49 protein-coding genes, 3 tRNA genes, 2 pseudogenes and 1 riboswitch (2 of these 55 running past the window's edge) are annotated in these 57,356 nt (G+C 55.3%); of the genes and pseudogenes, 39 read left to right on the top strand and 15 right to left on the bottom strand.

Annotated features, from left to right (window positions below):
* Window positions 1-279 carry the 3' portion of a long-chain-fatty-acid--CoA ligase FadD1 gene (gene fadD1 / locus TU76_RS12935; RefSeq protein WP_046808857.1) on the top strand. 1,413 nt of this gene lie to the left of the window's left edge, so the window shows 279 of its 1,692 coding nt (coding positions 1,414-1,692); its start codon lies off the left edge, out of view; its stop codon occupies window positions 277-279.
* A 255-nt stretch (window positions 280-534) separates the two neighbouring features.
* Here fadD1 and TU76_RS12930 read toward each other — a convergent pair whose 3' ends face one another.
* Entirely contained in the window at window positions 535-915 is a 381-nt protein-coding gene (locus TU76_RS12930; protein WP_019829150.1) for a hypothetical protein, read from the bottom strand.
* Between the two features lie 280 nt (window positions 916-1,195).
* Here TU76_RS12930 and TU76_RS12925 point away from each other — a divergent pair, with 280 nt between their 5' ends.
* Together TU76_RS12925 and def are read left to right on the top strand one after the other, a co-directional pair.
* Window positions 1,196-2,155, top strand: a complete 960-nt coding sequence (locus TU76_RS12925; protein ID WP_048351782.1) for a YihY/virulence factor BrkB family protein — start codon at window positions 1,196-1,198, stop codon at window positions 2,153-2,155.
* Window positions 2,152-2,691: a peptide deformylase gene (gene def, locus TU76_RS12920; RefSeq protein ID WP_019829152.1), complete on the top strand. Its 540-nt coding sequence runs from the start codon at window positions 2,152-2,154 to the stop codon at window positions 2,689-2,691. The genes TU76_RS12925 and def overlap by 4 nt, the downstream gene beginning before the upstream one ends.
* Here def and TU76_RS12915 read toward each other — a convergent pair.
* Window positions 2,645-3,094, bottom strand: coding sequence for a GNAT family N-acetyltransferase (locus TU76_RS12915; protein ID WP_082113352.1), 450 nt, complete (start codon window positions 3,092-3,094; stop codon window positions 2,645-2,647). The two genes, def and TU76_RS12915, sit on opposite strands and share 47 nt — an antisense overlap.
* Before the next feature lie 600 nt (window positions 3,095-3,694).
* Here TU76_RS12915 and TU76_RS25885 point away from each other — a divergent pair.
* A pseudogene (locus TU76_RS25885) lies at window positions 3,695-4,465 on the top strand (PAS domain-containing protein); the annotation flags it as partial.
* Window positions 4,442-5,014: a methyl-accepting chemotaxis protein gene (locus TU76_RS25880; protein WP_401014846.1), complete on the top strand. Its 573-nt coding sequence runs from the start codon at window positions 4,442-4,444 to the stop codon at window positions 5,012-5,014. The pseudogene TU76_RS25885 and the gene TU76_RS25880, both read left to right, overlap by 24 nt.
* A gap of 190 nt (window positions 5,015-5,204) precedes the next feature.
* Here TU76_RS25880 and gntR read toward each other — a convergent pair whose 3' ends face one another.
* The gene (gene gntR, locus TU76_RS12905) at window positions 5,205-6,236 is read right to left on the bottom strand and encodes an HTH-type transcriptional regulator GntR (protein WP_019829156.1); all 1,032 of its coding nucleotides are present in this window, start codon (window positions 6,234-6,236) and stop codon (window positions 5,205-5,207) included.
* A gap of 229 nt (window positions 6,237-6,465) precedes the next feature.
* Between gntR and TU76_RS12900 the strand changes: the two genes are divergently transcribed.
* Window positions 6,466-6,999 (top strand): gluconokinase, encoded by a 534-nt coding sequence (locus TU76_RS12900; protein ID WP_019829157.1) that lies wholly within the window; start codon window positions 6,466-6,468, stop codon window positions 6,997-6,999.
* 85 nt (window positions 7,000-7,084) lie between these two features.
* Window positions 7,085-8,437, top strand: a complete 1,353-nt coding sequence (locus TU76_RS12895) for a GntP family permease (RefSeq protein ID WP_019829158.1) — start codon at window positions 7,085-7,087, stop codon at window positions 8,435-8,437.
* A 141-nt stretch (window positions 8,438-8,578) separates the two neighbouring features.
* On the opposite strand, the gene alaC is transcribed toward TU76_RS12895, so the two are convergent.
* Window positions 8,579-9,787 carry an alanine transaminase gene (gene alaC / locus TU76_RS12890; RefSeq protein WP_019829159.1) on the bottom strand — a complete coding sequence of 403 codons (1,209 nt, stop codon included), beginning with the start codon at window positions 9,785-9,787 and terminating at the stop codon, window positions 8,579-8,581.
* Between the two features lie 199 nt (window positions 9,788-9,986).
* Between alaC and TU76_RS12885 the strand changes: the two genes are divergently transcribed.
* On the top strand, window positions 9,987-10,478 hold the full coding sequence (locus tag TU76_RS12885) for a GyrI-like domain-containing protein (RefSeq protein WP_048351781.1): 492 nt from the start codon (window positions 9,987-9,989) through the stop codon (window positions 10,476-10,478).
* On the opposite strand, the gene TU76_RS12880 is transcribed toward TU76_RS12885, so the two are convergent.
* The 4 genes from TU76_RS12880 to TU76_RS12865 form a co-directional block, all read right to left on the bottom strand.
* Window positions 10,475-10,981: a GNAT family N-acetyltransferase gene (locus TU76_RS12880; RefSeq protein ID WP_048351780.1), complete on the bottom strand. Its 507-nt coding sequence runs from the start codon at window positions 10,979-10,981 to the stop codon at window positions 10,475-10,477. The two genes, TU76_RS12885 and TU76_RS12880, sit on opposite strands and share 4 nt — an antisense overlap.
* Window positions 10,982-11,099: 118 nt before the next feature.
* Complete coding sequence (locus TU76_RS12875) at window positions 11,100-12,278, bottom strand: GAF domain-containing sensor histidine kinase (protein WP_046808855.1); 1,179 nt, start codon at window positions 12,276-12,278, stop codon at window positions 11,100-11,102.
* A 149-nt stretch (window positions 12,279-12,427) separates the two neighbouring features.
* Window positions 12,428-12,733, bottom strand: a complete 306-nt coding sequence (locus TU76_RS12870) for a PepSY domain-containing protein (RefSeq protein WP_019829163.1) — start codon at window positions 12,731-12,733, stop codon at window positions 12,428-12,430.
* A 96-nt stretch (window positions 12,734-12,829) separates the two neighbouring features.
* Window positions 12,830-13,951, bottom strand: a complete 1,122-nt coding sequence (locus TU76_RS12865; protein ID WP_048351779.1) for a glycerophosphodiester phosphodiesterase — start codon at window positions 13,949-13,951, stop codon at window positions 12,830-12,832.
* Window positions 13,952-14,183: 232 nt separating this feature from the next.
* Here TU76_RS12865 and TU76_RS12860 point away from each other — a divergent pair, with 232 nt between their 5' ends.
* Window positions 14,184-14,507, top strand: coding sequence for a DUF2025 family protein (locus TU76_RS12860; RefSeq protein WP_019829165.1), 324 nt, complete (start codon window positions 14,184-14,186; stop codon window positions 14,505-14,507).
* 41 nt (window positions 14,508-14,548) lie between these two features.
* On the opposite strand, the gene TU76_RS12855 is transcribed toward TU76_RS12860, so the two are convergent.
* Complete coding sequence (locus TU76_RS12855) at window positions 14,549-15,616, bottom strand: diguanylate cyclase (RefSeq protein WP_046808853.1); 1,068 nt, start codon at window positions 15,614-15,616, stop codon at window positions 14,549-14,551.
* 274 nt (window positions 15,617-15,890) lie between these two features.
* On the opposite strand from TU76_RS12855, the gene TU76_RS12850 reads away from it, so the two are divergent.
* A complete protein-coding gene (locus TU76_RS12850) occupies window positions 15,891-16,919 on the top strand; it encodes an MBL fold metallo-hydrolase (protein WP_048351778.1) in 1,029 nt (342 codons plus the stop codon).
* 9 nt (window positions 16,920-16,928) lie between these two features.
* Here TU76_RS12850 and TU76_RS12845 read toward each other — a convergent pair whose 3' ends face one another.
* A complete protein-coding gene (locus TU76_RS12845; RefSeq protein WP_019829168.1) occupies window positions 16,929-17,246 on the bottom strand; it encodes a helix-turn-helix domain-containing protein in 318 nt (105 codons plus the stop codon).
* 263 nt (window positions 17,247-17,509) lie between these two features.
* Between TU76_RS12845 and TU76_RS24460 the strand changes: the two genes are divergently transcribed.
* From TU76_RS24460 to TU76_RS12810, 7 genes and pseudogenes are all read left to right on the top strand, one after another.
* Window positions 17,510-17,923 carry a hypothetical protein gene (locus TU76_RS24460; RefSeq protein WP_053070215.1) on the top strand — a complete coding sequence of 138 codons (414 nt, stop codon included), beginning with the start codon at window positions 17,510-17,512 and terminating at the stop codon, window positions 17,921-17,923.
* Window positions 17,889-19,880: pseudogene (locus TU76_RS12840) on the top strand (DUF637 domain-containing protein); the annotation flags it as partial. The gene TU76_RS24460 and the pseudogene TU76_RS12840, both read left to right, overlap by 35 nt.
* 342 nt (window positions 19,881-20,222) lie before the next feature.
* The gene (locus TU76_RS25230) at window positions 20,223-20,534 is read left to right on the top strand and encodes a hypothetical protein (protein ID WP_151121061.1); all 312 of its coding nucleotides are present in this window, start codon (window positions 20,223-20,225) and stop codon (window positions 20,532-20,534) included.
* 532 nt (window positions 20,535-21,066) lie between these two features.
* The gene (locus TU76_RS25610; RefSeq protein ID WP_231984117.1) at window positions 21,067-21,276 is read left to right on the top strand and encodes a hypothetical protein; all 210 of its coding nucleotides are present in this window, start codon (window positions 21,067-21,069) and stop codon (window positions 21,274-21,276) included.
* 15 nt (window positions 21,277-21,291) lie between these two features.
* Window positions 21,292-21,435 carry a hypothetical protein gene (locus TU76_RS25605; protein WP_231984116.1) on the top strand — a complete coding sequence of 48 codons (144 nt, stop codon included), beginning with the start codon at window positions 21,292-21,294 and terminating at the stop codon, window positions 21,433-21,435.
* Window positions 21,436-22,101: 666 nt separating this feature from the next.
* Window positions 22,102-22,350 (top strand): Imm8 family immunity protein, encoded by a 249-nt coding sequence (locus TU76_RS24750; protein WP_231984115.1) that lies wholly within the window; start codon window positions 22,102-22,104, stop codon window positions 22,348-22,350.
* A 1,140-nt stretch (window positions 22,351-23,490) separates the two neighbouring features.
* Window positions 23,491-24,537, top strand: a complete 1,047-nt coding sequence (locus TU76_RS12810; protein WP_048654691.1) for a hypothetical protein — start codon at window positions 23,491-23,493, stop codon at window positions 24,535-24,537.
* 80 nt (window positions 24,538-24,617) lie between these two features.
* Here the strand turns inward: TU76_RS12810 and TU76_RS12805 are convergent, their stop codons facing one another.
* The 3 genes from TU76_RS12805 to TU76_RS12795 form a co-directional block, all read right to left on the bottom strand.
* Window positions 24,618-25,868: a ribonucleotide-diphosphate reductase subunit beta gene (locus TU76_RS12805; protein WP_048351774.1), complete on the bottom strand. Its 1,251-nt coding sequence runs from the start codon at window positions 25,866-25,868 to the stop codon at window positions 24,618-24,620.
* Window positions 25,869-26,369: 501 nt separating this feature from the next.
* On the bottom strand, window positions 26,370-26,588 hold the full coding sequence (locus TU76_RS12800; RefSeq protein ID WP_048351773.1) for a hypothetical protein: 219 nt from the start codon (window positions 26,586-26,588) through the stop codon (window positions 26,370-26,372).
* A 142-nt stretch (window positions 26,589-26,730) separates the two neighbouring features.
* Window positions 26,731-26,994, bottom strand: coding sequence for a DUF2790 domain-containing protein (locus TU76_RS12795; RefSeq protein ID WP_019823437.1), 264 nt, complete (start codon window positions 26,992-26,994; stop codon window positions 26,731-26,733).
* A gap of 415 nt (window positions 26,995-27,409) precedes the next feature.
* Here TU76_RS12795 and acs point away from each other — a divergent pair, with 415 nt between their 5' ends.
* The 7 genes from acs to argR all read left to right on the top strand — a co-directional run bounded on the left by acs (window position 27,410) and on the right by argR (window position 35,179).
* Complete coding sequence (acs, locus tag TU76_RS12790) at window positions 27,410-29,365, top strand: acetate--CoA ligase (RefSeq protein WP_019823435.1); 1,956 nt, start codon at window positions 27,410-27,412, stop codon at window positions 29,363-29,365.
* A gap of 556 nt (window positions 29,366-29,921) precedes the next feature.
* Entirely contained in the window at window positions 29,922-30,695 is a 774-nt protein-coding gene (locus TU76_RS12785) for an ABC transporter substrate-binding protein (RefSeq protein WP_019823433.1), read from the top strand.
* A 91-nt stretch (window positions 30,696-30,786) separates the two neighbouring features.
* A complete protein-coding gene (locus tag TU76_RS12780; RefSeq protein ID WP_048351772.1) occupies window positions 30,787-31,476 on the top strand; it encodes an ABC transporter permease in 690 nt (229 codons plus the stop codon).
* Window positions 31,473-32,171 carry an ABC transporter permease gene (locus tag TU76_RS12775; protein WP_019823429.1) on the top strand — a complete coding sequence of 233 codons (699 nt, stop codon included), beginning with the start codon at window positions 31,473-31,475 and terminating at the stop codon, window positions 32,169-32,171. The genes TU76_RS12780 and TU76_RS12775 overlap by 4 nt, the downstream gene beginning before the upstream one ends.
* Window positions 32,172-32,174: 3 nt before the next feature.
* Window positions 32,175-33,287, top strand: coding sequence for a succinylglutamate desuccinylase/aspartoacylase family protein (locus tag TU76_RS12770; protein ID WP_048351771.1), 1,113 nt, complete (start codon window positions 32,175-32,177; stop codon window positions 33,285-33,287).
* Between the two features lie 23 nt (window positions 33,288-33,310).
* Window positions 33,311-34,075 (top strand): ABC transporter ATP-binding protein, encoded by a 765-nt coding sequence (locus TU76_RS12765; RefSeq protein ID WP_046808851.1) that lies wholly within the window; start codon window positions 33,311-33,313, stop codon window positions 34,073-34,075.
* Window positions 34,076-34,198: 123 nt separating this feature from the next.
* Entirely contained in the window at window positions 34,199-35,179 is a 981-nt protein-coding gene (gene argR / locus TU76_RS12760) for a transcriptional regulator ArgR (RefSeq protein WP_019823423.1), read from the top strand.
* Window positions 35,180-35,181: 2 nt separating this feature from the next.
* Here argR and TU76_RS12755 read toward each other — a convergent pair whose 3' ends face one another.
* Window positions 35,182-40,281 carry an NEL-type E3 ubiquitin ligase domain-containing protein gene (locus tag TU76_RS12755; protein WP_048351770.1) on the bottom strand — a complete coding sequence of 1,700 codons (5,100 nt, stop codon included), beginning with the start codon at window positions 40,279-40,281 and terminating at the stop codon, window positions 35,182-35,184.
* Between the two features lie 471 nt (window positions 40,282-40,752).
* Between TU76_RS12755 and TU76_RS12750 the strand changes: the two genes are divergently transcribed.
* The 7 genes from TU76_RS12750 (at window position 40,753) to astE (ending at window position 48,522) form a co-directional block, all read left to right on the top strand.
* Window positions 40,753-41,973, top strand: coding sequence for an aspartate aminotransferase family protein (locus tag TU76_RS12750; protein WP_048351769.1), 1,221 nt, complete (start codon window positions 40,753-40,755; stop codon window positions 41,971-41,973).
* A gap of 124 nt (window positions 41,974-42,097) precedes the next feature.
* On the top strand, window positions 42,098-43,117 hold the full coding sequence (gene aruF / locus TU76_RS12745; protein ID WP_019823417.1) for an arginine/ornithine succinyltransferase subunit alpha: 1,020 nt from the start codon (window positions 42,098-42,100) through the stop codon (window positions 43,115-43,117).
* 55 nt (window positions 43,118-43,172) lie between these two features.
* A complete protein-coding gene (astA, locus tag TU76_RS12740) occupies window positions 43,173-44,210 on the top strand; it encodes an arginine N-succinyltransferase (protein WP_019823415.1) in 1,038 nt (345 codons plus the stop codon).
* Window positions 44,207-45,676: a succinylglutamate-semialdehyde dehydrogenase gene (gene astD, locus TU76_RS12735; protein WP_173667432.1), complete on the top strand. Its 1,470-nt coding sequence runs from the start codon at window positions 44,207-44,209 to the stop codon at window positions 45,674-45,676. The genes astA and astD overlap by 4 nt, the downstream gene beginning before the upstream one ends.
* Before the next feature lie 117 nt (window positions 45,677-45,793).
* Window positions 45,794-47,140: an N-succinylarginine dihydrolase gene (gene astB, locus TU76_RS12730; RefSeq protein ID WP_019823412.1), complete on the top strand. Its 1,347-nt coding sequence runs from the start codon at window positions 45,794-45,796 to the stop codon at window positions 47,138-47,140.
* Window positions 47,141-47,207: 67 nt separating this feature from the next.
* On the top strand, window positions 47,208-47,498 hold the full coding sequence (locus TU76_RS12725) for a hypothetical protein (protein WP_019823410.1): 291 nt from the start codon (window positions 47,208-47,210) through the stop codon (window positions 47,496-47,498).
* 13 nt (window positions 47,499-47,511) lie between these two features.
* On the top strand, window positions 47,512-48,522 hold the full coding sequence (astE, locus tag TU76_RS12720; RefSeq protein ID WP_019823408.1) for a succinylglutamate desuccinylase: 1,011 nt from the start codon (window positions 47,512-47,514) through the stop codon (window positions 48,520-48,522).
* A 127-nt stretch (window positions 48,523-48,649) separates the two neighbouring features.
* Here the strand turns inward: astE and TU76_RS12715 are convergent, their stop codons facing one another.
* The gene (locus TU76_RS12715; protein ID WP_019823406.1) at window positions 48,650-49,162 is read right to left on the bottom strand and encodes a 6,7-dimethyl-8-ribityllumazine synthase; all 513 of its coding nucleotides are present in this window, start codon (window positions 49,160-49,162) and stop codon (window positions 48,650-48,652) included.
* 131 nt (window positions 49,163-49,293) lie between these two features.
* Window positions 49,294-49,463: riboswitch (FMN riboswitch) on the bottom strand.
* 215 nt (window positions 49,464-49,678) lie between these two features.
* Here TU76_RS12715 and ltaE point away from each other — a divergent pair.
* The 8 genes from ltaE to mgtE all read left to right on the top strand — a co-directional run.
* Entirely contained in the window at window positions 49,679-50,683 is a 1,005-nt protein-coding gene (gene ltaE, locus TU76_RS12710) for a low-specificity L-threonine aldolase (RefSeq protein WP_019823404.1), read from the top strand.
* Between the two features lie 146 nt (window positions 50,684-50,829).
* Complete coding sequence (gene alaS, locus TU76_RS12705) at window positions 50,830-53,448, top strand: alanine--tRNA ligase (protein ID WP_019823403.1); 2,619 nt, start codon at window positions 50,830-50,832, stop codon at window positions 53,446-53,448.
* A gap of 83 nt (window positions 53,449-53,531) precedes the next feature.
* The gene (locus TU76_RS12700; protein WP_019823401.1) at window positions 53,532-54,767 is read left to right on the top strand and encodes an aspartate kinase; all 1,236 of its coding nucleotides are present in this window, start codon (window positions 53,532-53,534) and stop codon (window positions 54,765-54,767) included.
* 186 nt (window positions 54,768-54,953) lie between these two features.
* Window positions 54,954-55,142 carry a carbon storage regulator CsrA gene (csrA, locus tag TU76_RS12695; protein WP_003175645.1) on the top strand — a complete coding sequence of 63 codons (189 nt, stop codon included), beginning with the start codon at window positions 54,954-54,956 and terminating at the stop codon, window positions 55,140-55,142.
* Window positions 55,143-55,203: 61 nt separating this feature from the next.
* Window positions 55,204-55,294 (top strand) — tRNA-Ser (locus TU76_RS12690).
* A 107-nt stretch (window positions 55,295-55,401) separates the two neighbouring features.
* Window positions 55,402-55,478, top strand: a tRNA-Arg gene (locus TU76_RS12685).
* Window positions 55,479-55,548: 70 nt separating this feature from the next.
* Window positions 55,549-55,625: transfer RNA gene (locus tag TU76_RS12680), tRNA-Arg, on the top strand.
* 502 nt (window positions 55,626-56,127) lie between these two features.
* Window positions 56,128-57,356 carry the 5' portion of a magnesium transporter gene (gene mgtE, locus TU76_RS12675; protein WP_016782141.1) on the top strand. 214 nt of this gene lie beyond the right edge of the window, so 1,229 of the gene's 1,443 nt are visible here — the first part of the coding sequence; it begins with the start codon at window positions 56,128-56,130; its stop codon lies off the right edge, out of view.

Genomic DNA, 57,356 nt, shown 5'->3' with positions numbered 1-57,356 from the left:
GAAGACGTGATGGCTTCGTTGCCTGGCGTACTGCAGTCAGCAGCAATCGGCATACCGGATGAAAAAACCGGGGAATTGATCAAGGTGTTTATCGTGGTCAAGCCGGGCATGACCCTGACCAAGGATCAGGTCATGGCGCACATGCGCGCCAATCTGACGGCTTACAAGGCTCCGAAATTCGTCGAGTTCCGCGACAGCTTGCCGACTACCAACGTCGGCAAAATTCTCCGTCGTGAGCTGCGTGACGAAGAACTGAAAAAGTTGGGCCTTAAAAAGTAACTCGCCCGGATACGAAAAAGCCCCGCAATGCGGGGCTTTTTCGTTTTGAAACGGCGAAGATCTGTTGTAGCAGCTGGCGAAGGAACGAGGCTGCGTTCGGCGTGATGCGGCACCCCGACGCAGCCGTCGTAAAACCATTCGATGTAGTGTGCCAGATACACCGCGCTCGCCTGATTTACGACCGCTTTGCGCTCGAACGCAGCCTCGTTCCTTCGCCAGCTGCTACAGGACGGCCACAGGTTGTGGCCTTTGGGTTTATTTCTGCAAGAACGGCGAGAAGTTAACACCAGTACCTGTCGGACGAACGTCCTGCAAGTAGGAGTCCTTGTCTGCGCTCAGCTCAAGGCTCATGGTCGGCGTGCGCTTGTGCGTCGCGCGAACAACCATGCCTTCGCGTTTTTCACGCAGGAAAGCAGTGGTAACTTTCAGGTGCAGCAGTTCGTCGGTGCTTGGGGTGTGCAGCAGCAGGTGCACCCATTCGTATTGACCGATGGCCAGGCGGGCCAGCGGAATATCGAACCACCAGATGTTCTTGTTGGTGTTCAGTGCGGCGAAATGGCAGTTGTTGACGCCGAGTACCGCGCCGCCGAGTTCCTGGTTTCTGCGGGCAATAGCCAGCTTTTTATCGAGTTTCATAAACTTCCTACAATTGCGGATCTTCAGCGCCATAGCCTGAATACGTCGCGTATTCTCGGGGGTTAGCGGGCAAACATAAAGCCCAACCTGCTCTGATCGACGAAATGATCGGCAGAAATAAATGAAACTCGCTACGGGGCAGGCAGGTCAACACTTGCAGTGGTCCTTTCACGGGTTTGGCAAGTCAGTGCTTTTAACGTCGCCAATTGGACTACTTTTAGGTACAACCCTTCGCTTGGAGGCGTGTGATCTCAATAACTCAGCGGCGAAAGGAGACGCTATGTTTTTTCCAGGCTTGAACGGCCTGCCTTTGGGCAAAGTCTTGATCCGTACGGTCAAGGAGTTTATCGACGATGAGATGTCGACTTATGCCTCGGCGTTGGCCTATCAAATGCTGTTTTCATTATTCCCCTTCATTCTGTTTCTGATTGCCCTGATCGGCTTTTTGCATCTTCCCGACTTCTTTTCGTGGCTGCGCCTGCAGTCCGAGCTGGTACTGCCACCGCAAGCGCTGGAGCAGGTCAATCCGGTGATCGATCAGTTACAGCAATCCAAGGGCGGATTACTGTCAGTGGGTATCGTGATTGCCTTATGGACGGCTTCTGCAGGCGTAAGGCTGATGATGAGTGCAATGAACGCCGCATATGACGTGGTCGAAGGTCGTCCCATCTGGAAGCGTTTTCCGCTGTCGATTTTTTACACCATCGGCATTGCCGGGATGCTGCTGGTTGCCGCGGCATTGATGGTGCTAGGGCCGCAGGTGATGAGCTGGCTGGCGGGGCAGGTAGGCCTTGAAGACTTTGTGGTGACTCTGTGGACCATCCTGCGCTGGCCGGTGGTTATCCTGTTGATGATGGTGGCCGTGGCGTTGATGTATTACGTCATGCCGGATGTGGAGCAGAAGTTTCGCTTTATCACGCCGGGCTCGGTGCTGGCGGTGGTGGTCTGGATCATTGCGTCCTTGGGGTTTGCCTTTTATGTCAAAACCTTCGCGGACTACAACGCCATGTATGGCAGTATCGGCGCAATCATCGTCCTGTTGCTGTACTTCTACATTTCGTCCGCAGTGCTGTTGCTGGGTGCTGAAATGAATGCTGTGATTGAACACATGTCGGCTGAAGGCAAGAATCCGGGTGAGAAGACATTCGATGAATCTGACGACCCTGATCCCAAGCAACATGTCTCCGGCCTTGGGCGTGACCACTCCCTTAAACCCACTTCTGATGAATACTTACCATGATTCGTGAAATCTTGAAAATGGGCGATGAGCGTCTATTACGTGTAGCCCAGCCAGTCCCGGATGAAATGTTCGATACTCCAGAACTCTGGCAATTGATCGACGACATGCTGCAGACCATGGAGCACGCTGGTGGCGTGGGTCTTGCGGCTCCGCAAATCGGGGTTGACCTGCAATTGGTCATCTTCGGTTTCGAGCACAGCGAACGTTACCCGGATGCCGAGGCCGTGCCTCAGACCATCTTGATCAACCCGCTGATCACACCTTTGAGCCCGGCGCTTGAGGAGGATTGGGAGGGTTGCCTGTCAGTACCAGGTCTGCGCGGGGTCGTTGAGCGTTTTCACAAGATCCGTTACGAGGGCTTCACCCCCAAAGGTGAGCCGATCGTACGGGTGGCTGAAGGTTTTCATGCGCGGGTAGTCCAGCATGAGTGCGATCACCTGATAGGTCGGCTGTATCCGTCTCGGATCAAGGACTTCAGCAAGTTCGGTTTTATCGAGGTACTGTTTCCTGATCTGGAGCCGGGTACGAAGGAGTAGTTACCCCCATCGCTATCATCGCCTTGTTGCGTTGATAGCGAACCAGCCGCTCGTGCAGGGCGTGGGGCAATTCCACGTCCAGGCAGAACCCCAGTTTTTCATAGAATCCTTGCAGTTCGGGATCGCAGAACAACCAGACTGGCCCCTCACAGCTGCTCACAGCATGCCTGACCAGTTCACCTGCCACGCCTTTCCCGCGCAGTGCCGGTGCGACAAACAATCCAGTCAGCCAGTGGCCGTGAGCCAGTGGTCGCAGGCACAGCCCCGCAATAATGTCTTCTTGGCGGGCGACCCACAGCTGTGCGTCCTTGACCGCTTTCATCGACGATTGATGGGCACGGTAAAACTTGTTCATTAACGGCCATAAAGGCGCTTCAAGTGGGGCATAAACTAGGGCAGTCATAAGTCGAGGCTTAAGGAGAGGTCGCGCAGTATAAACAATCAACAGGTTGGAATTGCGCGGTAATCGAAGAAACTTTTAAAGGTTTATTCGAAATTAAAACACGAGACCGCTCATTCTTTTTTGAATAACAGCGTTTAAATAAAAGTTTGCAGCGGATCAGTGTTATACCTGAGTTCACATCCCTGAACACTGGAGCGCACAACATGGCTAAAGGCATGGATTCAAAGAAAGCGGCGAAGAAAAAGCCCGCCAAAACAGCCGATGAAAAACGCGCTGATAAAAAATCCAAGAAATCCGATACAGGATTGTTTGGGCATTAAGCCATTTGCCGGGGGCTCGGTGTTTGAGCCCCTGCCAGTTTTAATCGCGCATCCTCCATTCGGTGATTTTCTAAAGCTTGAGCGTTCCGTCGCAGGTTGATGGCCATATGCTTGCACGTATCATTTGGCTAGCTATGCTCCATCGTGACGGGGCCTGAGCGGTAAATGCTTAAACCCTCGAAGTGCGTACAGCTCTAACGTTAAAAGTTAAAAGTCGGGTGATTTGCCGTGCCTTCAAACTTTTGAATTATCAATAGACAGCACCTCCAGGGATTGAGCCATGTTTAATTTGCATAGCAAAGCCGACCTGCTTGAGAACAAACGTCTAAACGGCTCGTTGAATGAAACATTAGCCAAAGTGCAAGCAATCAGTCGGTCCATGGCAATCATTGAATTTGCTCCTGATGGCACCATTCTGGAGGCCAACGAGAACTTCTGCAGGGTAATGGGTTATTCCGCTGACGAAATCCGCGGTAAGCACCACCGACTTTTTTGCGAAAACGCTTACGCACGATCCAGCGACTACAGTCACTTCTGGAGCGATCTGGCGCACGGCGACCCCTTGAATGGCACCTTTTCACGTCTCGACAAGGCAGGGCGCGAGGTGTGGCTGGAAGCCAGTTACATGCCCATTGTCGACGCAGACATGCACGTCACCCGTGTGATCAAGGTGGCTTCTGACATCACCGCTCGAATCAACAAAGAACACGAAAATCAGAGCATCGTGAATGCGTTGAGCCGCTCGATGGCCGTGATCGAGTTTTCTCCTGATGGTCGGGTGATGAATGCCAATCAGAATTTTCTCGACACCATGCATTATTCGTTGAGTGAAATCGTCGGCCAGCACCACGGCATGTTCTGTCGCAGAAGTGAGGCAGAGTCTGCCGGGTATAAAGCTTTTTGGGCTTCGCTTAATCGTGGCGAATACCACTCCAGGCGATTTGAACGGGTCGATAAATACGGTCATACGGTTTACCTCGAGGCGTCCTACAACCCGATTTTTGACGCCAAGGGCCGTTTATACAAAGTGGTGAAGTTCGCCAGTGATATCACCGCTCAAGTCACGAACCTGCAAACCGCCGCGGAATCAGCCCACAGCACATCTGTGCAAAACGACGCCTGTGCGCAGAAAGGTTCGCAGGTGGTTCAGCAGACGGTGCAAATCATTGAAGCTATCTCCAAAGACCTCAATGAAGCTGCACAAAGTATTGATGCGGTGAGCAGGCAGTCAGACAACATAGGCAAGATTGTGCAGACCATTCGCGGGATTGCCGATCAAACCAATTTGCTGGCGCTCAATGCCGCGATAGAGGCGGCGAGGGCAGGCGAGCATGGACGCGGATTTGCCGTTGTGGCGGATGAAGTCAGAACCCTGGCGGCTCGCACGAGTGCGGCCACTCTGGAAATTGTTGAAGTGGTGCGCAGAAACCACGACCTCTCGCTGAGTGCGGTGACCAGCATGCAGTCGAGCCTGAGTCGAACCGGCTTGGGCGTTGAATTGGCGAATGAGGCAGGGGAGGCGATTCTGGAAATCCAGCAAGGCTCCAGGCATGTGGTCGATGCCATCAGCCAGTTCAACTCAACGTTGCAACTGCATTAAAGGCCGCAACACATTCTCGACTGGGTGAGCAAAACCCGGTAGCAGTTGACGAGTCGTGCGAGGCTACGTCCGAGTGCGTAGCGCTCGTAAAACCATTCAGTCGGGGTATTTCAGTGACATTGCGTACACCGGGTTTACGACTGCTGCGCAGCCGGACGCAGCCTCGTTCCTTAGGCAGCTGCTACGGGCTTTAGCTGCTCTCACGCACCATCAGTTCAAATCCCATGTCCTGCACTGGATTAGCGACTTTATTGCCGGCCATCAGTGTGAGCATCTGCTCGGCCGCACGACGGCCGATGGCTTCTCGGGGGGTGCGAATACTGCTTAAGCGCGGCACCATAAATTCCGAGGACGGAAGGTCGTTAAAACCTAATATGGCGATCTGCTCCGGGATTTTAATGCCGGTGCGTGCGGCTTCCAGCAGTGCGCCCTGGGCAAGGTCATCGTTGCCGAAAAAGATTGCATCTACCTGCGGATGGCTGGCCAGCAACTGCAGGAACAGTTCGCCACCAAGGCCAACAGAGGACGGGCGCGGCGTCAGCAGTTCAAGCTCCGGATTGTACAAGCCGGCTTCCTGCAAAGCGCGGCGATAGCCCTCGCCACGCAGCAGCGTGCGCTGATCGAGTTGAGCGCCTATATAGGCCAGACGCTTGCGACCACGGGAGATCAAATGGCGGGCAGCGGTTTCACCGGCTTTTAACTGGGAGAAACCGACGCAGTTCAGGCCCTCGGCGGCATCCAGCTCCATCATGTACACGCAGGGTACATTGCTGCTTTCAATCATCCGGCGTGAGCTTTCGGAGCGGTCAAATCCGGTCAGCAGGAGGCCGCGTGGCTGATAGGCCATATAGTTGCGCAGCAGGTTCTCTTCTTCATCGCGCGAGTAGTGAAAGTTACCGATCAGCACCTCAAACCCCCGGGGACGCAATACGTCATGGATGGCTTCGAGGGTGTCGATGAACAACAGATTGGACAATGAAGGGACCAGCACCACAACGGAGTGACTCTGTGCCGAAGCCAGTGCCCGAGCAGCCGGGTTAACCACGTAGTTCAGCTCGTCTGCTGCGATTCGCACCTTTTCGGCAAGGTCCGTGGCGACGCTGCTGATACCGCGCAAGGCACGGGAGGCCGTGATAGGGCTGACCCCTGCAAGGCGGGCAACTTCGTTAAGGGTGGGGCGACCCGTGGTTCGGGTGTTTTTATCGTTTTTAGAGGTGGTCATCGGGGCGGCTTGCCAAACAAAAAACAAGTCACTAAGGTAGCGCTGTCCTGACGTGCCCGCAATTGCCTGATTGTGTGTAAATCAGTTACCCCAGCTTTGTATGTCGAGAGCGTCACCGCGTCTCCCCATAAAAATGAGAAATAGACGTCGGTAGCCTAGGCTTTGTGCTTTGCTTTCAAGTATTGAACGCATGAACAAAGACAGCGCTGTCTACGGACTGAGGTGTTTCATGAGTCAACCTATCACTGCTCTGGTCATCATGGGCGTTGCCGGCTGCGGCAAGTCCAGCGTTAGCCAGGCACTGTGCCAGCTCAATGGCGCGACCCCGATTGAAGGCGATGCGTTTCACCCTGCGGCCAACATTGACAAAATGAGTGCCGGTATTCCCCTGACCGATGAAGACCGTGCCGGCTGGTTAGACAGCCTGTGCGATGAATTGCGTCGTGCGGTTGCCAGCGGCCAGCGTCCGGTCTTGACCTGCTCGGCGCTAAAGCTGCGCTATCGCGAACGCTTGCGTGGTGCGGTCGACGGTTTGGGTTTTGTGTTTCTGGAGCTGACCCCCGAGGTTGCCGCAGCGCGAGTGGCCGATCGTCCGGGGCATTTCATGCCCAAGACCCTGATCGACAGTCAGTTCGCTGCGCTTGAGTCACCCACCAATGAGTCATTGGTGCTGACCCTGAATGCAGCCGAGATGAACATTAAGCAATTAGCGAGCGCTGCCCAGGATTGGTGGTGCGAGCAGACGGTAATGGCAACCTCATGATGTTGTTTCAATCAGATAGCGCTACCTGCCTCGGCTGTAGCGGCACACACGTACTTGATAAGAACAAAAAGGCAGGAGACGCCCCATGCTAGGCATGTCCCACAATACGTTTCTGCTGCTCGATGCAGTGGTCACCATCATCGGGCTGATCGTACTGATCACCCGATTCAAGCTGCACCCATTCATTGCTCTGATCATCGCCTCCGCGTTTCTGGGCTTGACCGCCGGCATGCCTGCCAACCTGATCATCAAATCGTTCCAGGACGGCTTTGGTGGTGTGTTGGGCTTTGTCGGGATCATCCTGGCACTGGGCACCATGCTTGGCAAAATGATGGCTGACTCCGGTGGTGCTGACCAAATTGCCCGTACCTTGATCCGTGCCTTCGGCAAGGAAAAAGTGCAGTGGGCGATGATGTTTGCCGCTTTCCTGGTCGGTATTCCGCTGTTCTTCGAAATCGGCTTTGTACTGCTGATTCCTTTGGTGTTCATCGTTGCGCGTCGTACCGGCGTGTCGATCATCAAAATCGGTATTCCATTGCTCGCAGGTTTGTCGGCGGTACACGGCCTGGTGCCACCGCACCCGGGCCCCCTGCTGGCCATCGGGGTATTTGGTGCCGATATCGGTAAGACTATTTTGTACGGTCTGATCGTTGCACTGCCTACCGCGATCATTGCCGGTCCGATTTATGGCACGTTTATCTCTAAGTACATCCCGGGTCACGCATCCCAGGAGCTGATGGACCAGCTGGCGAGCGAGCCGGAATCCAGCACGCTGCCGAGCTTCTCCATCACCCTGATCACTGTGCTGCTGCCGGTGTTCCTGATGTTGCTCAAGACGTTTGCTGACGTCGCGCTGCCTGATGGCAACTTCTTCCGTGTCTGGATGGACATGATCGGCCACCCGATCAGCGCTCTGCTGTTGGCATTGCTGCTGGCGCTCTACACCTTTGGCGCGCGCCAGGGGATCGACTCCAAGCGCATTCTCAAACTGCTCGACGCGAGCCTGGCCCCTACCGCAGCGATCATTCTGATCATTGGCGCGGGCGGCGGTTTCAAGCAAATGCTGGTAGCGAGCGGTGTGGGTGATGTGATCGGCCATATGGCGGTGAACGCACAAATTTCGCCAATCCTGCTGGCCTGGCTGGTGGCCGCAGTGATTCGTATCGCAACAGGTTCTGCGACTGTGGCGACGATTACCGGGGCGGGGATTGTGTTGCCGGTGGTGGATATGATTCCAGGTGTAAACCGCGAACTGCTGGTCCTGGCGACAGGGGCTGGATCGTTGATTCTGTCTCACGTCAACGATGCAGGTTTCTGGCTGGTGAAGCAGTACTTCAACATGACCGTGGCTGAAACGTTCAAGACCTGGACCGCGATGGAAACCATTCTGTCGATTGTAGGTTTGATCTTTATTCTGCTGCTGTCGCTGGTGGTTTAAGCCATCAACATTTTGTAGTCGCAGCCTGCGGCAGCGGCTACAGGAAAACTGCCAATGTGGGAGCGAGCCTGCTCGCGAAGGTCTTTCGCGAGCAGGCTCGCTCCCACATAGAGCATCTACAGGTTTGGTTTGCGCCGGGCTTTAGCCAGCGTTAAAGCCATCTGCGCGAAACATGGCGCGAATGCCACGTAGCGCCTGACGAATGCGGTCCTGATTTTCAATCAGGGCAAAACGCACATGGTCGTCGCCATACTCACCAAATCCTACTCCTGGCGACACACAGACCTTGGCGTCCGACAGCAGCTTTTTGGCGAACTCCAGTGAACCCATGTGTGCATAAGCCTCGGGAATCTTGGCCCAGACATACATCGAAGCTTTCGGGTTTTCGACCATCCATCCCAGTTCGTGCAACCCTTTGACGATCACGTTACGGCGCTGGCGGTACTGCTCGGCAATATCCTTGACGCACTGCTGGTCGCCTTCGAGCGCAGCGATGGCCGCGACTTGCAGCGGGGTGAAGGTGCCATAGTCGTGGTAGCTCTTGATCCGTGCCAGGGCATTGACCAGCTCCGGATTACCCACCATAAAACCAATGCGCCAGCCTGCCATGTTGTAGCTTTTGGACAGGGTGAAGAACTCCACGGCCACATCCTTGGCGCCCGGTACTTGCATGATCGAGGGCGCTTTCCAGCCATCATAGACAATGTCGGCGTAAGCCAGGTCGTGAACCACCAGTACATCGTACTGTTTGGCCAGCGCCACTACGCGCTCGAAAAAATCCAGTTCAACGCATTGCGCCGTTGGGTTGGACGGGAAGCCCAGGATCATCATTTTTGGCTTGGGGATCGAGCCGCGAATGGCTTTTTCCAGCTCGGCAAAAAAGTCCACGCCCGGAATCAGCGGCACCGAACGCACCTGGGCGCCGGCGATCACGGCACCGTAAATGTGAATCGGGTAGCTGGGGTTAGGCACCAGCACGGTGTCGCCCTGATCCAGGGTGGCGAGCATCAAGTGCGCCAGACCTTCCTTGGAACCGATGGTGACGATGGCTTCGTGTTCCGGATCAATCTCAACGTTGTAACGGTCGGCATACCAGCGAGAAATAGCACGACGCAGGCGAGGAATGCCACGCGATGTCGAGTAGCCGTGAGTGTCCTCACGCTGTGCGACGGTGCAGAGTTTTTCAACGATATGAGGAGGTGTCGGGCCGTCAGGGTTACCCATGCTGAAGTCGATGATGTCTTCGCCACGACGTCGGGCGGCCATCTTCAGTTCAGCAGTGATGTTGAAAACATAAGGGGGGAGTCGATCTATGCGCGCAAAGCGGCGCGGCGAACCTTGGTCTGCCATGTGTGCCTCTGATACGTAAGCGCCCGGAACCGTCCGAGCGACGTTGACCACTGCGGTGGTCTGGGCGGAACAATACGGGCGGTGATGGCCTTTTGTCTAGATGCTGTCAGGACCTATTTTCTCGCCGATCCGACTGGGCTGTATTTTTGTTCCTATACTCTGCTGCTAGGTTTCCTACTTACTCCATCGAGTATGCCCCATGGATCAAATAAAAAAGTTCGAACTGTCGGCTCCGCGATTTACCAAAGGTCAGTTTCAATTGATCGCGGGATTGGGTGGCCGTTTCACTCAGGAGACTGCTAGCCGAATTCCACAACTGTGGGAAAAATTCATTCCGGAAATCGGAAAGGTACCAAGTCAAATTGGCGAGGAAACCTACGGCGTTTGTTGCAATCCTGATGGCGAGGGGGGCTTTGAATACATTGCTGGCGTGGCTATCAGCAAGCTGGACGATTTGCCCGAGCGCTATCGCTGGATTGAGTTGCAAGAGCAGTCGTATGCAGTCTTTGAGCATCACGGCCCATTGGACACCCTTGCGCAGACGTTTCAGGCGATCTGGAAAGACTGGCTGCCTCAGTCGGGCTACGAAGCAGTGGATGCGCCCGAGTTTGAACGTTACAGCGCAGATTTTAATCCGGACACCGGCACAGGGCTGCTAGAGATCTGGTTGCCGGTTAAGAAATCCGTTTAGCTTGCTCGCAGTTGGGGCTGAGCGGGTGACATCAGAGAAAGGACCAAGCGTCGCTCGCCACGATAGGCTTCACCCTGTTCGGTCCATCCCTGGCTCAGATAAAAGGCCAGGGCGCTGGCGTTAAACGGGCTTACCGATAGCATCAATTGGCTGATTTCGGGCCAGAACTGCTGAATGGCTCGGGGGAGTTCGCGCAGACAGGCTTTACCCAGCCCCAGCCCCTGAACGCGGCTGTCGACCTGAAACGCATGCAAGGTGGCGCTGCCAGCCTCTGCCCAATGGGCCAACAGTGGCTCACGCTTAAGTAATAAAAAGGCAACCGGCAACTCCTCACAGAGCAGCACCAATCCTTTGATTCCCTCGTGTGGCTGAGCAGGCAGCGAGTGCAAGGCCGACGCTATGTCGCCGCAAAATACGATTTGATCAGGTTCTACCTCAATCTTGAGCAGTTGCTCGCGCTGCAGGAGGGTCAGGTCTTCATGGGCGCAGAGGCGGGTGTTCATGTCTAGATTCTGTCGAGGCGCAATAGGGGGTAACTGACGCGTTAAGCCAGTTACGGCTGAGCATCGCGTCAGTTTCTACCCATCAGGAGGCCAAATACAGAGTTATTCGTATGCAGGCTCAGGCTACCGGCAAGCTAAAGGTGAAAACTGTACCGTTTTCTTCATCCGAGGCGACTTCCAGTTGGCCTCCGTGGGACAGGGCGATCTGGCTGGCAATGTACAACCCAAGACCAAGACCTGCTTGCGGAGTATGGTTGGCCGGACGTGAGTAGGGTTTGAACAGGTGCGGCAGCACGTCATGCGGGATGGGCTTGCCCTGGTTGGCTACCCTGATGCTGAACACTCCGTCCTGGATCAAGGCTGTGACGCGCACCGTACCGGTGCTGCAACCATGGGTAATCGCATTGATCAGCAGGTTGGAGAGCAGTTGTGCCAAGCGGCCACGGTCACATCGAATACCTATGAGTTGCCCTATATCGGACAGGATCAAACGCTGGGGATGCACGTTCTGTATCTCTGAAATCACGTGGTTGAATACTTGATTGAGATCAGAGCATTCGCTCAAAGTTACAGGAATTCCACTACCGAGACGGCCCCGGGCAAAATCCAGCACGTCATCTACCAACTGAGATGCCCGATGGCCAGAGGCCAGGATGTGCTGCACCAGAACATCGCTTAGCGGGTTGGAGTGCTTGCGTAGCAAGCGCTCGGCGGCGGCAGTGATGGCGAATAGCGGATTGCGCAAGTCATGGCCGATAACGGCGATGAATTGTTCACGCAACTCTGCATTCTCACGTTCTTGCAGCAGCGCTGTTTCAGTGCGTTGCAGGTTTTCTTCTGCTTCTATTTGCAGCGACAGCAGGCGTGAAAAGGACTCCATTGTGGACTGGATGTTGCTGCTTCTGAGGCTTGCAGGCTTGGGGTCAAGCGCGCACAAGGTACCGAAGAAGCTGCCGTCGGTACGCCATACCGGGATCGTGATGTAACTTTCGAAACGATACATCTTTGGCGTTTGGTGGTGCTGGTAGAGCGGGTCTGCGCTGGCGTTGTCGATGATGATCGGCAGGTGCGAGTTCATACTTTCAAAGCACAGGGTGCTGACCAGGTCCAGTTCTCCGCCCGGTTGCAAACCAAAGTTCAGATTGTCGAGCACCGCGCAGGCGGTCCAGGTGGTTTGGGTGACACGGGCAACGGCGGCAAAGCGCATACCGGTCATTTCAGTAATGACCTTGAGGATCGCGGGAACTGCACTGATCCGGTTAATCGTTGCGATATCTTCAATCGCGCCTTGCGCCATGGTAAATGCTCTTGTTTAAAGATTTGATTCCAGCCAGAACACTCAGCGTGGCACAAACGCAGGGGCAATATCTATAAAAGCCCGAGCGGAGCCAATAAAAAAGGCCGCGCCATTCATATTGAACGGCGCGGCCTTTTTATTAAGTCGACTTAAGTGTCTTGTTTGTCTTGCAGGACTTCGGCTGTTTTAGCGTCGAGATCGACGTCCCACTTAACACCTTTGCTATCGCGCAATTCAACTTCATAAACCAGTTTGCCGTAAGAGTGATCAAGCTCGGTATCGAGAATGGTTGCGCCTGGGTGTTTATCCAGCGCCGCTTGATTCAACTTTTCAAATGAGGTGATTTCACCCGATTTGATCAGGCCTGGAATATGGTCCGGGCGTACATCAGCCTGGGCAATACCGGCAGTCAGAGCCAGGGCAACAGTGGCGAATACTACATTAAGTGCTTTCATGTTTAATCCCTTGGGGTTGAGGTGTTTAAGTGGGATCAGATTACCCGGCGCAACTTAACTCATCCTTAATTTTCACCCGGCTACGGAGTCACGGACTTAATAGCCATTCTTTTCCAACAGTTGGTTGACGCTGTGTGGGGCGGGGCGCTGATAGAATTTGAGCAACTCGCTGGCGCGGTTCGTAAAAATGCCGTCGACCCCTGCTTCCATCGCTTTCTTGAAATCAACCGGTTCGTCGAGGGTGTACACGTGCACCAGCATGCCCTTGTCGTGGGTAGCCTTGTTCATCCACGGCTTGATCAGGTCGAAGTAGCTTTGGTCTCCGCCGTGGGTCAATGCCGCCGAAGGGCCTGTGCCGATAGCGCCGTTGGCCTTGGCAAAGTCGAGCCACTGGATGAACTCGGCTTTGTCCTTGGGCTGCTGTTTGGCGTAATAGGCAGCTTTGTCCTTCTCGCCCGAGTCTGTAAAGCTCTTGCTGGTGTTGGGTGTCATGCCGCCTTCACCCACCCACAGCAGCAGGATTTTCGGAGTGTCGGGCATTTCTTTTTGCAGCAGCTCAAGGCTGCTTTTCTCAAAGGTTTGCAGCATGACCCGACCTTTACCCTGGCCGACTTTTGACTCTGTTGTAGTTGCAGGTTCAAGCCAACCACGCTCGCTCAGCTTGTTTTTCAGGTCGTGCTCAAGTCCCGGGAACTGCTTGGGTTCTTTGGTTTCGATGTACAGGCCCGGTTTGTAGTGTGGATTGCCTTGGGCAATATCGATTATTTCGTCCAGGGTCAGAATCGGTAGCCCTGCATAGGATGGGCGCGCGCGATCAGGGTAAGCCTGATTGAACCAGCTACCGGCATCCAGGGTTTTAAGCTCGGCCAGGGTGAAGGCGCTGGCGGGACTGTCCTTGCGGTCCGGGAATTTTTCGGCCACGTCAGTGGTGCGTAACAGGCTGTTGTCGTGAAGCGCAAACAGAACCCCGTCCTTGCTGCGTTGAAGGTCCATTTCCAGGTAGTCGGCGCCCAGATCACGGGCGAGGGTATAGGCTGCTGCAGTTGATTCCGGGGCATCGAAGGATGCACCGCGATGTGCAATTACGGCCGGGTGCGGGATGCCATGAGCGTTGGCCAGTGCCGCCTCGGTAGCGTTGGGTGCGCTGGCGGCCTGTGCGCCGCCGATTCCCAGAATCAGGCTTAGAAGCAGGGCGCTTTTGCCAAAAGTGTCAGGCATTGGTTGAATTCCTTTCAATCAGAAAAATAGAGACCGCCTTTTTAACAACAAGACAGTCATGGAGGCTATCGAGAACCTGACACAAATGAGTGTCTTGCTTGTTTTTAAGCGTTTTTTCTTACAAATGTGCAGTATTCTTGACCACACCAACGTCCCCGGCAGAGGGACAAGCGTTACATCTTGCGTGTAAACCATTGTTCCAGAGCCTTCTGGCTCGTCAGTGAGGTTTACCATGCGCATCACTTCGCAACTTATCTGCCAAGCCGCCGACCTGCTTAATGGCTTTGTTGGTTTCAATCGCAAGACAGGCCAGCACATTGTCCGTTTCAGTGAGGATTCCTTCGGGATGGATGTTGCTGACGACAACATCACGCCCACCAGCGAGTTTGTCTGGCAGGCCGATGGCGCAGACAACATGACCCTGAAGCGCGAGCTGATTCAGTTATTACTGGATCAAAATATCGATGACCGCCTTAACATCACCGAACCACTGCACGTGTATATGCGGCGTCTGGACGTGCCTGAAATTTCGGCTGTACGCCGTTGCGTTAACTGAGTGCAGCAGCCCAGGACACTCTGTATCTCCCGGGCTGCTATTCAAGAAGGTTCTGAAAAAGTGTCTGCGGCGCCGACACAGATTTTGTTTCGGCCAGTGTTCTTTGCGATATACAGCGCTTTATCGGCTTCGTTCAGCCAGATGGAGGCGTTTTGAAACTCAGGGCGGCACGAAGCAAGCCCAATGCTCAGGCTCACGCTTATCCGTAGTTCAGGCTCGTCCGCGTGTTGGTAGTTGCAAAATACCTGACGCAACCGCTCCATGATTTCCTGGGCCTGATGCAAAGAGCGGTTGGGCAGGATGATGCAGAATTCATCACCGCCATACCGACCAGCCAGGTCTTGAACGCGCAAGTTGTCCTTGAGCTCCTTGCTGAGCTGGCGCAGTACACAATCACCGACGATATGCCCGTAGGTATCATTGATCTGCTTGAAATGGTCGATATCAATCAGGGCCAGGGTGGCGGGTGAATGACTCTCCCTGCTTTGCAGGAAGCTCAGGTGCAGCAGGTCTTTCCATGAACCGTGATTGAGCAGCCCGGTCAGGCTGTCGGTGCGGCTCAGGGTACTTAGTGCGCGTTTATGCTCGGCCAAGGTTATCGCCAGGCGATAGCTGACCATGCCTACAGAAAACGGGTAAAGAATCAGCACCGGTATGCAGGCATAGACTTGCAGGCTGTTGGTTTCGGGCGTGAAGGCAGCTCCCAGAAACAGAATCGAAATCAGGCCCCCTGCCAACTGCGCCAACACACCGTACAAGAGAAATCTTGGCCCTCCTGCCGCGACGTTATGCATCATCATCATGGACACAATAATGACTGTCGGCAGCGCGTTGAACTGGATGGTTGCTGCCCAGAACCCCCCGCACAGCGAGTCAATCAAGATGTTGCGCCGCTCAGTCCGATACGGATAGGTCGCACGTGAAGACAATTGAAATGCCAGGTGTGGCCATACGAGTGCATTGAACAGCAGCAGTCCCCATAGCCAGATGGGCTTGTCGAGTGGGTACAGGGCTGCTACCAAACTCAGACCGCCAAACCCTGAACCTATGGCACGTGGCGTATAAATACGCTTGGCAAACGACAAACCTTTGCCTCTTTTATTGTCCATGGTTATCTGCGCGAGATGTTTGGACTATGAACCCGGATACCGCTGGGTACCCGGACCGTCGATTGCTTGCTGATATCGGTTGTCGAGAATACATCGCACATATTCCGCACATTTTTGGAACGGTTATGGATGCAGACTAGCTCTATTAAGTCGAAGGCGAGTCGGCGTTGGTGACAATGTCTGTGGCCACTGTTAGTTCTTATAGAATGACGATCAACCTCTAACAGGCCGGAAAGCAAGATAATACTCATTTTTTCACTGGAGGCTTCATGCCATGGCACTCGACTCACGCAGTGCTGAGCGGCCTAAACCCGCTGAGCGTTATCAAGGTGCATTTCGAAATGATGGCGCCCGGCCGTCCTCCAGTCTTGGCAAGACCTTGGGTATTTTTTGGAGAATGCTTTTTCAAAAGCCGGCGAGTACGCGTCCTGCAGGTGTGATTCCGGTCAAGGCGTTAACGTGTGAACAGTTGGCTGCGGCACCTGATTTCAGTGTCTATCGATTGGGACACTCGACCTTGCTGCTCAAGCTCAATGGCAAATACTGGCTGACCGATCCTGTCTACGCGCAGCGCGCCTCACCGCTGCAGTGGATTGGCCCCAAGCGTTTCCATGCTCCCCCCATCAGCCTTCAAGAGCTTCCACCGTTGGAGGCCGTGATTCTGTCCCATAACCACTACGACCACCTGGACCAAAAAACCGTGTTGCAGCTGGCGGCCAAAACACAGCATTTTTTGGCGCCGCTGGGTGTCGGCGACCTGTTGATCAAGTGGGGAGTACAGGCCGGCAAAGTCCAGCAACTGGATTGGTGGCAAGACACCCATGTTGCAGGCATTCGTTTTATCGCCACTCCATCCCAGCACTTTTCAGGCCGCGGCCTGTTTGATCACAACCAGACGCTTTGGGCATCCTGGGTGTTAATCATTGGTGAGGTTCGGATTTTCTTCAGTGGAGATTCAGGGTACTTCGATGGATTCAAGCTGATTGGTGAGCAGTTTGGGCCATTCGACCTGACGCTGATGGAGACGGGTGCCTACAACGTCGACTGGCCCCATGTGCACATGCAGCCCGAGCATAGCCTCCAAGCTCATATCGACCTCAATGGGCGCTGGTTAATGCCGATTCACAACGGCACTTTTGATCTGGCTTTCCATGCCTGGTCCGAGCCGTTTGACCGCATTGTGGCGTTGGCAGAGCAACGCAATGTACTCATTACAACGCCACAAATGGGAGAGGCTTTCAACCTGACGCAGCCTCACAAGGGACAAGCCTGGTGGCTTGAGGTGCCAACCTCAGATCAATAGGCCACTTTTTTACTCGATCAGGGCAAAGTCTTCGCGGCCCATCGGGTCTGGCGTGGTGCCGCGAATATTGCCCCCGCGACCGGGCGAAAACCCGGGAAAGAACACCAACCCTTGCGCCTCCAGGCTGTAAGCGAGGGCAAGCCGGGTAACGTCGCGCACAGGGGCTTGGGCTTCGAAGCGTTCGATCGCCGGGACCGAAACCCCGGACTGCTCACTCAGGTAGTCGAGGCTCCAGCCAAGCATTTCACGGGCTTGCGCGCAGTGCAGCGGGGTAAATTGATTAATGACGATGCGTTCAAACGTACTGCGCATGGCTGAATGAGGCATGGGGTTCTCCAGGGCTGAGTCAGTGCTTGAAAATATACTGTGTTTTTATACAGTTATTTTTAGCGTGGATCAAACTCGTTTTTTGATAAGTCCCGACCGGAAAAGTCGCCTCATTTATCTCTTCTCAAGATAGCGACCACTCGGTTGTTGAACGAGACGTTTCGTCGTGGATATCCTCAGTGGTGCGTTGATCAACGCTAACAACGCTCATCTGGCCAGTGGCTCGACGCTACTGTTAAGCACTGCCAGCCTGGATAACCGTAGTGGTCAGCCAGGATCAGCTCAGCTTGACCCTCACCCATGGCGACTTGGACAACCGCGACAAAGGCACTCTGACCAGTCAAAAAGACTTGGTCATCAAGCTGTTGGCTGGTGATGTAAACAATCAGCAGGACGGGCTGATTTTCAGTAATAAAGGCCGACTCGACCTGGTCGCCCGCTCTCTGAACAACCAGCAAGGCACGTTGCAGAGTGAGAACAACAATCAGATGCGCCTGAGTGGCGCCTTGAACAACCAAGGCGGCAGGATTAACAGTTTCAGTGGCGATCTTGATCTCGACGCGGCCAGTGTTGCCAACAACACAGGCGGCGTGCTCAACAGCGAAAAAGGCTTGGTAAAGCTGGTCACGGGCTTGTTCGATAAACGAGTTGAGTTTGCTGGCCGCGCAAGACAGTAATTACTCGTTGTACGACATGAAGAAAAACGGTGGTTGGGGGAGCAACGCAACCAAGCGTGACGAAGTGACCGATGTGAAGAACGTGGGGAGCGAAATCAAGACGGGTGGCGACCTGACCCTGAGCAGTGGCGGTGATCAGCTTTATCAGGCGGCCAAGCTTGATAGCGGGAAAGACATCACGCTCGTAAGCGGCGGCGGTATCACCTTCGAAGCAGTCAAGGACCTGCACCAGGAGAGTCACGAAAAGAGTAATAACAATGCGTTTTGGGTTTCATCCAAAGGCAAGGGCAACACGGATGAAACTGTTCGGCAAACCCTGATGATTGCCGAAGGCAACATTGCGATCAAAGCCGTTGATGGCCTGAAGATAGATATCAGACAGGTTGATCAACAAACCGTTAGCCAGTCTATCGAAGCAATGGTCAAGGCAGACCCGCAATTGGCTTGGCTTAAAGAAGCTGAAAAACGTGGTGATGTGGATTGGCGCCAGGTCAAGGAAATCCACGACAGCTTCAAGTACAGCAACTCGGGGCTTGGGCCTGCTTCGCAGATCATTATTGCAATTGTGATGGCGGCTGTAGTCGGGCCTGCAGCAATGGGGGCAATGACGGCAGCGGGAGCGAGTGTCGGAGTTGCAGCCGGGGCAGGTGCCGTTGCAGCGGGCGCGGCAACGAATGCCGCTGTCAGCACCGTCAATAATCGCGGCAATCTTGGCGCGGTGATCAAGGACGTAACGTCATCGGATGCGATGAAAGGGTATGTGGTATCGGGCGTTACCGCCGGTGTTACAGCGGGCTACTTTGATGATTTGACTGGAACCAAAACCAATACGGGAACCAGCAAAGTCAATGTACCGCTCAACACCTGGAAAGGTGTCGGGCAGTTTGCGGCCAATCAGACACTGCAAAGTGGTACCTCCCTGGCCTTGAGCAAGGCATTGGGGCAGGGCGGCAACGTCAGTGATGCGTTGAAAAATGCTTTGTTTAACACCTTGGCTGCGGCGAGTTTCAATGCGGTTGGTGATTACACCCAAGGTGTGTTTGCCGATGGTTCTGCGCAAAAAATCGCGATCCACGCCATGGTGGGTGGATTACTCGCCGAAGCAACGGGTGGTGATTTTAAAACCGGTGCGTTGGCTGCTGGTGCTAACGAAGCACTCGTGGGCCATCTGAATAACTTGGTCAAGGGCGATGAAAATCTGCTGAACATGAGTTCGCAGATTGTTGGGGTGTTGGCTGCGGCCGCTCAAAATGACGTTGATGCCAGCAAGCTTGAGAAAGGGAAATGGATTGCGCAGAACCTGACGCAGTACAACTTCCTGAACCACTTGCCGCCGGGCTTGGTTGAGTATGGGCAAGCGGCAACGACCCTCGCAGAAGATATGCAAAAAAAGGGCGCTACGGGTGATGAAATAGCTCAGGCGCAACTGGAGTTGGCCCGAGGGCAAGGGTTTGATGGTGTTCAACCGGCTACTGAGTTTGTAAAGGCCTGGGGCCTGTTTATGGCTGGTGAACTCACAGGGGTGGGGCTTGCGGGGGTATTAGGAAGGCTGGTTTCGGGGGGTGTCAAAGGAGTGTCAGGGTCGACTCTGACGAGGGACGAATTGATCTCTGGCTTGTCTGTAGGCACTAAGATCACGCCAGGAAGTGTGGTTGATATCCGTAGGTTGCCAGATGGCCGAACAGTCTGGCTGGAAAAGGGTACTGATGCTGCCGGACTGCAACACATTTACAAACGACACGAAGTCGACTTTGTCAGCAAAGGCATCTCACGTGATGATATTCCAAATGTTGTTATGAGTGCTCTTGAGCGTGGAAAAATTGTCGGGACCAATGGTTCGGCTAGTGTTTATCGCATTATGTACAATGGCGTTGAACAAAACATCGCTGTTGGGATTGGCTCAAACGGCTTCGTGGTTCGAGCTAATCCGGTCAGTTCTTGGAAACCATTGCCATGATCAGGTTAAGACTAACGAGTGAGTATTTGGCTGGGCCGATATTCTGCCCAGATCCGGATAGAATGGGACACGTTGATATTGAAGATTTGCCCCTTTCTCAAGAGCTGAAGGTCAAAATCAGTGAATGGGACGGTGAGTATCAGTCGACGTTCAACAGCGACTACCCGCCCGATTCTTGTTTTGCCACTCCTGAGGCAGAGCTTCGGCATATAGCAGAGGGGGAGCTACTGGCCAAATCGATACAACAAGAACTAGAGAGCAGTTATACGGTTGAGTATTGCCCATAGTCGATAATTAGTCGGTGCAAAAGGTAGTGCGTTCGCTGGGAAAAACATTGATGATTTGTCGAATGCAGGAAAACTGCTTGATCCGGCCGATAAATCAGGACAACTTTCATTAGCGGGTCGAGCACTCCAAAAACACGGTAGTCGTGAAGGCAGTGCGTTTCCTAGCGATAAAGGGAGCCCTTCTGAAATCAACGCTCAAGGTCAAAAAATAGCTGACGAAATCTTGAGCAATCCGGCGGCCACCGTAACCTATAAAGACACAGGTAGATTTGGGAAGGTCATGGATGTGATTGCCCCCGATGGCCGTGGGCTTCGCTACGATTCAAATGGGAAATTTATTGGTTTGCTGGAGCCCCCGAAGCCATGAATCTTTTATCTTCTGTGATAACAAGCCCCCCAGATCGAGAGAATTGTGTATTCGAAATTTGGGCGGGGTCGAGTCAGTTGGCTGAGGTATCACATGAGCCAGGAAGACCAATTGAAATAGAAATTTATCCCCCCGTTGAGGGTGGTAAATGGAATTTCAATCTTGAGGACCTTATGACTGCTTTGCATCAGGCGACTAAGACTTTAGCTTCTCACGAATAAGTTGGTGCAAAAGGCATTAGTAAGATTTTTGAACCCGGTCGAACGCCAAAAGCCAGTGAGTTGAAGCAATATGCGGAAGCTCAAGGTTGGAAGCCTGCTCAGGCGGATGGTGGCCCTCTCAAATATCTTGACGCGAATGGCATTCCTCGTGTGACAATCAAACAAGGCAGTTCGCGGGCACCAGGAAGTGCTGATCCACATGTTGAGTTTAAAAGCGCGACAGGTCAAAGAACAGACGCCTTTGGTAATCCGGTAACAAGAAAAAGTCCGGATAATTATACGTCAATTGACTTTGATTTATGAGGATGAAAATGAACTATTATGAAATTCCTTCGCTTTCAAATATTTATCTCGAAGATAGCTATGTTTTATCTGTTCTTGAGGGGGATGGCTCTCTAGTCTTTGAATTGGAAGCAGTTCTTACTGAAAACCATCCGAAATATAAAAAGCCACAAGAAGGAGAGATACATTGCTATAGGAAGATTTTGTTGCGCTTTCTAAATGTGGACTCTTTTGAATAGCTTGACAGGAGATTTATGGCATATGCAGATGCTTCAGGCGAGTTCGATTATGGAAATATAGACAGCTTTGTTGGTTGTGATAGTGGCTATGAATTGGCTGGTGACTGGGGGCAAGTAGCTATCAAGGGGCAAGCTGTAGACGTAATTGTCGAAGAATAGTTTGTACAAAAGGTATTTCGGAGGTTTAGTCGTCACAAGCAAGCCACTTTGGTTAGTATCTATGGCGGGAGCGTTTCAACAGAAGCTAGCTGAGAAATTGCTTAATGGTTCATCATCATCAAGTGAGGTAGATGAACTTTGTGAGTTGATTTCTAATGAGTTTTTGATGAGTGGTGTAAAGGAGAGTTTCGAGCCAAATAGTTATGGCCTTGAGCTTGAATTGCTTCTGGATGCGGTCAACAGAGGTCGTGTTCAGGGTCGTTAGAATTTCGTGATTTTTCGGATCTTTGGTTGGTGCAACAAATGGAGCATCTAGCTCAGGCGCTGAAAATGCGGCCTTGTATCCAAAGCTGAAGGATCAACTGATATAAGAAAACTTGAGCAATGTTGCGGCCCAGGACTCAAGATTAGCTGCTGCTGTGAACGGTAGTGGAACGAAAAACCCGAACTTCTCTATCGGTCAAGGTACATCTTCCGAAGCTAATCAGTTGGGTAAAACCTGGGTTGGAGATGGTGCTCGCGTATACAGGCCGCCAACACATAAAGATTCATCGTTTTACAACGACAGGCGTGCAGGGCAACTTTGAAAAGTACAACATCAACCCTGTAACAGGTCAGCGCATAAAAAGTAAGTAATGGCCATCTGAATGTGGCTGATTAGGAGGGATGGTGCGTGCTGTTATAAAAGGTATTTTTAATGATGTTTTTGATGTTGAGACTTACTGTCCTGAGAGCGCAGAGAATTTTTCTTTGAGTCTTCGTATTCGAATTGGGCTTGATTGCATGCAAGGGGCAGATGATTTTGAGCTTTTCATCTGCACTCCAAAGTGGCTAGAAGAGACAATATGGGAGACTCGTTGGGGGAGAGGCCTATTAATTGTTCGAGAATATAATTTTCGACTATTGCTGGGTTGATTCATGATTATGTGTGCGGCTTTGAGGGGGGCAGTTGGGGAGTTTGATGATTACCAAGCCCAATCAATAGGTGTATTTATTTAACACCGGCCATGCGCCGGTGTTATTTTATCTGCTTACTGCCAAACTTCCTTTACTTAGCTGCTCGATTTAGTCGTGGCCTGAGCGATCAAAGCATCAAGCATCTGCGCAACAAATTTCTGCTGGCTCTTAGGTACCTGGTCGATGGCCTGCAATTGCTGCTGCCATTTTGGAGCCGGGCCCCGTTTGCGCCACAGTGGTTTCCGGCTGCTGGCCAAACATCTTTTCGAGTGTGCTCGAAAGGAGTCGGGCCAGTTGTAGCAACGCCGGCACTTGGATACTCAGCTTGCCGGACTGATAGGCTTGCATAGTCTGCTGGGAGGCCCATAAGCGGGTTCTATTACCAACGACTGTCTCACGAAGCGCTCATTGCCCGTACCGGCTAGCGCTACATCGACGGCAGAGCCAGCGACAATACGTGTTTATGTTCCCCATTTTTTGTCTGTGAACTATCAAGAGCTTTCTTCGTGTTTTTCAGACTTTTCCTATGTTTTTTAACTCGAGCACACCTAAGACTTAGCCTATTCAGGGACTCAGGTTCCATCAAGCAACTTCATGTTACTTAGTGAAGTCAATGAAGTGTGTATGGAGTAAGTATGTCGGCCTGTCATCTCGAGATGAAATTGTTACTTGTTTTGATTGGCCTGTCTGGTGAACAGAATGATCCTGCGGCGCCAGGAAAAATAATAACATGCCCGTCTTTTGGATTGTCACTTAGTGGTGGAATGGCTGTATTGAAAAACCTCAGTCTGAAAATTAAATCGGAAATCGCGCTATGAGCTCAATATTAATCTTGTTAAAAGATAGTGCTTGGAAGAAATACTTTGTCGTAGCGGTTGAGTTTGCTATCACTACTTATAACGAACGCCTGGGTTTTTCCCAAAAGCGAACGCTTGCTGTGAGGGTTTTAAATGATCTGTTCAGTGATATAACTTGGATCTGTCTAAGATCAGCGCTGTTTGCAGTTAAAATAAAAGATGATTTGGTAGCAGTTTTTCAATGGTCGAATAACGATAATTTGAAATTGCATTGCCCTCTAAAAGAACGGTATTGCAAGTAATGATGCACTCCATAAATGCGTCAGCTATCGGCGGCAATCAACTTCTTTACCTGCTGTATGGCGACAAGGCCGTTTATCGCCATGAAGCAAAGTTCAGTATTTTGACGGCGCTGCGCCACCGCAAGAGTCCAGTTGATTTCACGATCACGTTGATGACTGATCAGCCTGAGGCGTTTGATGGATGGCCGATTACAGTGTTACCCCTGAGCGCGGATACGCTGGACACCTGGCAAGGTGTAGGTGGTTACTCTCATCGGCGTAAGGCTTGTGCGATCCAGGCGGGTGTCGGGCTTGCTGACAAAACTATTTTCATTGATACCGACACGGTTTTTGTCAAAGACCCGTCCCGGCTGTTCAAGCGCGTTACTGATGATCAATTTTTGATGGATGAGTTTGAGTGGCGTTGGGACGAGGCTTCACTACGTTCGGAGTTCAGCGTACTCGTGACCCATCTCAATACTGGAAATGAAGCACCCGCTCCAACCTTGAGGTTGTTCAATAGTGGGGTTTGCGGGATGACCAAGGCCAACGGGGATATTCTCGATGGGGCCATTAGTTTGATTGATCAATGGGTTCATCATGGCGCTACACTCCTGACGATTGAGCAAATCGCAATGTCATTCATGCTGGCTGGTCGAAAAGTCGTCGAGGCCAATGACTGTGTCAATCACTACTTTTCGGTGAAGCGCTACCACCATGCAATGTACCGGGTTTTTTTCGATAAGCACGGCGAGAACTATCGCTATGACTTGCTGGGAGCAACATTCGCTGTTCCCACCCGTCTTCCAAATAACTCACTGCGCAACCGCTTACAGTTGAAGTGGGCCTTCAGGGGGCAATTTGCTGCTTCCCGAAAAATAGCCAAATTCTATCTGTTGGGCAAGGCAGCCAATAACGCTCTCTATCTTGAAGCTTGCAAATATCTTTGGTGGACGGTGGCTATTGAGGAACTGAGAAATCTGGAGCCTGCTGACAAGTCCCTCAATAAACTGGCTGAACTATGGCAGACGGACCCCGAATTTTTGAGCCTTATAGAGGGCATGTAAAAATGCCGATGCACAAAAAAAAGGGCCAACAATCGTTGGCCCTTCTTGCTTGCTACGTGTGACTTAACTCAAGCCCCGTATCAATCCCAGCTCAATGCACCGCCGGTTTGGTATTCAATAACCCGCGTTTCGAAGAAGTTTTTCTCTTTCTTCAAGTCCATGATTTCGCTCATCCATGGGAACGGGTTGGTCGTGCCCGGGTATTCTTCTTTCAGGCCGATTTGCGACAGGCGGCGGTTGGCGATGAACTTGAGGTAGTCCTCCATCATCGCGGCGTTCATGCCCAGTACTCCGCGCGGCATGGTGTCGCGAGCGTATTCGATTTCCAGCTGGGTGCCTTGCAGGATCATCTGCGAAGCTTCTTCCTTCATTTCAGCGTCCCACAGATGCGGGTTTTCGATTTTGATCTGGTTGATCACGTCGATGCCGAAGTTCAAGTGCATGGATTCGTCGCGCAGGATGTACTGGAACTGCTCGGCGACGCCGGTCATCTTGTTGCGACGGCCCATCGACAGGATCTGCGTGAAGCCACAGTAGAAGAAGATGCCTTCCAGAACGCAGTAGTAGGCGATCAGGTTGCGCAGCAGCTCTTTGTCGGTTTCAACCGTGCCGGTTTCGAACTTCGGATCGGAGATCGAACGGGTGTACTTCAGGCCCCAGGTGGCTTTTTTAGCGACCGACGGGATCTCGTGGTACATGTTGAAGATCTCGCCTTCATCCATGGCCAGCGATTCGATGCAGTACTGGTAGGCGTGGGTGTGGATCGCCTCTTCGAATGCCTGGCGCAGGATGTACTGGCGGCATTCCGGGTTGGTGATCAGGCGGTATACGGCCAGCACCAGGTTGTTGGCAACCAGGGAGTCGGCGGTAGAGAAGAAGCCCAGGTTACGCATCACGATGCGGCGCTCGTCGTCAGTCAGGCCTTCCGGGTTTTTCCAGAGGGCGATGTCGGCGGTCATGTTGACTTCTTGCGGCATCCAGTGGTTTGCGCAACCGTCCAGGTACTTCTGCCAGGCCCAGTCGTACTTGAACGGTACGAGCTGGTTGAGGTCGGCGCGGCAGTTGATCATCATCTTTTCGTCAACCGCAACTCGGGCGGAAGCGCCTTCGAGTTCGGCCAGACCTTCGGCGACGTCAAGGTTATCCAGTGCGGCCTTGGCGCGAATGATGGCGGCAGAGTCGCTGGCCGTCACTGCGCGGGCTTCTTGGGCGGCAACACCACCGGCGGCGTCCAGGCGGTCCATGTTGGCTTCGGTTGCGTGACCCGCGTTGGCGCCTTTAACAGCGACTTCGCCTTCGTCTTCTTTGTCGAATTCGTCCCAGCTCAGCATGACGTATCGTCTCCTGCGTGAGGGCCAATGGCCGTGTGAAAACACTTATGGTTTGGTTTTTACACGGCCATAGGCCACTTGGATCTAAGAAATGTTGCTTGCAGTAGCGTTGTGCTCACGCAAAAACATGAATGTGTACGTTGGCTTGTATCGCTGTCGCTCAGGGGAGGAGGTTGTACCTGCACTCACCCTGGGCCTTGAGGCCGTAGCAGCGTGGATTTATAGCCCGCGAAGGGGATATATCAAGCCTTTTTGATGGCCGCAGTATACGGCTTTTGCACAAGGTATTTCAGCCAGTTTTTTTTCAGGGGATGCGACGAAACGCCCTAAATTTATCCTGGGCTTAAGTAGGGCTGCGGCTGAGCGAGGGTTTACGGGAGCAGAAGTTTTTTTTCATCGGCCCAAGAGGTCGAATGACCTGTGGCTTAAGCGCGAATGAAGAGGGCTTTGGTGCGAGGAAGGATCAAGCCCGGCCGAAACCGGGCGTCAGTCGATGCGGTGTCAGCTGAGGCGATGGCCGTTGGTACGGTCGTAGCCATCTTCGGCAAAGCCTGCCGAGCGGGTGTTGTCGTAACCATCTTCTGCAAAGCTGGCCGAGCGGGTGTTCTGGTAACCGTCTTCTGCAAAAGCGGCTGCGTGAGTGCGGTCGTAGCCGTCAGCGGCAAATGCGGTACTGGCCAGAACGGACAGACTCAAAGCCATTATCCATGAACGTTTCATTTAATAATTCCCGGGCGATACAGGCGCAGGCAGGCAACTGTTCAACGGCAATAAAGTTGCATTGAAAGTGGCGATTAAGTGCCGCGTGGGATCGCTTATATAAGTAAGTTAATTAGCGGTGTCATAAAGCGGTTGCGATGAATCAGCCGTTGGAGCAGCCGTTGCCCATCACGCGGTATTCAAGGGTGTGCTGCATGCCTTGCGAGTCTTCGTAGACCATTTGTGCCGGCACGACTTCGCAGACGCTGGGAATTTCGCTCATGGAAATCACCTTGGCGATGTCCAGTTCGGAAGAGTAGGAATACTGTTCAACGGCCGGTTGCTGGTGCGCAGCCTGTGTGTTTGTTTCATCCGCCATGGCGGTCAAACACACACTGCTTAGAGCCAGAACTAACAACGCTTTCATTTCAAATTTACCTGTTTTAGGTCGAGTGGGGTCACACAGCCCTTGTGAGGCTGTGTGTGAAACTGAGTAAGTAAGAGCGACTAAACTTGCCTTCGTGGGGGCTGTAACTTGGGTCAATCGCGGTGCCTTGGTTGGCGAGATGAATTTTAGGCCTGCGCTGCACGGGCATATAGAGGGGGTTTTGATAAAGACTGTTGACAGTTTCTGCAACAATCGTCGAAAACAGGGTTCATTTTTGACGTTTGCAAGGCGTGCATCCAACAGTAAAGCGCTGTAAGTACTGTTCTTGAGCCTTGCGCAGAAAAACCATGGTTTTTCTGCGTGTTTCTTACTACCAACGTCGAATGGATCTCACGGCTTGGCCCGGCTAAAACAGGGTCATAAAACAACAACTACAAGCATTGAGGTATGAAACATGAGTGCCGCTTCCCTGTATCCCGTACGCCCTGAAGTCGCTGCCAATACGCTGACTGACGAGGCGACCTACAAGGCGATGTACCAGCAGTCCGTCGTCAACCCGGATGGCTTCTGGCGCGAACAAGCAAAGCGTCTCGACTGGATCAAGCCTTTTACTACCGTCAAGCAGACCTCCTTCGACGATCACCATGTCGATATCAAGTGGTTTGCAGATGGCACGCTCAACGTTTCCTACAACTGCCTGGATCGCCACCTTGCTGAGCGCGGCGACCAGATAGCCATCATCTGGGAAGGCGATGACCCTTCCGAACAGCGCAACATTACCTACCGCGAACTGCACGAAGAAGTGTGCAAGCTGGCCAACGCCTTGCGCGGTCAGGATGTGCACCGTGGTGACGTCGTTACTATCTATATGCCGATGGTGCCGGAAGCCGTGGTCGCCATGCTGGCCTGTACCCGGATCGGCGCGATTCACTCCGTGGTGTTTGGCGGTTTCTCCCCCGAGGCACTGGCCGGGCGGATCATCGATTGCAAATCCAAGGTGGTCATCACCGCCGACGAAGGTCTGCGTGGCGGCAAGCGCACAGCGCTCAAGGCCAATGTCGATGTGGCACTGACCAACCCTGACACCTCGAGTGTGCAGAAGATCATCGTGTTCAAGCGCACCGGTGGCGACATCGCCTGGTACAAGCACCGTGATATCTGGTACCACGACTTGATGGCCGTTGCTTCGAAGCACTGCGCCCCGAAAGAGATGGGGGCCGAAGAAGCCCTGTTCATCCTTTATACCTCCGGCTCAACCGGCAAGCCCAAAGGCGTGCAGCACACCACTGGCGGCTATCTGCTCTATGCGGCGCTGACCCATGAGCGTGTGTTCGATTACCGTCCAGGCGAAGTGTACTGGTGCACCGCCGATGTGGGCTGGGTGACCGGTCACACTTATATTGTTTACGGGCCGTTGGCCAATGGCGCGACCACCTTGCTGTTTGAAGGTGTGCCGAACTATCCGGACATCACCCGGGTGTCGAAAATTGTCGACAAGCACAAGGTCAACATTCTCTACACCGCACCAACCGCCATTCGCGCCATGATGGCTGAAGGCCAGGCTGCGGTTAAAGGGGCCGATGGTTCCAGCTTGCGTTTGCTGGGCTCGGTGGGCGAGCCGATTAACCCTGAAGCCTGGAACTGGTACTACACAACGGTAGGCAAGGAGCGCTGCCCGATCGTGGATACCTGGTGGCAGACCGAAACCGGTGCTTGCATGATGAGCCCATTACCGGGTGCGCACGCACTCAAGCCGGGGTCAGCTGCGCGTCCGTTTTTCGGTGTGGTGCCGGGGCTGGTGGATAACCTGGGCAACCTGATAGAGGGCGCAGCCGAAGGCAATCTGGTGATTCTGGATTCGTGGCCGGGGCAGGCGCGGACCCTGTATGGCGATCACGACCGTTTCGTCGATACCTACTTCAAGACCTTCCGTGGCATGTACTTCACCGGTGACGGCGCGCGTCGCGACGAAGACGGCTACTACTGGATCACGGGTCGCGTGGATGACGTGCTCAACGTGTCCGGCCACCGGATGGGTACGGCTGAAATCGAAAGCGCGATGGTGGCGCATCCTAAAGTCGCTGAAGCCGCAGTGGTTGGCGTTCCGCATGACATCAAGGGGCAGGGGATCTATGTCTACGTCACCCTAAATGGTGGCGAAGAGCCGAGTGAAGCGCTGCGCCTTGAATTGAAAAACTGGGTGCGCAAGGAGATCGGTCCAATCGCCTCGCCGGATGTAATCCAGTGGGCGCCGGGCCTGCCGAAAACTCGCTCGGGCAAGATCATGCGCCGCATTCTGCGCAAGATAGCCACCGGTGAATACGATGGTCTGGGTGATATTTCTACCTTGGCCGACCCGGGTGTGGTGCAGCACTTGATTGAGACCCACAAAGGCATGAAAGTCGCATAACACGTGTTGAGTGTCATCGAGCCCCGTCCGGCGTTGCCTGGCGGGGCTTTTTTATGGTGGCCTGGAATCTACAGTGGGAGCGGGCATTTAGGACCAGTAAGACGGTTGCTCCTGTAGGTGTAGGCCCTCGGTGTTACCGAATGTGTAACCGACTGCGCCAAGGTGGGGCTTTGCGATACTAAAAGCACTGATTTAGAGCCATTTGTGGCCCGTCATAAAATAAGATGAAACGCTACACTTGCCGGAATAGAAGGGTTTGCGAATAATAGGCCCGCTATTTGCAACTCATATAGGTTCTACATCTTTTGCTCTTGCATTATTTTGGAGAGCTGTCAATGCCTAGGGTCGCCTTTTTCGGTGCATCTGTAATTAGTTGTCGCATTGAAGAAATTACGGCTTGAAGCCTGTCGTTAGAATGCCGATCACTCGCTCGTCGTTGTTGTGCTGATCTCAGTGCAACGCCAGTAGGACGTGGCGCCGCATTCCCGGTTTAACCTCCGCATATTGGGCCTAGGCTCACTCTGCATTTATTGCCCTTTACCGATGGAGTCCTAAGATGAAGAAACTCGTGCTTCTTGGCGCCCTGGCACTGTCCGTGCTGTCCCTGCAGGCTTTTGCTGCTGATAAACCTCTGAAGATTGGTATTGAAGCGGCGTACCCTCCGTTCGCCTCCAAGGCCCCGGATGGCAGTATCGTGGGTTTTGACTACGACATCGGTAATGCTCTGTGCGAGCAGATGCAGGTCAAGTGTGTGTGGGTCGAGCAAGAATTCGATGGTCTGATCCCTGCGCTTAAAGTACGCAAAATCGATGCGATCCTGTCCTCGATGTCCATCACCGAAGACCGCAAGAAGTCGGTTGATTTCACCAACAAGTACTACCTCACTCCGGCACGTCTGGTGATGAAGGAAGGCACTGTGGTCGGCGATAACCTTGAGGAGCTCAAGGGCAAGAAAATCGGCGTACAGCGCGGTTCGATCCACGACCGTTTCGCGAAGGAAGTTCTGGCACCTAAAGGTGCAACCGTCGTTCCTTACGGTTCACAGAATGAAATCTACCTGGACGTAGAAGCGGGCCGTCTGGATGGCACCGTTGCAGACGCCACCCTGCTGGAAGACGGTTTCCTGAAAACCCCGGCTGGCAAAGGTTATGCCTTCGCAGGCCCAGCTTTCACCGACGTGAAATACTTTGGTGACGGCGTGGGGATCGCAGTGCGCAAGGGCGACGCCCTCAAAGACAAGATCAACACTGCTATCACGGCTCTGCGTGAAAACGGCAAGTACAAGCAAATCCAGGACAAATACTTCAACTTCGATATTTACGGTCAGTAATACATCGCTGCGGTAAGTCCGAAATGGCGCAAGCAACAGATTCTCTGAAGTTTGCGCCATTTTTTCATCCCCATTTCTGAGGACCTGAATCATGTTGAAAGGCTACGGGGCTGTCATCCTCGATGGCGCTTGGCTGACGCTTCAGCTCGCCTTGTCGTCCATGGCCCTGGCCATTGTTCTAGGTCTGATCGGTGTTTCGTTACGCTTGTCGCCGGTACGTTGGCTGGCCTGGATGGGCGATCTGTATTCCACGGTAATCCGCGGAATTCCCGATCTGGTGCTGATTTTGCTGATTTTTTACGGCGGCCAGGACTTGCTCAACCGCGTGGCGCCGATGCTGGGCTACGACGACTATATTGACTTGAACCCGCTGGCTGCCGGTATTGGCACCCTGGGCTTCATTTTCGGCGCCTATCTGTCTGAAACCTTCCGTGGTGCCTTCATGGCCATCCCCAAGGGCCAGGCTGAAGCCGGCATGGCGTATGGCATGAGTTCGTTTCAGGTGTTTTTCCGGGTATTGGTGCCACAGATGATTCGCCTGGCGATTCCGGGCTTTACCAATAACTGGCTGGTATTGACCAAAGCCGCGGCCCTGATTTCGGTGGTCGGCTTGCAAGACATGATGTTCAAGGCCAAGCAGGCGGCTGATGCCACCCGCGAGCCGTTCACCTTCTTCCTGGCCGTTGCCGCGTTGTATCTGGTGTTGACCAGTGTTTCGCTGCTGGCGTTGCGACAACTTGAGAAGCGCTACTCGGTAGGCGTTAGGACGGCTGAGCTATGATCTTTGACTATAACGTCATCTGGGCCAGCATGCCGCTGTACTTGAGCGGGCTGCTGGAAACCGTGAAATTGCTGGGTATTTCACTCTTTTTTGGCTTGCTGGCGGCAGTGCCGCTGGGGCTGATGCGAGTCTCCAAGCAGGCCTGGGTCAACTTCCCGGCCTGGCTGTTTACCTACGTGATTCGCGGCACGCCGATGCTGGTACAGCTGTTTTTGATCTACTACGGACTGGCCCAGTTCGAGGCTGTTCGTGACAGTTTCATGTGGCCACTGCTTTCCAGTGCAACCTTCTGTGCATGCCTGGCGTTCGCGATCAATACCAGTGCCTACACTGCCGAAATCATTGCCGGTAGCCTGCGGGCCACACCTAATGGCGAGATTGAAGCGGCCAAGGCCATGGGTATGTCGCGGTCCAAAATGTACCGCCGTATTTTGCTGCCGTCGGCCATGCGCCGGGCGCTGCCGCAATATAGCAACGAAGTGATCATGATGTTGCAGACCACCAGTCTGGCTTCGATCGTGACCCTGATCGACATTACGGGTGCTGCACGTACCGTCAATGCGCAGTATTACTTGCCGTTTGAGGCCTACATCACGGCAGGTGCTTTCTACCTCTGCCTGACCTTCATTCTGGTGCGTCTGTTCAAACTGGCCGAGCGCCGCTGGCTGGGCTACATGGCCCCGCGCAAGGCCTGACCCATGGAACGCATAGATCACGTGTTGCCCTGGAGCAGCCTGGGTTCTGAACGCCACTTGACGGTGTTTCGTTTCGGCGCGGGCGAGCGCAAGGCCTACATTCAGGCCAGCTTGCATGCAGACGAACTACCAGGCATGCGGTGTGCCTGGGAGCTGAAAAAGCGTCTCGCCGAACTTGAGGCGCAAGGTGCCTTGAACGGTGTGATCGAACTGGTGCCTGTGGCCAACCCGCTAGGGCTTGGTCAATTGCTGCAAGGCAGCCACCAGGGGCGCTTTGAGTTTGGTAGCGGCAAGAACTTCAACCGGGACTTCGTTGAGTTGAGCGACCCGGTGGCGCAGCGACTGGTTGGGTGCCTGGGGGATGATCCCCATGCCAACACCCGACTGATCCGTCAGACGATGCTTGATGTGTTGTCCGAGCTCCCCCCTGCGGCCAGTCAGTTGCAAGGTATGCAGCGTGTGTTGCTTAGTCATGCCTGCACGGCTGACATTGTGCTGGACTTGCACTGTGAGACCGATGCCGCACTGCATATGTACGCCTTGCCTCAGCATTGGCCCCAGTGGCGTTCACTGGCTGCGCGGCTGGATGTGCGCGTAGGTCTGTTGGCCGAAGACTCGGGCGGCAGCTCATTCGATGAAGCCTGTTCGGTGCCCTGGTTACGTTTGCAGCGCCAGTTCAGCGACGCGCAGATTGCATTGGCCTGCATGTCCACCACGCTGGAGCTGGGAGGGCAGGCCGACACCGGGCGCCCACAAGCCGAAGCCTATGCCGAGGGTATTCTGGCGTTCCTGGCCGAGCAGGGGCTGATCACGGGCGACTGGCCTGCTGCGCAGTACGAAACGTGCGAAGGCATGCCGTTTGAAGGCACTGAATTGTTATTTGCACCGCACCCCGGTGTGGTGAGTTTTTTACGTCCGGTGGGCGCCTGGGTTGAGACTGGCGAGCCGCTGTTCGAAGTGATTGATCCTTTATCTGACCGGGTCAGTACGGTATGCGCAGGAACATCCGGCGTGTTATTTGCCGTTGAGCGACTGCGTTATGCCCAACCCGGTTTCTGGCTGGCTAAAGTGGCGGGGCGCGAGCCTTTGCGTCACGGGCGCTTGCTCAACGACTGACTGTTTTTGTGAGAACCGACAGCATGTACAAACTTGAAGTCCAAGACCTGCATAAACGCTATGGCAGTCATGAAGTGCTCAAAGGCGTTTCACTGGCCGCCAAGGCAGGCGATGTGATCAGCATCATCGGCTCCAGTGGCTCCGGCAAAAGTACCTTTTTGCGTTGCATCAACCTGCTTGAGCAGCCCCATGCAGGCAAGATCCTGCTCAATGGCGAAGAGCTCAAGCTGATTGCCAACAAGGACGGCGCCCTCAAGGCTGCTGATCCCAAGCAGTTGCAGCGCATGCGTTCGCGTTTGTCGATGGTGTTTCAGCATTTCAACCTGTGGTCGCACATGACCGCGCTGGAAAACATCATGGAAGCGCCGGTGCATGTGCTGGGGATGACCAAATCCCAAGCTCGTGAAAAAGCCGAGCACTACCTCAACAAGGTAGGCGTGTCCCATCGCAAGGATGCCTACCCTGGACACATGTCCGGTGGCGAGCAGCAGCGGGTCGCGATTGCTCGTGCACTGGCGATGGAGCCCGAGGTCATGCTGTTTGATGAGCCGACTTCAGCTCTCGACCCCGAGCTTGTGGGTGATGTGCTGAAGGTGATGCAGGACCTGGCTCTGGAAGGCCGGACCATGGTCGTGGTGACTCACGAAATGGGCTTCGCCCGTGAAGTGTCGAACCAGTTGGTATTCCTGCACAAAGGTATTGTTGAAGAAAGCGGTAACCCGCGGGAAGTGCTGGTTAACCCTCAGTGCGAGCGGTTGCAGCAATTTCTGTCTGGCAGCTTGAAGTAACTGCCATTTTTAGACTGCCGCTGTGCACCAAAATAGGTCATGCTCCGCATCCCGCGAAGCTGACCTAGGCTCAGTGCTCGGCTCCTTCCGTTTTTATTCCCGTTTCGTTCCGGATAGCACGCTATGACCGCCCATCGAATTGGCTTCCTTATTTGGCCCAGCACCAAAGCCCTGACTCTGGCGCTGGCTGAGGAAGCGTTGCGTGTTGCTCAGCGCGTGCACCCTGAAGTTGTCTACGAGTTGTCGTTCCTGCAGGCCGAGCCTCAACCCGAGGGGGCCTGGCAATTGCCTGGCGAGCCGTGGAACGGCAAGCTTGAAGGCTGCCAAAAGCTGTTCCTGTTGGCTGACGAGCCCCCGACCACCTTGGCTCCGGCCTTGAGCAGTGCGCTCAAGCAACTGGTGCGGGCTGGGTGTGTGATCGGCGGGTTGTCGGCCGGGGTGTATCCGCTGGCGCAACTCGGTCTGCTCGATGGTTATCGTGCTGCAGTGCATTGGCGCTGGCAGGACGATTTTGCCGAGCGTTTCCCCAAGGTGATCGCCACCAGTCACTTGTTTGACTGGGACCGTGATCGCCTGAGCGCGTGTGGCGGGTTGTCGGTGCTCGATTTGTTGCTGGCCGTTCTGGCTCGCGATCATGGGGCTGAACTGGCCGGTGCGGTGTCCGAAGAGCTGGTGGTGGAGCGCATCCGCGAAGGTGGCGAGCGTCAGCGTATTCCGCTGCAAAACCGTTTGGGTTCCAGCCATCCCAAGCTGACCCAGGCCGTGTTGCTGATGGAGGCCAACATCGAAGAACCGCTGACCACCGACGAAATCGCCCAGCATGTGTGCGTATCCCGTCGGCAGCTGGAGCGGATTTTCAAGCAGTACCTCAACCGCGTGCCCAGCCAGTATTACCTGGAGCTGCGTCTGAACAAGGCCCGGCAAATGCTGATGCAAACCAGCAAGTCGATCATCCAGATCGGCTTGTCCTGCGGTTTTTCATCGGGGCCGCATTTCTCCAGTGCGTATCGCAACTTTTTTGGCGCCACCCCTCGTGAAGACCGCAATCAGCGCCGTAGCAGCAGCCCGTTCGAGTTGTCTTCGGCGCCTGCAGAGCGGGGCTGACCTCAGAGCAGTTTGGCCTCGGCGATGGCCTCTCGGGTCAATTGCCGGCTGACTTCCATGCGCTCATCGGCGAGTTGCAAGTAAACCCGGTTATACAGGTTGTCACTGAGGGGCTCTTGAGTCAGTACTTCAGGGGCCGTGATCCGCAGTTTGGCGGCGATGTCTACTAACGAAGCCCTCAATGCCGGGTCGCGACTTTGCAGTTGGACCTGTGACTTGACCCAGGCGTTTTGCTGCTCGACCAACTGATTTAGCCAGTCCACTCGCTCGTCGAAAACCCGTGCATTGTCTTCAAGCCTGCCTGGATAGGTTGTGTTCAGGTAGGTCTCCCAGAAAGGCGCCTCTGCCAGTATCTGGTTAACCAGGCCATCGCCTTTTTCGCTCTCCTTGATCAGGCTGTAGGCCCGCGTAAATTCTGTATCCCCCACTCCCGCAGTGAGGCGGTACACCATGTAATTGGGAATCCAGGGCAGTTCAAGGCTGGAGCTCAGGCGAACCTGATAACCCGTGTGCACTTCGACTTCATCGACGGTGCCGGGGACCCCGTCGATGACTTCAGAGCTGAACCTCAACCCCAGGCCGCCTTCGCTGACAGGCTTTACCCGCTGAGCGACATCGGCGCGGGCGATGTCATGGATTTTCGCCAGCCGGGCCTTGCCCCGTGCCAATGTGATCAGGTTGTTTCTCAGCTCTCGTGAAGGGCTTGCGGCTTCGTAGTATTCATAGGCCATAACCTCAAGGCCCATGGCATTGAAAATCTGCGCGCCGGCATCCGCGCAATGCGTGGGGGCGCTGGCCAGGGTGAAAAGTTTTTCGCGCATCCGGGTATCGCCATGTGCAGCATCGATCAGGCGCCACACCTTGGTGGCCAGATCCTCCCAGGCGTCGTCGTAGTCGATCCTGTCACCTTGAGTCTCAAACGCCTCCGGTGGAATTTCCATTCTGGAAATGACTTCAAAAAATCCCTGGGAGCCGTGCTCTCTTTCGACGCTATCCCAGCTGTTTTGCAGAAAGGCCCGCTCTTCGAGAGTGCCGTCGAGCCAAAAACTACTCCCTTCCGGGCCTCGGGGCGGGTACGTGCGATGAGGGTCCAGCCCTTGCGCGCGGCGGTACTGAATAACCCGCTCCTGGTTATCCAGATCAAGTTTCTGCCTCTCAAGGCGGGCATTGGCCACCACCCAAGCCTCTGCAGACTCGGGCAAATAGTCAGGTACCGCTGATATTTCGTTGCCCAGCAGGTTCAAATTGAAGGCTTTGGGCCTGGGTATCGAGAACAGGCCTTCTGGCCACTGCGTAATATCGGTTCTGTTAAGCATCAATGTCATGAGCTCAGGCAAATGGCCAATGGCAGGAGGTAGCCCTAGCGGGTTGTTGCTCATGTCCAGGTGCAGAAGCCGGGTCAGCCCGTTGAGATGATCCTGTGCCTCAGGCGTCATCGCCAATCTGTTATGGGAAAACGTCAGTTGCCTGAGGCGGCGCAGCCGTGTGAGGGCCGGTGGAAAGCGCTCCAGCGTATTGGACGCCAGAGACAACACCCGCAGGTTGGGAAAGTGATCCAGGAACCCTTCACTGGCGGACGACAACTGACAGTCATCGAGAAATAGCCCGGCGACATGGCGCAGCGGTTTGCTCACATTCAAGCTTTCGAGTTCGATGGCACCCAGTGCCGCGTGGCTGAAGTCGAGTACCGCACTGATTTCAATTCTGCCGGCCTTGTTGATGTGCGGTTTATCTGCGGTGTGCCAAGAATCTTTGATTCTGGCACTGACATAGTTGCGGATTTGATAAATGCCGCGACTGTCGGTACCTGATGCTGAGGGGGCTGCTGGCGTCTGCACCCACTCATCCAGTTCGCGGAACAACAGGTTCTTTTCGTCCTCGAGGGCATTGAGGTGGGTCAAGGCCTGTTCGGTGTTGATGCGCGCGGTGATCATTTCTATTTCGGCATCATCGCGCATCGGGTACAGGGCCTTGACCTGGTTTTTCAGCGTACTGGTCGCAGCATTGGGATCCATATGGCTGCTGCCGATGCCCCGCAGCAGCGTTTCAGCCTCCATGGCCACGGAGCTTTTGGGGGCAGGGAGCTCCAGGGCGGTTCGGACCTGATTGCCAGACTGGTATTTTTCGAGGAGCCATTGCTTGAGAGTTTGCCCGGGCTTGAGGTGGGCCCTCATGTGTTCAAGGCTGGCGTCTGGCAGTGAATGCTGAAGGGCGGTGTGGAAGCGCGAAGCCGGGTGAGTCAAGGCCCCGTGTTCATCATAAACTTCGTAGTTGCCCGGCCCCAGGCGCACGATTGTTCGCGTGTGGCTGGCTCCCTCGGGGTGATGGGCGTGCCGCAAAGGCCCGTCCACTACCGATTCGCGTACTTCCAGCTTCAGGCTGCTGATGGCATCGGTGTGCATTTTCAGTGTGTTGATGGCGAGTTTCTCGGCATCGGGGCTGATCAGGTCCTCTTCAAGCAGGCCTTCCTGTGCGTGCGCGATCCGTGTCTGAGTGTGTAGCTCCGTAGCCAGATGCCTGATTCGCAACGGCAAGTTGTTGCCTGCCAGCAAGTCTGTTTTTTCAAGGGTGCTGGCGGTATCAAGCAGGGCCTGCGTCACCGGGGCTGGAAGCTGTGCAAAGCCCGTTTCAATCAAGGCGGCCTGCGGGCGGTTCGTGAGTCGCTCTTTGGCGTATGTGTAGTTGAAAATGTCTTCCCGGCGCTGATAGGCATAGTCGGCCACCTTGGTTTGCAATGCTCTCACTGCCTGCGTCTTAACGGTTTTGGCGCCCAGCAAGGTGTCGAGTTGTGTTGAGTCCAAGTTGTCGATAATCAGTGGCCAAAGCTTGCCCTGCTTGACCTCGCCCCTGGAAATTTTCAGCGTGCCTTCAGGTGCGGCATCCGGGTTGCCGTACACATGGGGCGAGCCGGACAGTGTGTGATCCGAGTAGATGGCCACCGCCTTGTCCTCTGGCCAGCCTTGCAGCTCGGTGGGCAGGCTTTCAAGCCAATGGCTCCTCTCTGACGAGGTCAGGCCGTTGCGCACGAGCTCGATGTCCTTGATGTTCTGTTTGTGCAGTTTGAGACGCGTCAAGCTGTCATTGAGCAGGGGGGGGATGGGTTCGTTGTTCAGGTGTACCCGACGCAGGACGCTTGTGGACGTGGCGCTGATACGTCGCAGGTTTTGCAGTTCAGTGTTGCTGAGCCCATCGGTGGTGTGACCCAGTCGCCGCATCAGGATCTCATCGTCCCAGGTCTGCGGACGCTCGCCTTCCATCAGCCAGGTCCCTTCGCCGTTATGCAGCATTTTGGGCCGATAGGCGTGCGGGCGAGTGGGGTGGCGCAGGGTGAAGCGTTCAGAGCCTTCGGTCTTCTCAACTACCAGCGTGTGTTCAGCCAAAGGAGTGCTGTTGAGCGTCAGCAGCATTTGATCGTCCTGATGGCGCAGGCCCAGTCGGTCAGGGAGCACGCTGTCAGGCACGCTCAATGGATGGCTGTAGGTGCTGATGTCAGGGTTCCATAGCCGCGTGTTGCCGTCACTGCCGGTGACGGGGGCCATGCCTTCTACAAAGGCTGACGATTTGGGCAGCAGGTCGCTGACGATTTGTCCTCCCGCCGCAAACAGTCCGGCCTGCACACCGCTTTCCAGCACAGCAATCAAATGCTCAAAGGCCTCGGTTGTTTGACCTTCTACCCAGTCGTGAACGCCCTCGTAGACGTCATCCAGAAGTTGATAGGCCATTTGAAGCAGCATCAGCTCACCGACCACCGGCACCAGCGGGGCGATGACAAAGGTTGCCGCATTGAAAAGGGCCATTCCAATGCGCTTCCAGCGCTCCAGCCGATCCTGGCGGGTTTTGCGGTCTTCTGCGTCGGTGGAAATCGCAATGCTCTTGGCGTCGCTGAAAATCCTGGCCAGCTTTGTGCTGTAGAGGGTTTCCCACAGGTCATCGGTAATCGGCTCTAGCGAGTACTCGAGCAAGGGGGCTTCAATCGGGATCAGGGTTTGGTTGACCCCGAACTCGCGGTCTTCCAGATCAGGGGCGTTGGGGGTGTCATTGATGACGTGGAAGTAAGTTTTTTTCAGCGCTGAAAAGTAAGTCGCCAGATGCTCGTGAGGGATGAAGCGACTGAAGAAGTGCTGATAGTCGTCTGCGCTCAGGCGCGCGGTCAGGTGCTCAATAAAGCGGCCGGTGGATGAGTATTCTTTTGCCGGGTGCAGCGGGTCGTGGGGGATGTACACCACAACGGACCGCTGATCTTCGGGAATGAAGATCAGCGGTCCCTCTACCGCCAGTCCACTTACAGAGAGGGTGTAGATCAGCCATTTGTTGCTCATGCCGCTAATAAAGCCATTCAATGACTCGTACAAGGGAGCGTGCATTTGCCGGGTGAGGGTACCGTGGAGCAGATCAGCCTTTAGGTCGGCCTGATGACATTCGCGCAGGGTGGTTTTAATCCGTAATTGCCTGGCACGGTCATTGAGCCCCAAATGCGCTCTTAGATGAGCGTCATAGCGGGCCCCAAGGTTGAGTGTGCGGCACAAGGCGGTGAAGGCCAGTACCGGCATTTTTTCGGCGATATCGCCCCTGAGAGTGTAATGCCCCTGCTCGTCGGGGCGAGTGATATAGCCCGAGTCAGGCTCGTAGGCATAGGGCAGGGTTTCATGCAGTTCAAAGTTGTGCAGGGCGGCGTCCAGCAACGATACGCGCCACGCCGTGGAACCACTGTCTTGAAGGCCGATCACCGGCAGGTACCTGGGGATGTAAAGGTTGATCCAGAGGGCGTTGACGTCAAGGTCCAGGCCATGACGTTGCTGGATCAGCCGTTTGAGTAACGGTTCGGCGAACGCGCCTACATCGAGGATGTTCTCCAGTTGCTTGTCCACTTCGCCGTGCGCGGCCCAGCGCTCGGTCAGTGTGTTTTTGAATGTGCGGTTTTGAGTGGGGGTGATGGTTGCCAGCGAACGGTGCAAGGTGGGTTTCACTGTTTTCAGCCGCTGCAAGACGGGGGAGGTCAAGCGTGGCGTCCAGCTTGCAAGCGCCTTGTTCACATGGGTGAAGTGAGGGCTGAATCTAAACAGCTGTTCGGGGGACGGCGGGTTGTCGGGAATGCGGCTCATGATCAATCCATATAGAGAGAGTGGAACAAGAGGGTGCGCGTCAGCCTGGCGTCGTTACCCAGGCTCTGGCCCAAGTCGACACCGTTCAGTGGCCTCGATGATTGGCCATCAAGATCGGCCAGCCCGAGGCTGAAAAAAAGCGCAAATACCTGTTCAACCCACTGGGGTTCTGATCAATAAACAGCGTTCAGTCGATATACATGTGGCACCTGAAAACAACCCGCCTAAGCCGTTCTGGAAACGCCCATGCTTTTAGCGCAAACAAAACGCCAGAGTGCTGCCGTAAAAGTGGCCCAGCGTTTAAACTGCGCCTTTGTGACGGAATATGTCGCATTGTCGTAATGCCTTGGAAAATCATGGTTGGGCGCTATAAGAAGTTGTCGCTTGGCGACAAGGCGTGCCCCCCGTGTGTCCCTACAATCCTCCCATCGCTCGCCAGTTTAGGCAGGCGTTCCTCTTCAGGAGACTCCGATGTCCGTTGAGCAAGCCCCGGTGCAACGCGCCGATTTCGATCAGGTCATGGTTCCCAACTACGCGCCTGCAGCCTTTATTCCTGTGCGCGGCGCCGGTTCCCGAGTGTGGGACCAGGCCGGTCGTGAACTGATCGACTTCGCTGGCGGCATCGCCGTTAACGTGTTGGGGCATGCGCATCCGGCACTGGTTGGCGCGCTGACCGAACAGGCCAATACCCTGTGGCACGTATCCAACGTCTTCACCAACGAGCCGGCGCTGCGCCTGGCCAAAAAGCTGGTGGATTCGACCTTTGCCGAGCGCGTGTTCTTCTGCAACTCCGGTGCCGAAGCCAACGAAGCCGCTTTCAAGCTGGCCCGTCGCGTTGCCTTTGATCGTTTCGGCAGCGAGAAGTACGAAATCATTGCCGCCCTCAACAGTTTCCACGGCCGTACGCTGTTTACCGTGAACGTCGGCGGGCAGTCGAAGTACTCCGACGGCTTTGGTCCGAAAATCACCGGTATTACCCACGTCCCGTTCAACGATCTTGACGCCCTGAAAGCGGCCATTTCGGACAAGACCTGCGCGGTGGTGCTGGAACCGATTCAAGGCGAAGGCGGTGTGCTGCCAGCCGAACAGGCTTACCTGCAAGGCGCTCGCGACCTGTGTGACGAACACGAGGCGCTGCTGGTGTTCGACGAAGTGCAAACCGGTATGGGCCGTACCGGCCAGCTGTTTGCCTACATGCATTACGGCGTGACTCCGGACATCCTGACCAGCGCCAAGAGCCTGGGCGGCGGTTTCCCGATCGCCGCCATGCTGACCACCGAAGCGCTGGCCAAACATCTGGTCGTCGGCACTCACGGCACCACTTATGGCGGTAACCCGCTGGCCTGTGCGGTAGGCAATGCGGTGATTGATGTGATTAACACCCCTGAAGTGCTGGCAGGTGTCAAAACCAAGCACGATCAGTTCAAAACCCGCCTTGAGCAAATCGGCCAGCAATACGGCCTGTTCACTGAAGTGCGTGGCATGGGCCTGTTGCTGGGGTGTGTGTTGAGCGATGCCTGGAAAGGTCGCGCCAAAGACATTTTCAATGCCGCTGAAAAAGAAAATCTGATGATTTTGCAGGCTGGCCCCGACGTGGTGCGTTTTGCGCCGAGCCTGGTGGTTGAAGAGTCAGACATCAAGGAAGGTCTGGATCGCTTTGAGCGTGCAGTGAAAACACTGACCCAAGCCTGAGTCTGACCTCGACGCCTGATTCATCAGGCGTCGAACCGAATTAATGTGGACCGGGCTTGCTCGCGATTGCAGCAAGCCCGGTCCCACCCTCTCTATGTAGTTCAAGGATTTAAGGAGTGACACCATGCTGGTGATGCGCCCTGCGCAAATGGCTGATCTGGGCGAGGTACAGCGTCTGGCTGCGGACAGCCCGATTGGTGTCACTTCATTGCCGGACGATATCGAACGCCTGCGCGACAAGATCGCTGCGTCTGAAACCTCGTTTGCCGCCGAAGTCAGTTTCAACGGCGAAGAAAGCTACTTCTTTGTCCTTGAGGACACCACCACCGCCAAGCTGGTGGGCTGTTCGGCAATCGTGGCCTCGGCCGGTTACTCGGAGCCGTTTTACAGCTTCCGTAACGAGACCTTCGTGCATGCCTCCCGCGAGCTGAAGATCCACAACAAGATCCACGTCCTCTCGCAGTGCCATGACCTGACGGGTAATAGCCTGCTGACCAGTTTTTATGTGGTTCCGGAGTTGGTGGGGTCGGCCTGGTCTGAGCTCAATTCCCGTGGCCGCCTGCTGTTTGTGGCCAATCATCCGGAACGCTTCGCCGATTCTGTCGTGACCGAGATCGTTGGTTACAGCGATGAAAATGGCGACTCGCCGTTCTGGGACGCCATTGGCCGCAACTTCTTCGACTTGAACTACGCCGCCGCCGAGCGTCTGTGCGGGCTTAAAAGCCGCACCTTCCTCGCCGAGTTGATGCCGCATTACCCGATTTACGTGCCGTTGCTGCCAGACACTGCCCAGGAAGCCATGGGGCAAGTTCATCCGCGGGCGCAGATCACCTTCGACATCCTGATGCGCGAAGGCTTCGAGACCGATCATTACATCGATATTTTCGACGGCGGCCCAACCCTGCATGCACGGGTTTCGGGTATTCGCTCAATCGCCCAAAGCCGCGTGGTGCCGGTCAAGCTCGGTGAGCTGAGCAAGGGCGGTGGTCGCCAGTACCTGGTGGCCAATGCCCAGTTGCAGGATTACCGCGCCGTATTGCTGGAGCTTGATTGGGCGCCGGGCAAACCGGTCACGCTGGATCTGGAAGCGGCCGAAGCACTTGGCGTTGGCGAAGGTGCCAGCGTACGAGTGGTGGCGGTTTAACGCGTTTGAGCGAGTTTCGCGGGGTTCGTCAGCGAGCCCTGTCTGAGGAGATAGCATGATCGTTCGTCCTGTACGCAACAGTGATTTACCGGCCCTGATTGAGCTGGCACGCAGCACCGGAACCGGCCTCACCACCTTGCCGGCCAACGAAGAGCGCTTGCTTCATCGTGTGACCTGGGCTGAAAAAACCTTCCGTGGCGAAGCCGAGCGCGGCGATGCGGATTACCTGTTTGTGCTCGAAAATGATGACGGCAAGGTGGTGGGTATTTCCGCCATTGCCGGCGCCGTAGGCCTGCGTGAGCCCTGGTACAACTTCCGGGTGGGACTGACTGTCAGCGCCTCCCAGGAGCTGAGTATCTATCGCGAAATCCCGACCTTGTTTCTGGCCAACGACCTGACCGGAAATTCGGAGCTGTGTTCGTTGTTCCTCAGTGCCGATTACCGCACCGGGCTCAATGGCCGCATGCTGGCCAAGGCGCGGATGTTGTTTATCGCCGAGTTCCCGGAGCTGTTCGGCAACAAGATCATTGCTGAAATGCGCGGCATGTCCGATGAAGCCGGGCGCTCGCCGTTCTGGGAAAGCCTGGGCCGACACTTCTTCAAAATGGAGTTCAGCCAGGCGGACTACCTGACGGGCGTGGGCAACAAGGCCTTTATTGCCGAGTTGATGCCCAAGTTCCCGGTGTACACCTGCTTCTTGTCCGAAGACGCCCGTGGGGTGATCGGCAAGGTGCATACCCACACCGAACCTGCCTTGAACATGCTTAAAAGCGAAGGTTTCAGCTATCAGGGTTACGTCGATATTTTTGATGCGGGCCCGGCGGTTGAATGTGAAACCAGCAAAATCCGCGCGGTACGCGACAGTGAAGCGCTGGTGCTGGCGATCGGCACTCCAGGTGACGATGCCACGCCTTATCTGATCCACAACCGTAAACGCGAAGATTGCCGTATCACGGCTGCCCCTGCGCGCCTGGCTGCGGGCACTCTGGTGGTCGATCCATTGACCGCCAAGCGTTTGCAGCTGACAGCGGGCGATCAAGTGCGTGCCGTTGCGCTATCCGCCCAGCCAGTGGCCTCTCGGGAGTCGAAATAATGAGCACGTTGTACATCGCAGGCACCTGGCAGGACGGGCAGGGCGAAGCCTTTGAATCGCTGAACCCTGTGACGCAGCATGTGCTGTGGGCAGGCAATGGCGCCAATGCTGAGCAGGCAGATGCCGCCGTCAAGGCTGCACGTCAGGCTTTCCCAGCGTGGGCCAGGCGCACCTTTGAAGATCGCCTGAGCGTGATCGAAGCGTTCGCCGCAAGCCTTAAAAAACACGCGGACGAGCTGTCGCGCTGTATCGGTGAAGAGACCGGCAAGCCCCTGTGGGAGTCGGCCACCGAAGTCACCAGCATGATTAACAAGGTGGCGATTTCGGTACAAAGCTATCGCGAGCGCACCGGTGAAAAAAGCGGCCCGCTGGGCGATGCCACGGCCGTTTTGCGCCACAAGCCACATGGCGTGGTCGCCGTGTTTGGCCCGTACAATTTTCCGGGGCATTTGCCCAACGGGCACATTGTCCCGGCGTTGCTGGCCGGTAACAGCGTGGTGTTCAAACCCAGTGAGCTGACCCCAAAAGTCGCTGAGCTGACGGTCAAGTGCTGGATCGAAGCCGGGGTGCCAGCCGGGGTACTGAATCTGCTGCAGGGCGGCCGTGAAACCGGTATCGCACTGGCGGCACACACAGGTATCGACGGCTTGTTCTTCACCGGTTCGAGCCGCACTGGCAATGCGCTGCATCAGCAGTTTGCCGGGCGCCCGGACAAGATCCTGGCTCTGGAAATGGGCGGTAATAACCCGCTGGTGGTCGATCAGGTCGCAGACCTGGATGCGGCGGTTTACACCATCATTCAATCGGCGTTTATCTCCGCCGGGCAGCGCTGCACCTGCGCCCGTCGTTTGCTGGTGCCACAAGGCGCGTGGGGCGACAGCCTGCTGGCGCGTCTGGTTGAGGTCAGCCAAACCATCGAAGTGGGTGCTTTCGATCAGCAGCCGGCGCCTTTTATGGGTTCGGTGATTTCTCTGGGCGCAGCGCGCGCCTTGATGGATGCACAAGAAGTCCTGTTGGGCTCGGGCGCTGTTGCCTTGCTGCACATGCATCAGCCAGACAGCAAGGCGGCCTTGCTCACGCCGGGCATTATCGACGTGACCGACGTTCACGATCGTTCGGACGAAGAATTGTTCGGGCCGCTGCTGCAGGTGATTCGTTACGACGGTTTCGACGCGGCCATTGCTGAAGCGAACAACACCGCGTTTGGTCTGGCAGCAGGTTTGTTGTCGGACTCCGAGGCGCGGTATCAGCAGTTCTGGCTGGAGAGCCGTGCCGGGATCGTGAACTGGAACAAGCAGCTGACGGGCGCGGCAAGCAGTGCGCCGTTTGGTGGCGTCGGGGCCTCGGGCAACCATCGCGCCAGTGCCTATTACGCGGCTGATTATTGCGCGTACCCGGTGGCTTCCCTGGAAACGCCGACCCTGTCGTTGCCTGCGGCGCTGACCCCGGGCGTGCGCTTGTCGTAACGCTTCGCTCATCCCTGTGGTAGCGAGCCTGCTCGCGAATGACCTTTGAGGCTTTCGCGAGCAGGCTCGCTACCACAAGGGATGTATGACTTATAACCGTTTGCCGGAGCCTCACCGATGAAGTCCTTTGAAGTCAATTTTGACGGTTTAGTGGGGCCGACCCATAACTACGGCGGTTTGTCGTTTGGCAACGTCGCCTCCCAGAGCAATAGCCAGCAGGCTTCCAATCCCAAGGAAGCAGCACTGCAGGGCCTGGAAAAAATGAAAGCGCTGATGGACATGGGGTTTGTCCAGGGCGTGCTGGCGCCGCAAGAGCGCCCGGACGTTGCCGGTTTGCGCAGTCTGGGTTTCTCCGGCACTGACGCTCAGGTCATCGAGCGCGCCGCCAAAGAAGCCATGCCATTGCTGGTGGCCAGTTGCTCGGCATCGAGCATGTGGGTGGCCAACGCCGCGACTGTCAGCCCAAGTGCTGACACCGCAGATGGCCGCGTGCACTTCACCGCCGCCAACCTCAACTGTAAATACCACCGCAGCATCGAGCACCCGACCACCAGTCGCGTGCTGGGCGCGATGTTCGCCGACCAGCAACACTTTGCGCACCATGCGGCGTTGCCGGCTGTGGCTCAGTTTGGCGACGAAGGTGCTGCCAACCACACGCGTTTTTGCCGTGAATATGGCGAGGCGGGTGTCGAGTTTTTTGTATTCGGTCGCAGCGCGTTCGACAGCCGCTACCCGGCGCCGCAAAAGTATCCGGCCCGCCAGACCCTCGAAGCTTCACAAGCGGTGGCGCGTTTGCATGGCTTGAGCGAAGAGGGTGTGGTGTTCGCTCAGCAAAACCCGTCGGTCATTGACCAGGGCGTGTTCCATAACGACGTGATTGCGGTAGGCAATGGCGAGCTGTTGTTCCATCACCAGGACGCTTTCCTCAATACCGAGCAAATGCTGGCCGAGCTACAGGGAAAGCTGGCTGCACGTGGCGGTAATTTCCAGTCGATCAGCGTGCCTCGCGATCAGGTGGCGGTAGAGGACGCAGTGCGTTCGTACCTGTTCAACAGCCAGTTGCTGAGCCGTGCCGATGGTTCGATGTTGTTGGTCGTACCTGAAGAGTGCCGCTCCAACCCGCGCGTCTGGCAGTACCTGCAAGGGCTGACCGCTGCGGGCGGGCCGATTCGCGAGGTCAAGGTGTTTGATCTCAAGCAAAGCATGCAGAACGGTGGTGGCCCGGCGTGCCTGCGCTTACGTGTCGCGCTCAATGAAACTGAGCTGGCGGCGGTCAATCCGGGGGTTATCATGACCGCGTCGTTGTACGACACGCTGACCCAGTGGGTAAACAGGCACTACCGCGACGCCTTGCGTGAAAGCGACCTGGCCGACCCGCAATTGTTGCTTGAATGCCGCACGGCATTGGATGAACTGACGCAAATCCTTAAACTGGGCTCGGTTTACCCCTTCCAGATCAATTGAACAGCTGCGTGCCTGAGTGAATATTCACCTGCGGCACGCACCTTCACCTCCAAATGAGAGCTAAATAATGACCGACACCCTGAAACTGATCCTTGAAGACACTGATGGCACTCAGCTGGAAACCTCCTGCACCCGCGTTGCCGTGATGTGGCAGGGCAAGGAATTGTGGATCCAGCATGACGGCCGTGGCCAACTGCTGATCGGCGTTGACGTTGAAGAAGGCGATGCTGAATACGCCAACCTGCTGCTGCGTCCATTGGCGACTAACCTTGTCAGTCTGCAACTGGAAATGGAACCGGCAGACATTGAAGAAGATGGTGAAGATGGCCACGTACACGGCCCAGACTGCAACCACTGATTAAGGATGCACTATGCTCGCTCTCGGCAAACTGCTTGAACTGACCTTGGCCGGACGTGAACCGGCCGAGAAAACTCAACTGACTGTCGACGGCGTGCGAATGCGCTGGCTGACCGAAGGCGCGCTTGAAGTACGCCCGCCCGAGGCTCGTGACAACGGTATGGATCTGTTGTTGTCAGCCGGCATCCACGGTAATGAAACGGCGCCGATCGAGTTGCTCGATCGCCTGTTGCATGACATTGCCCGGGGCGTTATCAAACCCCGAGCACGAATTCTTTTCTTGTTCGGCAACCCGGGCGCCATGCGCACCGGCGCGCGATTTGTCGAAGAAGACCTTAACCGGCTGTTCAACGGTCGCCACGAAAGCAGCAGTGGCCCCGAGGCGCTGCGCGCGTGCGAACTTGAACATCTGGCCGAAACATTTTTCAGCCTCCCTGAGCGCTCCCGCCTTCATTACGATTTGCACACAGCCATTCGTGGATCGAAGATCGAGCAGTTCGCGCTGTACCCTTATAAAGAGGGGCGTGCTCACTCTCGCGATGAACTCGCTCGCTTGCGCGCAGCCGGCATGGAAGCGGTCTTGTTGCAGAACAAGCCATCGATTGTGTTCAGTGCTTACACCTACGACCAGTTGGGCGCCGAGGCGTTTACCCTTGAGCTGGGCAAGGCCAGGCCTTTTGGGCAGAACGACGGCGTCAATGTGGAGCGTCTTGAGCTGCGTCTGCAGCAGATGATCGAAGGCACCGAGCCGCCGTTGGCCGATGAATCGCTTGAAGGTTTGCAGCTGTTCAGCGTGGCGCGTGAGGTGATCAAGCACAGCGATACTTTTATCCTGCACTTGCCTGCGGATGTCGAAAATTTCTGTGAGTTGCCCAAGGGTTATTTGCTGGCGCAAGACGCGGGCAAGACCCGCTGGATTATCGAAGAAGAGGGTGCGCGGATTATCTTTCCCAACCCGAAGGTGAAGAATGGCCTGCGCGCCGGGATCATTATTGAGCCGGCTCGCGCTTTGGCGTTAGCGTAGCCAGGGCAGTGCCTGTCAGTTAAGGAGAGCTGTGGGAGCGGGCTTGCTCGCGATGCAGGCGACGCGGTCAGAGAGTCAAACCGCGCCGCTCCAATCGCGAGCAAGCCCGCTCCTACAAAAGCTGGCTTTACACCGCGCGTTTTTGCTGGGTGTCCATGCGCTTGATGGTGCGGATTTTTTGCAGGGTATCGGCGCAGGTTTTCGCGGCCTCTTGGCCTTTGTGTTCGAAGTGGTCGAAGAAGAACTTCTGGTGCTCTTCACCCGCATGGAAGTGGTGCGGTGTCAGGCTGACCGAGAAAACCGGAACTTCGGTTTCCAGCTGCACTTGCATCAAGGCGCTGACCACGGTCTGGGCCACGAAATCGTGACGATAGATGCCACCATCCACTACCAGTGCTGCACCGACGATGCCGGCATAACGGCCGGTCTTTGCCAGCAGCTTGGCGTGCAACGGGATTTCAAAGGCGCCGCCGACTTCAAAGAAGTCGATGTCGCTTTCCTGATATCCCTGTACCAGCATTTCGGCCAGGAAGCCTTTACGGCTCTGGTCGACAATATCTTTGTGCCAGCAGGCCTGGATAAACGCTACGCGCTCGTTGTGGTGGCTTTTGCTTTTGCTGTCGATTGCGGTGGGTTGCATGTTCAGATTCCTGTTTGTGTGAAAAACAGGGCATATGAATCGAATGGGATTAAAGGGTACGTTCAGGAGGGCAGCGCACGGCCTTTCGGCATCGTCACTTGCCCACCTGGTTGACGGCCCTTTGGCGCCAATCCCGTTCTCTCTTCATCCGGACTATGACCGTCGGCCCCGGGATCACACCGGGTCTGCTGACCTTGGCTATCCTCAACCCTCACGGGTGGATCTGCCAAGCGCTCGCGGGCTATGCGCATTGCGCGCAATTACCGCCGGTGGGGAGTTGCACCCCGCCCTGAGAACGTTGCCGCCAGCCTTTCTGGCGGCGGACATTTTGTATCATAATTTTTTCGCAAATGCATGGCTGCTTTTTGCTAATAGCTATCAAATTTTTTGCTGCGTTATCAGTGCGATCCTGGGCAAGCCGTTGAATATGACGAATCCTTCCTGCAGTACTCTTGTCCGAAAGGGAATTCCCCGATTAGCATCCAGAGCTGATCACTTATTGCCGAGGCCGCTCCCATGACTGTTATTGATCTTCGTAGTGACACTGTGACCCAACCCAGCAATGGCATGCGCGAGGCCATGGCGAATGCGCCGATGGGCGATGATGTGTATGGCGAAGATCCGTCGGTGAACAAGCTGGAGTCCGAACTGGCCTTGCGTTTGGGCTTTGCCAAAGCATTGTTTGTGCCCACTGGCACGATGAGCAACTTGCTGGCTCTGATGGCGCATTGCGGGCGAGGGGATGAATACATTGTGGGCCAGCAGGCCCACACCTATAAATACGAAGGCGGCGGGGCAGCGGTATTGGGCTCCATTCAGCCACAACCGCTGGAGGTTCAGGCGGATGGTTCGCTGGACTTGGGGCAGGTTGCGGCCGCAATCAAGCCTGACGACTTTCATTTTGCCCGCACGCGCTTGCTCGCCCTGGAAAACACCATGCAGGGTAAGGTGCTGGCACTTGAGTATCTGGCAGCGGCCAGTCGCCTGACCCGTGAGCATGGCCTGGCGCTGCACCTTGATGGCGCGCGACTGTACAACGCCGCTGTCAAGCTGGGTGTGGACGCTGGAGAGATCACTCGGCATTTCGATTCGGTATCCGTGTGCCTGTCCAAGGGTCTGGGCGCGCCGGTGGGTTCCGTACTGTGCGGCACCACTGACTTGATCGCCAAGGCCCGGCGCTTGCGCAAAATGGTCGGTGGCGGCATGCGTCAGGCCGGTCAACTGGCGGCAGCCGGGTTGTATGCGCTGGATCATCAGGTCGAGCGTCTGGCCGATGACCATGCCAACGCCCAGTTACTGGCTGAAGGCTTGCGTGCGGCCGGTTATGAGGTCGAACCGGTGCAGACCAACATGGTGTACGTTCAGATCGATGAGCGGGCTCAAGCTCTCAAGGCCTTTGCAGCCGAGGAGGGGATCATGCTCAGCGCCGCGCCGCGTTTGAGAATGGTGACGCACATGGATGTCAGTCGCAGTCAGATCGAGCAGGTAGTAGCCGTTTTTTCCGAGTTTTCCCGCCAATAAGCTTGCGATCCGTCCAATTGCTTGTCGCTATCGTATAAACACGCTGTACCCGGGGCGAAGGGCCGATATAATGCGGCCCTTTGCGAGTCGCACTGTCGATTGACGTGATTTACTTGCCTCTGGCCGCAGCCTCCGTGGAAGAACCTATGAAAAGCGCAGAAATCCGTGAAGCCTTCCTTCGCTTCTTCGAGGAGCAAGGTCACACCCGTGTCCCTTCCAGCTCCTTGGTCCCTAATAACGACCCGACCCTGCTGTTCACCAACGCGGGGATGAACCAGTTCAAGGACTGTTTCCTGGGTCAAGAAAAACGTGCCTACACCCGAGCGACCAGCAGCCAGAAGTGCGTGCGCGCCGGCGGCAAGAACAGCGACCTGGAAAACGTCGGTTACACCGCCCGTCACCACACCTTTTTTGAAATGCTCGGCAACTTCAGCTTTGGCGATTATTTCAAGAAAGACGCGATCAACTTCGCCTGGACCTTCCTGACCGGCGTACTCAATCTGCCTAAAGACAAGCTCTGGGTAACCGTCTACGCCAGCGATGACGAAGCCTATGACATCTGGACCAAGGACGTCGGCGTACCTGCCGAGCGCATGATCCGGATTGGCGACAACAAGGGTGCTCCGTACGCGTCGGATAACTTCTGGACCATGGGCGATACCGGTCCTTGCGGTCCGTGCACCGAGATTTTCTACGATCACGGTCCTGAAATCTGGGGTGGCCCGCCAGGTTCGCCAGACGAAGACGGTGACCGCTACATCGAAATCTGGAACAACGTATTCATGCAGTTCAACCGCACCGCCGATGGCGTGTTGCATCCGTTGCCAGCGCCGTCGGTAGACACCGGCATGGGCCTGGAGCGGATCAGTGCGGTGATGCAGCACGTTAACTCCAACTACGACATTGACCTGTTCCAGAGCCTGTTGACGGCAGCGGCCGCCGCGATCGGTTGCACCAACGACGGCCAGGCATCGCTCAAGGTTGTGGCTGACCACATCCGTTCGTGCAGCTTCCTGATCGCTGACGGTGTATTGCCATCGAACGAAGGCCGCGGCTATGTGCTGCGCCGCATCATTCGTCGCGCCTGCCGTCACGGCAACAAGCTGGGCGCTACGGGCAACTTCTTCTACAAGATCGTCGCGGCACTGGTTGCCGAGATGGGCGAAAGCTTCCCGGAGCTGGTTCGCGAGCAAGCCAACATCGAGCGTGTGCTCAAGGCTGAAGAAGAGCAGTTCTCCAAGACCCTGGAGCAGGGCCTGAAAATCCTCGAGCTGGATCTGGCTGAACTCAAGGGCACCGTGGTTCCTGGCGACGTAGTGTTCAAACTCTACGATACCTATGGCTTCCCGATGGACCTCACGGCCGATATCGCCCGTGAGCGCAACCTGACCGTGGACGAAGCAGGTTTTGAGCGCGAGATGGAAGCTCAGCGTGTTCGTGCGCGTTCGGCCAGTTCTTTTGGCCTGGACTACAACACGCTGGTTAAAGTCGATGTGCCTACCGAGTTTATCGGTTACAACGCTACCCAGGCTTCGGCCAAGGTCGTTGCTCTGTATAAAGACGGTCAGTCGGTTGCCAGCCTGAGCGAAGGCGACGAGGGCGTTGTCATTCTTGATCAGACCCCGTTTTACGCCGAGTCGGGCGGCCAGGTCGGCGATTGCGGTTTCCTGCAAGCTGGCGCGGCGCGTTTCGACGTGCGCGACACGACCAAGACCGGCGGCGCATTCCTGCACCACGGCGTGGTTGCAGCGGGCGGCCTGAACGTTGGCGAAACCGTTGAAGCCCGGGTTGATGCCGATGTGCGTCACGCCACGGCGCTGAACCACTCGGCGACTCACTTGCTGCACGCGGCTTTGCGCCAGGTACTGGGCGAGCACGTTCAGCAGAAAGGCTCGTTGGTAGACAGCCAGCGCATGCGCTTCGACTTCAGCCATTTCGAGTCGATCAAGCCTGAGCAGATCAAGGCCCTGGAAGATATTGTCAACGCCCAGATTCGCAATAACACGCCGGTCGAGACGGAAGAAACCGACATCGAAACCGCCAAGCAAAAAGGCGCTATGGCGCTGTTTGGTGAGAAGTACGGCGACAACGTGCGAGTACTGAGCATGGGCGGTGATTTCTCGGTGGAGCTGTGTGGCGGTATTCACGCCCAGCGAACCGGTGATATCGGCCTGATGAAAATCACCAGCGAAGGCGGCGTAGCCTCGGGTATCCGTCGTATCGAAGCGGTTACGGGTGCAGCCGCACTGGCTTACCTGAACGCAGCCGAAGAACAGCTCAAGGAAGCCGCAAGCCTGGTCAAGGGCTCGCGCGAGAACCTGGTCGACAAACTGTCTGCGGTACTTGAGCGCAATCGCCAGTTGGAAAAACAACTTGAGCAATTGCAGGCCAAGGCAGCAAGCGCAGCCGGTGACGATCTGTCATCGTCGGCTGTGGACGTAAAAGGCGTGAACGTATTGACCGCCCGCCTGGACGGTCAAGATGGCAAGGCGCTACTGGCGCTGGTAGATCAGCTGAAGAACAAGCTCGGCCGTGCAGTGATCCTGCTCGGCAGTGTTCATGAAGACAAGGTTGTACTGGTTGCAGGCGTAACCAAAGACCTGACTGGCCAACTCAAAGCCGGTGATTTGATGAAGCAGGCCGCTGCGGCAGTGGGCGGGAAGGGCGGTGGTCGTCCGGACATGGCGCAAGGCGGCGGTGTTGATGCTGCAGCCCTGGACGCCGCGCTGGCCCTGACTGTGCCATTTGTCGAGCAAGGTATCTGAGGTCCAGTACGTGCTGTCGTCTAGTGGCAGCACGTCGTTTGAATGATAAATGGGCGCCCTTTATGGGCTGAGGCTGCTTTGAAATGGCTTTGATCGTACAGAAATTCGGAGGCACCTCGGTCGGCACTGTCGAGAGAATCGAGCAGGTCGCCGATAAAGTTAAGAAGTTCCGCGAAGCCGGCAATGATCTGGTGATCGTGCTATCTGCAATGAGCGGCGAAACCAACCGCCTGATCGAACTGGCCAAGCAGATCAGCGATCAGCCGTTACCCCGTGAGCTGGATGTCATTGTGTCCACGGGCGAGCAGGTGACGATTGGTCTGCTGGCAATGGCGCTGAACAAGCGTGGTGTGCCAGCGGTGTCCTACACCGGCAGCCAGGTGCGCATCCTGACGGACAGTTCGCACACCAAAGCCCGCATCCTGAAAATTGACGACCAGAAGATTCGCGCCGACCTTAAGGCCGGGCGTGTGGTTGTGGTTGCAGGTTTCCAGGGCGTTGATGAGCACGGCAACATCACCACGTTGGGTCGTGGCGGCTCTGACACCACCGGCGTGGCGCTGGCAGCGGCCCTCAAGGCTGATGAGTGCCAGATCTACACGGATGTCGACGGCGTTTACACCACTGACCCGCGGGTTGTGGCAAAAGCTCAGCGTCTGGAAAAGATCACCTTCGAAGAAATGCTGGAAATGGCCAGCCTGGGCTCCAAGGTGCTGCAGATCCGGGCTGTCGAGTTCGCAGGCAAGTACAACGTACCGCTGCGCGTTCTGCACAGCTTCAAGGAGGGTCCAGGTACCCTCATTACTATTGATGAAGAGGAATCCATGGAACAGCCGATCATTTCTGGTATTGCGTTCAATCGCGATGAAGCCAAGCTGACCATCCGTGGCGTGCCAGATACCCCGGGCGTGGCGTTCAAGATTTTGGGCCCGATCAGTGCGACCAATATTGAAGTCGACATGATCGTGCAGAACGTTGCGCACGATAACACCACCGACTTCACCTTCACCGTGCACCGCAATGACTACAGTGCTGCCCAAAGCGTGCTGGAAAACACGGCTCGTGAGATCGGTGCCCGTGAAGTGGTCGGCGACACCAACATTGCCAAGGTTTCGATCGTCGGTGTGGGCATGCGCTCTCACGCAGGCGTTGCCAGTCGCATGTTTGAGTCATTGGCTAAAGAGAACATCAATATCCTGATGATCTCGACCTCCGAAATCAAAGTGTCGGTGGTGATCGAAGAGAAGTACCTGGAGCTGGCTGTGCGTTCCCTGCACACCGCTTTTGACCTCGATGCGCCAGCCCGACAGGGCGAGTAAGGCGTTGTCCGGAGGGCGCGGTTAATCCGCGCCCTTTGTTTTTTGGCGGGCATGAACGAAGACCTCCAGTTTCGTCATGTTGGTCAATACTAAGGAGCTGCGGGCTATAGCTGTTTAGCTAGTAGTCCGAAGCCCTTTTTTTTTGCAGACTGTGGCCACTGAAATGAAAAGTGTGAGGAGAAAAGTATGCTGATTCTGACTCGCCGTTGTGCGGAAAGCCTGATCATAGGCGATGGCGAAATTACTGTGACCGTGCTCGGCGTCAAAGGAAACCAAGTACGCATCGGTGTGAACGCTCCCAAGGAAGTGGCGGTGCACCGTGAGGAGATCTACCTGCGGATCAAGAAAGAAAAGGATGAAGAACCAAGTCTTTAATTTTATTTAAGTTTTTAGTTGCAAGCGGGGAAAAGGCTGGTTATTATACGCCCCGTGTTGCGGAGAGGTGGCCGAGTGGCCGAAGGCGCTCCCCTGCTAAGGGAGTACATCTCAAAAGGGTGTCGGGGGTTCGAATCCCCCCTTCTCCGCCATTATTCATGTAGCACGTTGGATCTGGACAGTTTCGGTAAGTTGTTGAAAATACTGAAAAAAAAGCTTGTCAGAGAGATTTAACGGTCTATAATGCGCAGCTTCAAATGCACTCGTAGCTCAGCTGGATAGAGTACTCGGCTACGAACCGAGCGGTCACAGGTTCGAATCCTGTCGAGTGCACCATTTAAGAGTCAGTTGCTTCGGCAGCTAACTTGGCTTCAACCAGGGTGGTCTGGTCTAACAAACACAACTTGCACTCGTAGCTCAGCTGGATAGAGTACTCGGCTACGAACCGAGCGGTCACAGGTTCGAATCCTGTCGAGTGCACCAAACACCAAAAAGCCCGCATTGTATGCGGGCTTTTTGCTATCTGGGATTTGGGCATTCTGTCATCCTGCAGACTTCTTTCCTGTTTATCCTGATTGCTGCGTAGATGCTGCCGAAGAACGAAGGCAACGAATGCGTGCGCGGCATGTCTAAATCCCAGATGTCCAGAACCGAGTCGTCTGATTCGCGATCGTGGTGCAGCCGCTTGCAGCCCTCGTTCCCCAGCAGCGCCTGCAACCTGAAATTTCACACATGGGTTGTGCCCTGCGTGAATCATCTTGCGTCGCACTGTCAAAGCAGGTGTTACCCGCAAGCATTTGTTATCTCCGAGATTTTTGCGTCAATAATTTTTAAGCCGTGTATGATTGCGCCCGTCAGCCCCGCCGGGGCTTGTGGAATACCTCCATGGACTTACCCAGTAGTAACTCAGCATCCCGTTTTTCCAATCATGAATTGACTGATTGATCCTTCCGGCGTGCCCTGCTGCTGGGAGTGGAGTTCGCCTATGACCGAAGTTGAAGTAAAGAAAACACAAGAAAGCCTGCAAAGCCGCCTCGCTCAAGTTATTGAGCTGCTTAATCGCCAGCGTGTGGTCGAAGACCTGACTCATCGTCAGGAAGGCCATCACCATGACCGGGTTGAAAACCTGGTTCATCGGCAGAATCTGGTTGAGCTCCAGCGCAAGCTGGAAGACCTGCACTCCGCAGACGTTGCCTACATCCTCGAAGCATTGCCGCTGGATGACCGCCTGACGGTCTGGCAGTTGGTCAAGGCCGATCGCGACGGCGACATCCTGCTTGAAGTATCCGATTCGGTACGTGAAACCCTGATCGCCGACATGGACGATCACGAGCTCCTGGCAGCCGCCAAGGAGATGGACGCCGACGAACTTGCTGACCTTGCCCCCGAGCTGCCGCGAGACGTCGTCCATGAGTTGATGGAGACCCTTGATGGTCAGCAGCGTGAGCGCGTCCGCTCCGCGCTGTCCTACAACGAGGATCAAGTTGGCGCACTGATGGACTTCGAGATGGTGACGATCCGCGAGGATGTCAGTCTTGAAGTCGTCTTGCGTTACCTGCGTCGCCTCAAAGAACTGCCGGGCCATACCGACAAGCTGTTCGTGGTCGATTACGACGGTGCGCTTAAAGGCGTGTTGCCGATCAAGCGCTTGTTGGTCAATGACCCCGAGAAGCAAGTGTCCGAGGTCATGGCCAACGATCCGGTGAGTTTTCATCCGGATGAGGATGCTTACGATGCCGCACAGGCGTTTGAGCGTTACGACTTGATTTCGGCCCCTGTGGTCGACAAAAACGGCAAGCTGATCGGTCGTCTGACCATCGATGAAATGGTCGATCTGATCCGTGAAGAGAGCGAGAACGAAGTTCTCAACATGGCCGGTCTGCGTGAAGAAGAAGACATCTTCGCCTCCGTCTGGAAATCCCTGCGTAACCGTTGGGCCTGGCTGGCAGTCAACCTGGTCACCGCGTTTATTGCGTCGCGGGTGATCGGCCTGTTCGAAGGTTCGATTGAAAAACTGGTGGCACTGGCAGCACTGATGCCCATCGTGGCCGGTATTGGTGGTAACTCCGGCAACCAGACCATCACCATGATCGTACGGGCGATGGCGCTCGATCAGGTCAATACCGGTAGCACCTCGCGTCTGATGCGCAAGGAGCTGGCCGTGGGCTTGATCAATGGCCTGGTGTGGGGTGGGGTGATCGGTGTTGTCGCGTA

The sequence above is a fragment of the Pseudomonas psychrophila genome (assembly GCF_001043005.1).
Taxonomy (GTDB): Bacteria; Pseudomonadota; Gammaproteobacteria; order Pseudomonadales; family Pseudomonadaceae; genus Aquipseudomonas; species Aquipseudomonas psychrophila.
This window is presented reverse-complemented; position numbering and strand designations above follow the sequence as displayed.

Bases quoted from the DNA above. Each gene is read 5' to 3' on its own strand.
- TU76_RS12800 (WP_048351773.1), bottom strand. From the start codon at position 26,588: ATGAAACGTTCATGGATAATGGCTTTGAGTCTGTCCGTTCTGGCCAGT.
- TU76_RS12780 (WP_048351772.1), top strand. From the start codon at position 30,787: ATGTTGAAAGGCTACGGGGCTGTCATCCTCGATGGCGCTTGGCTGACG.
- TU76_RS12750 (WP_048351769.1), top strand. From the start codon at position 40,753: ATGTCCGTTGAGCAAGCCCCGGTGCAACGCGCCGATTTCGATCAGGTC.
- TU76_RS12725 (WP_019823410.1), top strand. From the start codon at position 47,208: ATGACCGACACCCTGAAACTGATCCTTGAAGACACTGATGGCACTCAG.
- TU76_RS12895 (WP_019829158.1), top strand. From the start codon at position 7,085: ATGCTAGGCATGTCCCACAATACGTTTCTGCTGCTCGATGCAGTGGTC.
- astA (WP_019823415.1), top strand. From the start codon at position 43,173: ATGATCGTTCGTCCTGTACGCAACAGTGATTTACCGGCCCTGATTGAG.
- TU76_RS12860 (WP_019829165.1), top strand. From the start codon at position 14,184: ATGCGCATCACTTCGCAACTTATCTGCCAAGCCGCCGACCTGCTTAAT.
- alaC (WP_019829159.1), bottom strand. From the start codon at position 9,787: ATGGCAGACCAAGGTTCGCCGCGCCGCTTTGCGCGCATAGATCGACTC.
- argR (WP_019823423.1), top strand. From the start codon at position 34,199: ATGACCGCCCATCGAATTGGCTTCCTTATTTGGCCCAGCACCAAAGCC.
- gntR (WP_019829156.1), bottom strand. From the start codon at position 6,236: ATGACCACCTCTAAAAACGATAAAAACACCCGAACCACGGGTCGCCCC.
- ltaE (WP_019823404.1), top strand. From the start codon at position 49,679: ATGACTGTTATTGATCTTCGTAGTGACACTGTGACCCAACCCAGCAAT.
- TU76_RS12865 (WP_048351779.1), bottom strand. From the start codon at position 13,951: ATGCCTGACACTTTTGGCAAAAGCGCCCTGCTTCTAAGCCTGATTCTG.
- TU76_RS12755 (WP_048351770.1), bottom strand. From the start codon at position 40,281: ATGAGCCGCATTCCCGACAACCCGCCGTCCCCCGAACAGCTGTTTAGA.
- TU76_RS12805 (WP_048351774.1), bottom strand. From the start codon at position 25,868: ATGCTGAGCTGGGACGAATTCGACAAAGAAGACGAAGGCGAAGTCGCT.
- TU76_RS12930 (WP_019829150.1), bottom strand. From the start codon at position 915: ATGAAACTCGATAAAAAGCTGGCTATTGCCCGCAGAAACCAGGAACTC.
- TU76_RS12880 (WP_048351780.1), bottom strand. From the start codon at position 10,981: ATGAACACCCGCCTCTGCGCCCATGAAGACCTGACCCTCCTGCAGCGC.
- TU76_RS12810 (WP_048654691.1), top strand. From the start codon at position 23,491: ATGATGCACTCCATAAATGCGTCAGCTATCGGCGGCAATCAACTTCTT.
- TU76_RS12785 (WP_019823433.1), top strand. From the start codon at position 29,922: ATGAAGAAACTCGTGCTTCTTGGCGCCCTGGCACTGTCCGTGCTGTCC.
- TU76_RS12885 (WP_048351781.1), top strand. From the start codon at position 9,987: ATGGATCAAATAAAAAAGTTCGAACTGTCGGCTCCGCGATTTACCAAA.
- TU76_RS12875 (WP_046808855.1), bottom strand. From the start codon at position 12,278: ATGGCGCAAGGCGCGATTGAAGATATCGCAACGATTAACCGGATCAGT.
- TU76_RS12795 (WP_019823437.1), bottom strand. From the start codon at position 26,994: ATGAAAGCGTTGTTAGTTCTGGCTCTAAGCAGTGTGTGTTTGACCGCC.
- astB (WP_019823412.1), top strand. From the start codon at position 45,794: ATGAAGTCCTTTGAAGTCAATTTTGACGGTTTAGTGGGGCCGACCCAT.
- TU76_RS25610 (WP_231984117.1), top strand. From the start codon at position 21,067: ATGAACTATTATGAAATTCCTTCGCTTTCAAATATTTATCTCGAAGAT.
- def (WP_019829152.1), top strand. From the start codon at position 2,152: ATGATTCGTGAAATCTTGAAAATGGGCGATGAGCGTCTATTACGTGTA.
- TU76_RS12900 (WP_019829157.1), top strand. From the start codon at position 6,466: ATGAGTCAACCTATCACTGCTCTGGTCATCATGGGCGTTGCCGGCTGC.
- TU76_RS12700 (WP_019823401.1), top strand. From the start codon at position 53,532: ATGGCTTTGATCGTACAGAAATTCGGAGGCACCTCGGTCGGCACTGTC.
- astE (WP_019823408.1), top strand. From the start codon at position 47,512: ATGCTCGCTCTCGGCAAACTGCTTGAACTGACCTTGGCCGGACGTGAA.
- TU76_RS25605 (WP_231984116.1), top strand. From the start codon at position 21,292: ATGGCATATGCAGATGCTTCAGGCGAGTTCGATTATGGAAATATAGAC.
- TU76_RS12870 (WP_019829163.1), bottom strand. From the start codon at position 12,733: ATGAAAGCACTTAATGTAGTATTCGCCACTGTTGCCCTGGCTCTGACT.
- TU76_RS12765 (WP_046808851.1), top strand. From the start codon at position 33,311: ATGTACAAACTTGAAGTCCAAGACCTGCATAAACGCTATGGCAGTCAT.
- TU76_RS12915 (WP_082113352.1), bottom strand. From the start codon at position 3,094: ATGACTGCCCTAGTTTATGCCCCACTTGAAGCGCCTTTATGGCCGTTA.
- TU76_RS12855 (WP_046808853.1), bottom strand. From the start codon at position 15,616: ATGGACAATAAAAGAGGCAAAGGTTTGTCGTTTGCCAAGCGTATTTAT.
- TU76_RS12770 (WP_048351771.1), top strand. From the start codon at position 32,175: ATGGAACGCATAGATCACGTGTTGCCCTGGAGCAGCCTGGGTTCTGAA.
- alaS (WP_019823403.1), top strand. From the start codon at position 50,830: ATGAAAAGCGCAGAAATCCGTGAAGCCTTCCTTCGCTTCTTCGAGGAG.
- TU76_RS12845 (WP_019829168.1), bottom strand. From the start codon at position 17,246: ATGCCTCATTCAGCCATGCGCAGTACGTTTGAACGCATCGTCATTAAT.
- TU76_RS12715 (WP_019823406.1), bottom strand. From the start codon at position 49,162: ATGCAACCCACCGCAATCGACAGCAAAAGCAAAAGCCACCACAACGAG.
- acs (WP_019823435.1), top strand. From the start codon at position 27,410: ATGAGTGCCGCTTCCCTGTATCCCGTACGCCCTGAAGTCGCTGCCAAT.
- csrA (WP_003175645.1), top strand. From the start codon at position 54,954: ATGCTGATTCTGACTCGCCGTTGTGCGGAAAGCCTGATCATAGGCGAT.
- TU76_RS12850 (WP_048351778.1), top strand. From the start codon at position 15,891: ATGGCACTCGACTCACGCAGTGCTGAGCGGCCTAAACCCGCTGAGCGT.
- TU76_RS24750 (WP_231984115.1), top strand. From the start codon at position 22,102: ATGGTGCGTGCTGTTATAAAAGGTATTTTTAATGATGTTTTTGATGTT.
- aruF (WP_019823417.1), top strand. From the start codon at position 42,098: ATGCTGGTGATGCGCCCTGCGCAAATGGCTGATCTGGGCGAGGTACAG.
- TU76_RS12775 (WP_019823429.1), top strand. From the start codon at position 31,473: ATGATCTTTGACTATAACGTCATCTGGGCCAGCATGCCGCTGTACTTG.
- TU76_RS12925 (WP_048351782.1), top strand. From the start codon at position 1,196: ATGTTTTTTCCAGGCTTGAACGGCCTGCCTTTGGGCAAAGTCTTGATC.